The organism is uncultured Nisaea sp. (genome assembly GCF_963974195.1).
Lineage (GTDB): Bacteria > Pseudomonadota > Alphaproteobacteria > Thalassobaculales > Thalassobaculaceae > Nisaea.
This window is the reverse complement of sequence record NZ_CAXBDC010000010.1, coordinates 1-57,671: the sequence shown is the minus strand read 5'-3', so window position 1 is coordinate 57,671 and position 57,671 is coordinate 1. Positions and strand designations below refer to the sequence as shown.

General features: G+C 58.2%; 48 protein-coding genes. 30 read left to right on the top strand and 18 right to left on the bottom strand.

The annotated features are described in order from the left end of the window. Positions 1–95: 95 nt before the first annotated feature. The 3 genes from AAC126_RS04165 to AAC126_RS04155 all read left to right on the top strand — a co-directional run bounded on the left by AAC126_RS04165 (position 96) and on the right by AAC126_RS04155 (position 3,132). Positions 96–1,406, top strand: a complete 1,311-nt coding sequence (locus tag AAC126_RS04165) for a Zn-dependent hydrolase (RefSeq protein ID WP_339850403.1) — start codon at positions 96–98, stop codon at positions 1,404–1,406. Further along, positions 1,403–2,062: a phosphoribosyltransferase family protein gene (locus AAC126_RS04160; RefSeq protein WP_339850400.1), complete on the top strand. Its 660-nt coding sequence runs from the start codon at positions 1,403–1,405 to the stop codon at positions 2,060–2,062. The genes AAC126_RS04165 and AAC126_RS04160 overlap by 4 nt, the downstream gene beginning before the upstream one ends. Before the next feature lie 149 nt (positions 2,063–2,211). Further along, positions 2,212–3,132: a pirin family protein gene (locus tag AAC126_RS04155; protein ID WP_339850397.1), complete on the top strand. Its 921-nt coding sequence runs from the start codon at positions 2,212–2,214 to the stop codon at positions 3,130–3,132. A 120-nt stretch (positions 3,133–3,252) separates the two neighbouring features. Here AAC126_RS04155 and AAC126_RS04150 read toward each other — a convergent pair whose 3' ends face one another. Further along, positions 3,253–4,119, bottom strand: a complete 867-nt coding sequence (locus tag AAC126_RS04150; protein ID WP_339850395.1) for a phytanoyl-CoA dioxygenase family protein — start codon at positions 4,117–4,119, stop codon at positions 3,253–3,255. Positions 4,120–4,173: 54 nt separating this feature from the next. On the opposite strand from AAC126_RS04150, the gene AAC126_RS04145 reads away from it, so the two are divergent. After that, complete coding sequence (locus AAC126_RS04145) at positions 4,174–5,502, top strand: nucleotide sugar dehydrogenase (protein ID WP_339850392.1); 1,329 nt, start codon at positions 4,174–4,176, stop codon at positions 5,500–5,502. 21 nt (positions 5,503–5,523) lie between these two features. On the opposite strand, the gene AAC126_RS04140 is transcribed toward AAC126_RS04145, so the two are convergent. Then, positions 5,524–6,327 (bottom strand): SDR family NAD(P)-dependent oxidoreductase, encoded by an 804-nt coding sequence (locus tag AAC126_RS04140; RefSeq protein ID WP_339850389.1) that lies wholly within the window; start codon positions 6,325–6,327, stop codon positions 5,524–5,526. 316 nt (positions 6,328–6,643) lie between these two features. On the opposite strand from AAC126_RS04140, the gene goxA reads away from it, so the two are divergent. From goxA to AAC126_RS04105, 7 genes are all read left to right on the top strand, one after another. After that, positions 6,644–8,698 (top strand): CTQ-dependent glycine oxidase GoxA, encoded by a 2,055-nt coding sequence (gene goxA, locus AAC126_RS04135; protein WP_339850386.1) that lies wholly within the window; start codon positions 6,644–6,646, stop codon positions 8,696–8,698. Next, positions 8,695–9,843, top strand: a complete 1,149-nt coding sequence (goxB, locus tag AAC126_RS04130; RefSeq protein WP_339850384.1) for a glycine oxidase maturase GoxB — start codon at positions 8,695–8,697, stop codon at positions 9,841–9,843. Before goxA ends, goxB begins: the two co-directional genes overlap by 4 nt. Before the next feature lie 113 nt (positions 9,844–9,956). Next, positions 9,957–10,955, top strand: coding sequence for a GDP-mannose 4,6-dehydratase (locus tag AAC126_RS04125; RefSeq protein WP_339850381.1), 999 nt, complete (start codon positions 9,957–9,959; stop codon positions 10,953–10,955). Then, positions 10,955–12,139, top strand: coding sequence for a LegC family aminotransferase (locus AAC126_RS04120; protein WP_339850378.1), 1,185 nt, complete (start codon positions 10,955–10,957; stop codon positions 12,137–12,139). The genes AAC126_RS04125 and AAC126_RS04120 overlap by 1 nt, the downstream gene beginning before the upstream one ends. A gap of 4 nt (positions 12,140–12,143) precedes the next feature. Further along, on the top strand, positions 12,144–13,295 hold the full coding sequence (neuC, locus tag AAC126_RS04115; protein ID WP_339850376.1) for a UDP-N-acetylglucosamine 2-epimerase: 1,152 nt from the start codon (positions 12,144–12,146) through the stop codon (positions 13,293–13,295). A 21-nt stretch (positions 13,296–13,316) separates the two neighbouring features. Continuing rightward, positions 13,317–14,264, top strand: coding sequence for a glycosyltransferase (locus AAC126_RS04110; RefSeq protein ID WP_339850375.1), 948 nt, complete (start codon positions 13,317–13,319; stop codon positions 14,262–14,264). After that, positions 14,261–15,181, top strand: a complete 921-nt coding sequence (locus AAC126_RS04105; RefSeq protein ID WP_339850372.1) for a hypothetical protein — start codon at positions 14,261–14,263, stop codon at positions 15,179–15,181. The genes AAC126_RS04110 and AAC126_RS04105 overlap by 4 nt, the downstream gene beginning before the upstream one ends. A gap of 9 nt (positions 15,182–15,190) precedes the next feature. On the opposite strand, the gene AAC126_RS04100 is transcribed toward AAC126_RS04105, so the two are convergent. The 4 genes from AAC126_RS04100 to AAC126_RS04085 form a co-directional block, all read right to left on the bottom strand. Next, positions 15,191–16,060: a glycosyltransferase gene (locus tag AAC126_RS04100; protein WP_339850370.1), complete on the bottom strand. Its 870-nt coding sequence runs from the start codon at positions 16,058–16,060 to the stop codon at positions 15,191–15,193. Positions 16,061–16,283: 223 nt separating this feature from the next. After that, the gene (locus AAC126_RS04095; RefSeq protein ID WP_339850368.1) at positions 16,284–17,489 is read right to left on the bottom strand and encodes a glycosyltransferase family 4 protein; all 1,206 of its coding nucleotides are present in this window, start codon (positions 17,487–17,489) and stop codon (positions 16,284–16,286) included. A gap of 23 nt (positions 17,490–17,512) precedes the next feature. Further along, entirely contained in the window at positions 17,513–17,890 is a 378-nt protein-coding gene (locus AAC126_RS04090) for a hypothetical protein (RefSeq protein ID WP_339850365.1), read from the bottom strand. 140 nt (positions 17,891–18,030) lie between these two features. After that, the gene (locus tag AAC126_RS04085) at positions 18,031–18,489 is read right to left on the bottom strand and encodes a hypothetical protein (RefSeq protein ID WP_339850362.1); all 459 of its coding nucleotides are present in this window, start codon (positions 18,487–18,489) and stop codon (positions 18,031–18,033) included. A 119-nt stretch (positions 18,490–18,608) separates the two neighbouring features. Here AAC126_RS04085 and AAC126_RS04080 point away from each other — a divergent pair, with 119 nt between their 5' ends. From AAC126_RS04080 to AAC126_RS04060, 5 genes are all read left to right on the top strand, one after another. Beyond that, positions 18,609–19,625 (top strand): NAD-dependent epimerase/dehydratase family protein, encoded by a 1,017-nt coding sequence (locus AAC126_RS04080; RefSeq protein WP_339850360.1) that lies wholly within the window; start codon positions 18,609–18,611, stop codon positions 19,623–19,625. A 68-nt stretch (positions 19,626–19,693) separates the two neighbouring features. Then, positions 19,694–20,770 carry a Gfo/Idh/MocA family oxidoreductase gene (locus AAC126_RS04075; RefSeq protein WP_339850358.1) on the top strand — a complete coding sequence of 359 codons (1,077 nt, stop codon included), beginning with the start codon at positions 19,694–19,696 and terminating at the stop codon, positions 20,768–20,770. 47 nt (positions 20,771–20,817) lie between these two features. Beyond that, positions 20,818–22,671, top strand: coding sequence for a tetratricopeptide repeat protein (locus tag AAC126_RS04070; protein ID WP_339850355.1), 1,854 nt, complete (start codon positions 20,818–20,820; stop codon positions 22,669–22,671). 561 nt (positions 22,672–23,232) lie between these two features. Then, positions 23,233–24,729 (top strand): calcium-binding protein, encoded by a 1,497-nt coding sequence (locus tag AAC126_RS04065; RefSeq protein ID WP_339850353.1) that lies wholly within the window; start codon positions 23,233–23,235, stop codon positions 24,727–24,729. A 53-nt stretch (positions 24,730–24,782) separates the two neighbouring features. Then, a complete protein-coding gene (locus AAC126_RS04060) occupies positions 24,783–25,499 on the top strand; it encodes an acylneuraminate cytidylyltransferase family protein (protein WP_339850351.1) in 717 nt (238 codons plus the stop codon). A gap of 5 nt (positions 25,500–25,504) precedes the next feature. Here AAC126_RS04060 and AAC126_RS04055 read toward each other — a convergent pair whose 3' ends face one another. The 5 genes from AAC126_RS04055 to AAC126_RS04035 are packed head-to-tail and all read right to left on the bottom strand — an operon-like array spanning position 25,505 to position 33,259. Next, positions 25,505–26,341 (bottom strand): FkbM family methyltransferase, encoded by an 837-nt coding sequence (locus tag AAC126_RS04055; RefSeq protein WP_339850349.1) that lies wholly within the window; start codon positions 26,339–26,341, stop codon positions 25,505–25,507. Beyond that, positions 26,328–28,673, bottom strand: a complete 2,346-nt coding sequence (locus tag AAC126_RS04050; RefSeq protein ID WP_339850347.1) for a hypothetical protein — start codon at positions 28,671–28,673, stop codon at positions 26,328–26,330. Before AAC126_RS04050 ends, AAC126_RS04055 begins: the two co-directional genes overlap by 14 nt. Before the next feature lie 34 nt (positions 28,674–28,707). Then, positions 28,708–30,039 carry a hypothetical protein gene (locus tag AAC126_RS04045; RefSeq protein ID WP_339850345.1) on the bottom strand — a complete coding sequence of 444 codons (1,332 nt, stop codon included), beginning with the start codon at positions 30,037–30,039 and terminating at the stop codon, positions 28,708–28,710. A 52-nt stretch (positions 30,040–30,091) separates the two neighbouring features. Further along, positions 30,092–31,480, bottom strand: a complete 1,389-nt coding sequence (locus AAC126_RS04040; protein ID WP_339850343.1) for an HlyD family type I secretion periplasmic adaptor subunit — start codon at positions 31,478–31,480, stop codon at positions 30,092–30,094. 15 nt (positions 31,481–31,495) lie between these two features. Then, positions 31,496–33,259 carry a type I secretion system permease/ATPase gene (locus tag AAC126_RS04035; RefSeq protein ID WP_339850340.1) on the bottom strand — a complete coding sequence of 588 codons (1,764 nt, stop codon included), beginning with the start codon at positions 33,257–33,259 and terminating at the stop codon, positions 31,496–31,498. A 202-nt stretch (positions 33,260–33,461) separates the two neighbouring features. On the opposite strand from AAC126_RS04035, the gene AAC126_RS04030 reads away from it, so the two are divergent. Both AAC126_RS04030 and AAC126_RS04025 read left to right on the top strand, forming a co-directional pair. Next, entirely contained in the window at positions 33,462–34,769 is a 1,308-nt protein-coding gene (locus AAC126_RS04030; RefSeq protein WP_339850337.1) for a glycosyltransferase family 4 protein, read from the top strand. A 23-nt stretch (positions 34,770–34,792) separates the two neighbouring features. Next, a complete protein-coding gene (locus AAC126_RS04025; RefSeq protein WP_339850334.1) occupies positions 34,793–36,469 on the top strand; it encodes a hypothetical protein in 1,677 nt (558 codons plus the stop codon). Here AAC126_RS04025 and AAC126_RS04020 read toward each other — a convergent pair. Beyond that, positions 36,447–37,166, bottom strand: coding sequence for a hypothetical protein (locus AAC126_RS04020; RefSeq protein ID WP_339850332.1), 720 nt, complete (start codon positions 37,164–37,166; stop codon positions 36,447–36,449). The two genes, AAC126_RS04025 and AAC126_RS04020, sit on opposite strands and share 23 nt — an antisense overlap. Positions 37,167–37,529: 363 nt before the next feature. On the opposite strand from AAC126_RS04020, the gene AAC126_RS04015 reads away from it, so the two are divergent. Genes AAC126_RS04015 through aroF form a run of 4 tightly spaced genes read left to right on the top strand, consistent with a single transcriptional unit; the run spans position 37,530 to position 42,954 of the window. Next, on the top strand, positions 37,530–39,017 hold the full coding sequence (locus tag AAC126_RS04015; protein ID WP_339850330.1) for a glycosyltransferase family 4 protein: 1,488 nt from the start codon (positions 37,530–37,532) through the stop codon (positions 39,015–39,017). Then, the gene (locus AAC126_RS04010; protein WP_339850328.1) at positions 39,014–40,825 is read left to right on the top strand and encodes a tetratricopeptide repeat protein; all 1,812 of its coding nucleotides are present in this window, start codon (positions 39,014–39,016) and stop codon (positions 40,823–40,825) included. Before AAC126_RS04015 ends, AAC126_RS04010 begins: the two co-directional genes overlap by 4 nt. After that, positions 40,822–42,003 (top strand): glycosyltransferase, encoded by a 1,182-nt coding sequence (locus AAC126_RS04005; RefSeq protein ID WP_339850326.1) that lies wholly within the window; start codon positions 40,822–40,824, stop codon positions 42,001–42,003. Before AAC126_RS04010 ends, AAC126_RS04005 begins: the two co-directional genes overlap by 4 nt. 30 nt (positions 42,004–42,033) lie before the next feature. Beyond that, the gene (gene aroF, locus AAC126_RS04000) at positions 42,034–42,954 is read left to right on the top strand and encodes a 3-deoxy-7-phosphoheptulonate synthase (RefSeq protein ID WP_339850323.1); all 921 of its coding nucleotides are present in this window, start codon (positions 42,034–42,036) and stop codon (positions 42,952–42,954) included. 64 nt (positions 42,955–43,018) lie between these two features. Here aroF and AAC126_RS03995 read toward each other — a convergent pair whose 3' ends face one another. After that, positions 43,019–43,210 carry a hypothetical protein gene (locus AAC126_RS03995; RefSeq protein ID WP_339850321.1) on the bottom strand — a complete coding sequence of 64 codons (192 nt, stop codon included), beginning with the start codon at positions 43,208–43,210 and terminating at the stop codon, positions 43,019–43,021. 112 nt (positions 43,211–43,322) lie between these two features. Between AAC126_RS03995 and AAC126_RS03990 the strand changes: the two genes are divergently transcribed. From AAC126_RS03990 to AAC126_RS03960, 7 genes are all read left to right on the top strand, one after another. Next, positions 43,323–44,366: a glycosyltransferase family 4 protein gene (locus AAC126_RS03990; RefSeq protein WP_339850319.1), complete on the top strand. Its 1,044-nt coding sequence runs from the start codon at positions 43,323–43,325 to the stop codon at positions 44,364–44,366. Positions 44,367–44,554: 188 nt separating this feature from the next. Next, on the top strand, positions 44,555–45,517 hold the full coding sequence (locus tag AAC126_RS03985) for a metalloregulator ArsR/SmtB family transcription factor (RefSeq protein WP_339850316.1): 963 nt from the start codon (positions 44,555–44,557) through the stop codon (positions 45,515–45,517). Then, complete coding sequence (metF, locus tag AAC126_RS03980) at positions 45,517–46,383, top strand: methylenetetrahydrofolate reductase [NAD(P)H] (RefSeq protein WP_339850314.1); 867 nt, start codon at positions 45,517–45,519, stop codon at positions 46,381–46,383. The genes AAC126_RS03985 and metF overlap by 1 nt, the downstream gene beginning before the upstream one ends. Further along, entirely contained in the window at positions 46,380–47,249 is an 870-nt protein-coding gene (locus AAC126_RS03975) for a homocysteine S-methyltransferase family protein (RefSeq protein ID WP_339850311.1), read from the top strand. The genes metF and AAC126_RS03975 overlap by 4 nt, the downstream gene beginning before the upstream one ends. Next, positions 47,246–48,310 carry a homocysteine S-methyltransferase family protein gene (locus AAC126_RS03970; protein ID WP_339850308.1) on the top strand — a complete coding sequence of 355 codons (1,065 nt, stop codon included), beginning with the start codon at positions 47,246–47,248 and terminating at the stop codon, positions 48,308–48,310. Before AAC126_RS03975 ends, AAC126_RS03970 begins: the two co-directional genes overlap by 4 nt. Further along, positions 48,307–50,979, top strand: coding sequence for a methionine synthase (gene metH / locus AAC126_RS03965; RefSeq protein ID WP_339850306.1), 2,673 nt, complete (start codon positions 48,307–48,309; stop codon positions 50,977–50,979). Before AAC126_RS03970 ends, metH begins: the two co-directional genes overlap by 4 nt. Before the next feature lie 74 nt (positions 50,980–51,053). Further along, entirely contained in the window at positions 51,054–52,280 is a 1,227-nt protein-coding gene (locus tag AAC126_RS03960; RefSeq protein WP_339850303.1) for a TIGR04372 family glycosyltransferase, read from the top strand. Positions 52,281–52,319: 39 nt separating this feature from the next. Here AAC126_RS03960 and AAC126_RS03955 read toward each other — a convergent pair whose 3' ends face one another. After that, positions 52,320–53,024, bottom strand: a complete 705-nt coding sequence (locus tag AAC126_RS03955) for a GNAT family N-acetyltransferase (RefSeq protein ID WP_339850300.1) — start codon at positions 53,022–53,024, stop codon at positions 52,320–52,322. 246 nt (positions 53,025–53,270) lie between these two features. Here AAC126_RS03955 and AAC126_RS03950 point away from each other — a divergent pair, with 246 nt between their 5' ends. Continuing rightward, complete coding sequence (locus tag AAC126_RS03950; protein WP_339850298.1) at positions 53,271–54,242, top strand: lysylphosphatidylglycerol synthase transmembrane domain-containing protein; 972 nt, start codon at positions 53,271–53,273, stop codon at positions 54,240–54,242. On the opposite strand, the gene AAC126_RS03945 is transcribed toward AAC126_RS03950, so the two are convergent. The 4 genes from AAC126_RS03945 to AAC126_RS03930 form a co-directional block, all read right to left on the bottom strand. Continuing rightward, positions 54,239–55,387 carry a DegT/DnrJ/EryC1/StrS family aminotransferase gene (locus tag AAC126_RS03945; protein WP_339850296.1) on the bottom strand — a complete coding sequence of 383 codons (1,149 nt, stop codon included), beginning with the start codon at positions 55,385–55,387 and terminating at the stop codon, positions 54,239–54,241. The two genes, AAC126_RS03950 and AAC126_RS03945, sit on opposite strands and share 4 nt — an antisense overlap. After that, on the bottom strand, positions 55,387–56,493 hold the full coding sequence (locus AAC126_RS03940) for a transketolase C-terminal domain-containing protein (protein WP_339850295.1): 1,107 nt from the start codon (positions 56,491–56,493) through the stop codon (positions 55,387–55,389). The genes AAC126_RS03945 and AAC126_RS03940 overlap by 1 nt, the downstream gene beginning before the upstream one ends. Continuing rightward, positions 56,480–57,448 carry a thiamine pyrophosphate-dependent dehydrogenase E1 component subunit alpha gene (locus AAC126_RS03935; protein ID WP_339850292.1) on the bottom strand — a complete coding sequence of 323 codons (969 nt, stop codon included), beginning with the start codon at positions 57,446–57,448 and terminating at the stop codon, positions 56,480–56,482. The genes AAC126_RS03940 and AAC126_RS03935 overlap by 14 nt, the downstream gene beginning before the upstream one ends. Positions 57,449–57,464: 16 nt before the next feature. Next, a partial coding sequence (locus AAC126_RS03930) for a hypothetical protein (RefSeq protein WP_339850289.1) occupies positions 57,465–57,671 on the bottom strand: 207 nt, incomplete at its 5' end.

Genomic DNA, 57,671 nt, shown 5'->3' with positions numbered 1-57,671 from the left:
CTCAGGTTTGCCTAGGCTTAACCGCTTTCTCGCCTCGAATCGGCGCCATCCGGCGCCGATTTATGTTTTCTAGGCTGTTCGCCAGGAGCCATGACATGCTGAAAGCATCCCCTGAAGAGTCCGGTTTTGTCGGCCCCGGTCTCCGCGCCTTGTCGCGGGAGCTGATGGACAAACTGCGCGAGATGTCTTTCGACGGTGTCGGCATCAGCCGGGAGACCTATGGGGCCAAGGAAACCGAGGCACTGGAGCTGATCGAGGCGACCGCGCGCAGGTATGGGCTGGAAACCGCCTGGGATCGGGCGCGGAACCTCCGGATATGGTTGCCGGGCGAGGATGCGTCATTGCCGGTCGTTGCCACCGGCTCGCATATGGACAGCGTGCCGCAAGGCGGAAACTATGACGGGGCGGCAGGCGTGATTGCCGGCCTCATGGCCCTGATCGCGGCGAAAGAACAGGGCCGGTTCAGCCGGACGCTTGAGCTCTACGCCCTCAGGGGAGAGGAGAGCGCATGGTTCGGCGGTCCCTGCTATTTCGGCTCGCGGGCCATATTCGGCCTTCTGGAGGAGGCGGATCTGGTGAGCAGGCACCGGGACGGGAAGGTCACCCTGGCGCAGCAGATGGCGGCCTGCGGGGTGGATATGGATCTTGTCGAGCGGCAGGAATCGATCCGGCGTCCCGAAGAGTTTCATGCCTGGATCGAGCTGCATATCGAGCAGGGGCCGGTTCTGGTCGCCAAGGAGAGCCCGGTCGGCATCGTCACCGGCATTCGCGGGAATATCCGTCATCGCCGGGTGATCTGCCGGGGGCAGCCGGCCCATTCCGGTGCGGTGCCGCGCTGGCTGCGTCACGATGCCGTGCTCGCCATGTCCGAACTTCTGATGCGTCTGGACGAGCATTGGCGGATCCTCCTGGCCTGGGGCGAGGATCTTGTCTTCACGGCCGGTATCGTGGAGACGGACCCGCGCGAGCATGCGGTCTCCCGCGTGCCCGGTTATGTCAGCTTCGCGGTTGAATACCGGAGCCAGGATGCCAAAACGCTCGAGAATTTCAGCCGCATCCTGGAGACGGAATGCCAGAAGATCGGCGGCGAGCGCGGTGTGACCTTCGAGCTCGGGGACGCGGTCTCCTCGCAGCCCGCCCGCATGTCGCAGCCACTGGTCGCCCTTGCCGAGGAACAGGCCAAAGCCGCCGGGATCGACTATGAGATCATGCCGTCCGGGGCCGGGCACGACACGGCCGTCTTCGCAAATAGCGGGGTGCCGTCGACGATGATCTTCGTCCGCAACGAGCATGGCAGCCACAATCCGGACGAGCATATGGAGATGGACGATTTCTATGCGGGGGCTGAAGTGCTCGCGCGGGTCATGATTGCCGCCGCGGATGCGGAAGAGGATAGCTTCAAATGAGTATTTCGCCTGAACAGACGCCCGCCCGCGAGGCGGCGAAGATCATCCTAGATGGCGGCGCGGTTCATGTCCGTACCGGCGGCGAGCCCTATTTCTTCTCCTCCGGCTGGGCGAGCCCGCTTTTCATCGACCTGAAACGGCTGATCTCGGTGCCGAAGGCGAGAGACAGGCTGATCGATCTGATGCTGGGCCACATCCGCTCGATCTATGGTGACGACGGGTTCGACCAGATTGCCGGGTGCGAGCTTGCCGGCGTGCCCTTCGCGACCATTGCCGCCCACAGACTGGGCCTGCCGCTGGTAATCGCGCTGAAACAGGCGCGCGGCTTTGACCGCCTGTCCCAGTGCGAAGGCACGTTCGAGCCCGGAACGCGGACGCTGCTCCTGGATGACCTGACGACGGACGGGAAAACAAAGGCGAATTTCAAGGACGCGCTGGAGCGTGCCCAGGCGGATGTCGTCGGCATCTTCGTGCTGTTCAATTATGGCATTTTCCCGGCCGCCCCGGAGGTGGGATCGCTGACCTGTCTGACCGATCTCATCGCGGTTGCCGAGGCGGAAGAAAGTCTCGGGGAGGGCGCACTTGCCCAAATCAAGGCCTTTGCCGGGGACGCCGCGCACTGGTCCCGGTTTCATGGCGGTATCGGACGGACTTGAACCAGGGGCCCGTCTTTCGGCGGTATGGCGATGAAGGGGAACAGAGTGTCCGCGCCTGCGAACAATCCCCCTCTCCCAATCTGGTATCATCATCCCATCTCTCATTAAGCACGGCAGTTCCGCCGAGCCCTGAGTTTTGGAGAAATCCCATGTCGATCCGTGCCGTGAAATCCGAGTCCCGTGCCCAGCCGACCATGGAAGGCGCGGGAGTGCATCTGCATCGGGTGTTCGGGTTCGGGGATACGTCCGAGACCGATCCGTTCCTGATGATGGACGATTTCCGCAACGACGATCCGGCGAAATACGCCGCCGGTTTCCCCTGGCATCCGCATCGCGGCATCGAGACCATCACCTATGTGCTGGCGGGCGAGGTCGAGCACGGCGATTCCCTCGGTAATCACGGGGTGCTCGGCGCAGGCTCGGTGCAGTGGATGACGGCGGGGTCGGGGATCATGCATCAGGAAATGCCGCGCGGGAACACGGTCGGCCAGATGCACGGCTTCCAGCTCTGGGCCAACCTGCCCTCGGCGCACAAGATGACCACGCCGCGCTATCAGGATATTTCCGGTGGAGACATCCCGGAAATCACGGACGATGACGGCACGAAGGTGAAGATCATCACCGGCAATTTCTGGGGCAAGCGCGGCCCGGTCGACGGCATCGCCGCCGATCCGCTCTATCTCGATATCTCGGTGCCGCCGAACACGACCAAACGGCTGCCGGTGGATACCCATTCCAACGCCTTCGCCTATATCTTCGCCGGCGCCGGACGGTTCCGGGACGCGTCCAATCCGGTGGGCGTGCTGGTGGAGAAGGAGTTCGCCGGCGAGGAGATGACGGTCCGCGACATGTCCGGCAACCGCACGCTGGTCAAGTTCGACAGCGGAGACGAGATCAGTGTCACGGCAGGGCCGGAAGGCATCCGCTTCCTGCTGGTCGCCGGCAAGCCGATCAGGGAGCCGGTCGCCTGGCACGGCCCGATCGTGATGAACACGAAGGAAGAGCTTCGGCAGGCCATCCACGACTTGAACAGCGGCACTTTCATCCGCGAGGGCGCGACGGGGATTTGATCTCCCTGGCCTTGCTCCATTGTTCGTCATCCCGACGCAGGTCGGGATCCACCGGTCGTAGAGTGGTGACCGTCATTGTGGATCCCGATTTTCATCGGGATGACGGAGAGGGGCTGGCCGTTACTCCTTATGTTTCGCCTGCTGGTCAAAGAAGGACGCGGTGGAGGGCAATTGCGGCAGGCTGATTTCGTAGGGGATCGACCGCACCCGGCCTGTGCGGATGCCGCGCACCACGGTGCCTTCGAACTTGTTCGGCATCGGGCTTGGCGAAACAGGCACCGCGTCCTCGGCTGAATAGACCGAGATAAACAGCGTGCGCGGGTTTGCCGAGCGGTTCGGAGCGGAGCCGTGCAGCAGGCGGGTGTGCATCAGGCAGACCGAGCCTGCGGGGCCAATACTGCGGACGGCCTTTCTCTGGCAGTCCGCGGCGATATCATCGTCGATGGCGCCGGTGAAAACACCGTCATGCCAGAGGCCGTGGATCTCGCCCTTGTGCGAGCCGGGCAGGACTTCCAGCGGGCCGTTCTCGCCCGTCACCTCGTCCACCATCAGCAGCGCGGTGATCACGTCGTCGTTGGTGTGCGGGGTGAAGGGGAAATCCTGGTGCCATTTCACCTGGGTGGCGCCGCCGGGCAGCTTGGAATTGATCTTGGAGTGATGGAATTTCAGGTTCGGGCCGATCAGGTCGGCGACGCAGTCGGTCATGTGACTGGAGGCCATGGCTTCGTAATAGGCCTCCGACACCTCGACTGGCGCATTGACCCGGCGCAAGCCCGGCTTTTCCGCCGTGTGGCCCGGCTCAACATCGAAGCGCGGCTTGTTGTTGATGGTCTCGCCATAGGGCGCTGCATGACCCCGGCTTTCCTCGACCCAGCCGCTGAAGGTATCGCGCAGCCGACCCAGAAGGTCCGGCGATACCGCGTTTTCGATGGTGAGGTATCCGTCGCGCCAGAAGGCATCCTTTTGCGCGTCGCTGAGACCGGCCATCGCATCATCTCCCGTGCTTGCGTGTGAACCGTCTTCAGGCTACGGACTGAGCCCATGATGGTGCAAGCATTCCTCGACAGAATTTCTGACAAGAGCGCGCGCATTGGCGTGATCGGGCTCGGCTATGTCGGCCTGCCCCTGGCACTCGCCTGCTTGCGCGCCGGGTTCAGGGTGACCGGCTACGATATCGACGCCGCGAAGATCGAGGCGCTGACGGCGGAGCGCTCCTATCTGCCGCACATTCCGGTGGACGGGCTTGGCGCACAGATCGCGGCGGGGGATTTCCTGCCGACGGACCGGATCGCGGATCTCGGCACAGCGGACGCGGTGCTGATCTGCGTGCCAACACCGCTGACACCGGAGCGCGACCCGGATCTGCGCTATGTCCGCGACACGGCCGCCGCGCTGGCTCCGGTACTGAATCCGGGCGCGCTGGTGGTGCTGGAATCGACGACCTATCCCGGCACCACAGACGAGGTGCTGCGGCCGATCCTGGAAGAGACAGGCCGCACGGTCGGCACGGACCTGTTCCTTGCCTTCGCGCCGGAACGGGAAGATCCCGGCAATGCGCATTATTCCATCGGTCGGATTCCGAAGGTGGTCGGCGGTGTTGACGAGGCGTCCGGAAAGCTCGCCGTCGCGCTCTACAACGCGGTACTGGAAAAGGTCGTGCCGGTCTCTTCGGCGGCGACGGCGGAGGCCGTGAAGATCACCGAGAACGTGTTCCGGGCGGTGAATATCGCCCTGGTGAACGAGTTGAAGGTGATCTACGGCGCCATGGATATCGATGTCTGGGAAGTCATCGAGGCGGCCTCGACCAAGCCGTTCGGCTACATGCCCTTCTATCCCGGCCCGGGCCTCGGCGGGCACTGCATCCCGATCGACCCGTTCTATCTCGCCTGGAAGGCCCGCAGCGTCGGCCAGTCGACCCGTTTCATCGAGCTTGCGGGCGAGATCAACCGGGCCATGCCGGATTATGTCATCGACAGGCTGCGCGAGGCCGTCGACCGGCAATCCGGCAAGGGCCTGAACGGCGCGGACATCCTGCTGATCGGCATGGCCTACAAGAAGAACGTGGCCGACCAGCGCGAAAGCCCGGCTCTGACCATTCTGGAAAAGCTCCGGGCGGCGGGGGCGAAGGCCGGGTTCCACGATCCCTGGATTCCGGAAATCCTGCCCTCCCGTGAGTTTGGCGCTCTGGCCGGATGCAAGAGCGAGACGTTGACGGCGGAGCGGCTGGCTGCGGCGGACGCCGTGCTGATCGTCACGGATCATGACGATGTGGAGTATGGCCTTATCGCGGAGCATGCCCGGCTGGTCGTCGATACTCGAAACGCCATGCGGGCACGCGGTCTCGAAGGCACGCATATCGTTGCCGCCTGACCGCGCCGGGCGTGTCGAAGCCTAGACCGGCGCGCTCATGGTCAGGCCGCCATCGACGACGATTTCCGTCGCGGTGACATATTTTGCCTCATCGCTGGCAAGATAGAGCGCGGCATAGGCGACATCCCAGGCATCCCCCATATGGCCCATCGGGACCTGCGCATGACGCCGGGCAATCAGAGCTTCTGCGTCTCCGTCGCCACGTTGTCCCGTGAGGCGGGCTTCCACGAGGGGCGTATGCATCAGCCCCGGCACGACCGTGTTGCAGCGAATGCCTTCCTTGGCATAGCTGACGCCCATGGCGCGGGAGAGCTGCACAACGCCGGCCTTGGTGGCGGCATAGGCATGGATCGGCGCGCCGATATGCCGGTAGCCCGCGACGGAGGCGATATTGACAATGGCGCCGCCGCCGGTCTCCCGCATCAGGGGGATGGCAAAATGGCAGCCGAGATAAACGGTTTTCAGATTGTGATCGACCTGCCGGTCCCAGGTTGCCTCGTCCATTTCCGCGACGCCGCCGGGAGCCGAGCCGCCGACATTGTTATGCAGAACATCAAGGCGTCCGAAACGGGCGGCGCAGTCGCCGAGCAGGCGTTCCACGGTTGCTCCGTCGGTGAGGTCTCCGGCTTCGGCATGGACCTGCGCGCCTTCTTCCTCAACCAGCCGGGAAGTTTCCGCCAGCGCATCTCCATCGCGGTCGATCAGATAAAGTGTTGCCCCCTCGCGGGCATAGAGTACAGCCGCTGCCTTGCCGTTACCCCATCCGGGGCCAACGGATCCAGCACCCGCAACCACGATGACCTTGCCTTCCACCCGTCCGGGCATGTCGTTTCTCCCTGCATTGTTTTGACTGACACTATACCGGTTTCGAGCCTTCTGGCCGGAAGCTGTTTCGCGGTTCGTGAAAAGAAGGGAGTGGGCGAAGGGCTGGCGGCGGCGGCCGACCCGACGGAGACCGGTCACGATACTGTCGGAAGGTCTGTCTTCACTGAGGATAGTTTTCCCGGTCATCCGGCTTTAATGCATAGGCGCAATATTTCTGTGCTATGCAATATTTTTACGAGAAAAAGTAAATTCTTACTCTATCAAAATACACGCAATGATGGCAGTCTGTGCCGGTCATTCAAACGGGGAGAACGTCGTGGGACAGAAGACCGGAAACAGGAAGCCGCAAAGTAACACAGTTCGCCGCCGGGATTTTCTGGCGGGGGCCGCCGCCGGGGCGTTTGGTGGAAGTCTGATCTGGCAGCCGAAAGCCGCTGTCGCCGCGGGCAATGCGAAACCCGCGCCCGAGGGGGCCGAGATTGCCAGGGTGCGGATCTATCCCGCCATCGGGATTTGCCGGGTTGGCGGCAGCGACGAATGGTTCCTTGCGCCGGAAATTCCCGGTCTGCCGCCGAAACCGGAAGGCGGCTTCAAGGATGGTGACCGCAAGATCAAGAAGCAGGTCCAGCGGTTCCGCGTCTATGCTTTCGATGCGCAGGATCGTGTCATCGGCGAGGTGACGGGCAGGGGGGCGAAAATCTCCTGGTCGGCCCATCTGGTGAATGCGAAGGCGGCCTGGTACGGCTTCAACAACCCGCTCGACAATGGCGATCTCGCGCCCGGCCTGCCAGGGCAGAAGCGAAACCAGTATTTCACCGACAACGCGGAACGCGAGCGGATGCTGGTGATCGATGGCGGGAAGAAGGATATCTCCGGCCCCAACGTGAACCCGGACGGCACCGATCCCCGCTATGCCTTCGATGGTGTGTTCTGGGGGGAAGAGCCTGTCGGCCTTGGAGCTGTCCGGACCGATGAGGCGGGCAGGCTTCTGGTTGTGCCGCCGTCGGGTATCTCGAATTCGCCGACCAATGCGGCGATCACAAGTTTCGCCGATAATGATGGCTGGCATGACGATTGGTGCGACGGGCCGGTGACGGCAACGGTTCAACTGGCCAACGGCGTGACTCTCGAGGCCGATCCGGCCTGGGTCGCGTGTGTGGGGCCGAATTTCGCACCCGACATCCCGCCGATCGCGACCATGTATGACGTGGTCAGCAACCTGAATGTGGAAGAGGGCTGGGTGGAGCCGCCGGAGGCGCCGATTTCCTTCCGGAAATACATCTACCCGACCTTCCGGCGCGTGGCCCTGATGTCCTGGCTGACCGACGCGGCGAACCTGCGGCAGGGCTGGCTGGATACCGGTGATTTCTCCGACCCGGCCTTCATCGCAAGGCTGGCGGACCCGGGCGAGGGCAACAAGGCGTTCCGGCTCTCGGTCTTCGAGAAGTTCCGCAACCCCTACAACACCAAGCCGGATGCCTTCAAGGAAGAGCGCCTGAAGATTCCCTACATGATGGGGGACGGGGTGAATTACTCCGGTAGCCCGCTGCAATGGTTCCAGTTCCCGAAGCAGCAATACGAGCATCTGCGGATGTGGGCGGAGGGACAGTTCTTCAATGATTGGCAGGACACCGAGGCAGATGCGGTCGAGGCGCTGGAAGACCTGCCGCTTGAGCAGCAGCCCCATGCGCTGACGGAAGCCGCTCTGGAGCCCTGTTCCGGCGGGGCGTTTCATCCGGGTGTGGAGTTGACCTACTATCTGCGTCTGGCGCCGATGTATCAGCGGAACACGGATGAGAATGCGGAGCCGTTCCGGCTGGCCCATGGTGACCGGCCGAGCCTGATCCAGGATCTCGGCTTCCTGCTGACGCCGGAGATTGCGTTCGACGGCTACGGCGATACGCCGCCGCCGATCGGCCCGCAAATGCCGGGGGATCTGACCCGGTGGATGGGGCTGCCCTGGCAGTGCGATGCTTTCTCCTGTCAGCAGGTTCTGATGCAGGAGAATTATCCGACCGCGGTCTGGTGGCCGGCCTTGCTGCCGATCGATGTGCTGCCCGAGGCCTATTACAAGGAGCTGATGGACGAGACGCTTTCGACCAGCGAGCGCCGGAAGTTCTTCGATAACCGGGTGGCCTGGTCCCGCGCGGTGGCCGGGATCGGCTATCACGCCAACGGCAGCTATTGGGACGGGATCACCAACATGATCACCCTTTGGGAGCGGATGGGCTTCGTCGTGAAGCTCCCCGGCCCGAAAGATGACAAGGCACCGGCCGGAGTGCCGAAAGAGGTTTATGTCGAGGTCGGGCGCGCTGACACGATGGAGTTCCGCTTCGACTGGAAACCGAAGGACGGCATGTTGCCTAAATGACGGCAGCGGCTTTTTCGACAGCAGATATCGCGGTGGTTGGTGGCGGGATCGCGGCAACCGCCGCAATCCTTCGGCTTATCAGGACGGGGTATTCCCCTCTCTGGATCGCTCCGGCGCAGAAAGCAGGGGATCTGCCGGGGGAACATCTGTCCCCGGCGGCCCGGCCGATGCTGGAGGAAATTGGCGCGGCCGGACTGCTCCGCGCCGCCTGTCATCGTCCGGAGCATTCCGTCTTTTCCGCCTGGGGCAGCGACCAGCTGGCGGAACGCAGCGGGATCGTTCATCTCGAAGGGCCCGGCACGGTTCTGGAACGGGCCGCTTTCGAGCGGGAGTTGAGAGCCCTTGCCGTTGCCTCGGGCGCGGCACCCGTCGAGGCCCGCCTGATCGGGCTTGAGCGAAATGGCGATGGCTGGGTTCTGGAGGTCGAGGACGGGGACAGGCTGGGGCGCTGCGGTGCCCGGTTCATCCTGGACGGCTCGGGCCGGGCCGCCGTGGTGGCCGGGATACATGCGCCGGATCATGCCGCCCGGTTCCGGGCGGATCAGCTTGTCGCGCTATGTGCCTTTCTTTCCCAGGAGGAGAATGCCGGGGTGGAGCCGACCCGGGCGACCCTGCTTGAGACCGTGCCGGAAGGCTGGTGGTACGCAACCCTCCTGGCGGATGACCGGCTGGTTCTGAATTTTTACACGGACCCTGATTTACTGCCCCGGGATGTGACGCGGGAGGCGGATGTTTTCCGGGCGATGCTGGAACGCACGACCTATGTCGGGCGATGGCTGCGTGACGCGGGGTTCAGCCTCAATGCGCCGCCGGATCTGGTGAGCGCCGGCACAACCTGGCTGGCCCCTGCTGCAGGAGAAGGCTGGGTCGCCATCGGAGATGCCGCGGCAGCCTTCGATCCGCTATCCTCCCACGGCATGACAACCGCGCTCTGGACCGGGATCAGGGGCGCGGATGCCGCCGTGGCCCGGCTTGGCGGCAACGCGGAACCGCTCGCCGCCTATGCCGAGAAAGTCGGCCGGGGCGTTCAGGAATTCTTGCAGAGCAGATCCACGATCTATGCCGAGGAGCGGCGGTTCGATGCATCTCCGTTCTGGGAGCGCCGCAAGAGAGCGGTGACGGATGCAATGGCGCCCGACTCCTGATCTTCTGCTCGGCATGACTTATCTGGCTTTCACCCGATCCCTTGCCTGATGTATCGTCCGGCGTCTGGCGCGGGCGGCATGGTTCCCGCGCGCACGATCTTATGGGGACAGGCATGACGGGTCCGGTTCTGGTGACCGGCGCTGATGGGTTCATCGGCTCGCATCTGGTTGAAACGCTGCTGGAACAGGGCCGGGAAGTGCGGGCGCTCGCGCTTTACAACTCCTTCGGCTCGACCGGCTGGCTTGAGACGATCCCGAAGGAGTTGCGCGGCGGCCTTCAGATTGAGCTCGGCGATATCCGCGACCGGAGCTGTGTCGTCGGCATGGCGAAAGGCGCGTCGGCCATCCTGCATCTGGCGGCGCTGATCGCGATTCCCTACTCCTACAGGGCGCCCGAAAGCTACATCGACACCAACGTTACCGGCACGTTGAACGTGCTGGAAGCGGCGCGTCTCTGGGAGACGGAGCGGGTCGTCTGCACCTCGACCAGCGAGATTTATGGCTCGGCCCAGTTCGTGCCGATCACCGAGGAGCATCCGGTCAATCCGCAGAGCCCCTATGCGGCCTCCAAAGCGGCGGCGGATCATCTGGCGCTCTCCTACGAAAAGAGTTTCGGCCTGCCGGTTTCGGTGCTGCGTCCCTTCAACACCTACGGGCCGCGCCAGTCCGCCCGTGCCGTGATCCCGACCATCATCACGCAGCTCGCGCGCGGGGCGGAGGAAATCCGTCTGGGTGCCACATCGCCGACCCGCGATTTCACTTTCGTCCGCGACACGGCGCAGGGCTTCGTCTCGGCGATGACGGCCGATGCGGCCATCGGCCGGGTGACCAATATCGGCAGCGGGTTCGAGATTTCCATCGGCGAGACGGCAGCGGCCATCGGCCGGGTGATGGGGCGTAATGTGGAGATCGTCTCGGACGAGCAGCGCATGCGCCCCGATGCCAGCGAGGTCGAGCGCTTGTTCGCCGGTGTCGCGGTGGCCGAGGGGAGCCTTGGCTGGGCGCCGGCGCATGGCGGCCGGGACGGCTTCGACAAGGGGCTTGAGAAAACCATTGAGTGGTTCACCGATCCGGCGAACCTCGCCCGTTATCCGGAAGGGTACCAGGTCTGATGAGTACCGTTCTGAAGAACAATGCGTTCGATCCCTCCTCCATTGTCGATGCCGTGCGCTCGGTGCTCCCGGAGAGCCGCCCGCTGCCCCTGCACGAGCCGGAATTCATCGGCCGCGAATGGGAGTATGTGAAGGACTGTATCGATAGTGGCTGGGTCTCCTCCGTCGGCTCCTATGTCGACCGGTTTGAGCAGCTCGTGGCGGAAGCGTCGGGAACCCGCTTCGGTATCGCCTGCGTCAACGGCACGGCCGCGCTGCACATCGCCCTGATCGCGGCAGGTGTTCAGCGAGACGATGAAGTGCTGGTTCAGGCTCTGACCTTTGTTGCGTCCTGCAACGCGGTTCATCATGCGGGCGCGGTGCCGCATTTCGTCGATAGCGAGCGGGAGACTCTGGGGCTCGACCCGGACGCGCTGGATGCCTATCTCGGTGAGATCGCCGAGGTCCGTGACGGTGTGTCCTACAACCGGAAGACCGGCCGGCGGATCAGTGCGGTCGTGCCGATGCATGTGTTCGGGCATCCGATACGGATGGACCGGCTGATCGAGGTCGCGGCCCGCTGGCATCTGGTTCTGGTTGAGGATGCGGCGGAAAGCCTTGGGTCGTCCCGGGACGGCCAATTGATGGGAAGCTGCGGCCAGCTCGCGGCGGTCAGCTTCAACGGCAACAAGACGATCACGACCGGCGGTGGCGGTGCGGTCGTGACCAACGACGAAGCGCTGGCAAAGCGGCTGAAGCATCTGACAACGACGGCGAAGCTTCCGCACCGCTGGGCCTTCGATCATGATGAAATTGGCTATAATTACCGGCTGCCGAACCTGAACGCGGCCCTTGGCTGCGCCCAGTTCGAGATGCTGCCGCAATTCCTTTCGGAAAAGCGGGCCCTGGCGGAGCGGTATCGTGCGGCGCTGGCCACTGTTCCGGACGTGCAATTCTTCAGCCAGCCGGAAGGCTGTGTCAGCAATTACTGGCTCAACGTGGTCATGGTGCCCGACCGGGCCGCGCGTGAAGCCCTGCTGGAGGCGTTGAACGGAGACGGCATTCAGGCTCGGCCCTGCTGGACGCCGATGCACGAGCTTTCTTTCAACAGCGATTGCCCAAGGGCATCGCTTGCGGTGACGGAAGAGCTGGTGGACCGGATCGTTAATCTGCCGAGCAGCCCGAAGCTCGGACGCCAGGGCTGACGGCATGCAGCGCCAGATCATTGCCGGTGTGACCGGCAGCCGTGCTGATTTCGGCATTCAGAAACCGGTTCTGGATGCCATTCTCGCGGAACCGGGTTTCGTGCTCGATCTCTATGTCACCGGTATGCATCTGTCGTCCCGGTTTGGAAACACTGTCGAGGAAGTCGAGGCCGTGGGCTTCGAGATCGCCGGCAGGATCGATTGCGAGACGACCGGCGGCTCTCATGAAGAGGTGGCGCTTTCGACCAGTGCGGGGATGGCCGGATTCACCAAAGCCTGGAGTCTGAAGCGGCCGGACCTCGTGCTGTTGCTGGGGGACCGTTTCGAAACCTTCGCTGCCGCGTCGGCCGCCTATCTGCTGAATATTCCCATTGCACATATCGCCGGTGGGGATGTCACGTCAGGCTCGCTTGATGATGGCTTGCGGCACGCGATCTCGAAATTCTCCAGCCTGCATTTCACGACCAACGAGGAGGCCAGCGCGCGCCTGGTCCGGATGGGGGAAGACCCGGCGACAGTGCATACGACCGGAACGCCGGCCCTCGACTCGATCCGCTCTCTTGAGTTGCTGTCGAGAGATGAGGTGGAGCGGCGCGTAGGCGCACCGCTCGGCAAACACCTGCTCGTCGTGACCTTCCATCCGGCGACGGCGGACAAGGGCTCGCCCATAGAACAGTTTGGCGAGCTTCTGGCTGCGCTCGAAGCACTTCCGACGGATCACGTATCGCTTGTCACTTACGCCAATGCGGATAGCGGCGGCGCTGCTCTCAATCAGGCTTTGGTGGAGGCGGCCGCGCGCTCTCCCCGGATCATCGCCCGCGAGTCGCTTGGTCAGTTGCTCTATCTCTCGGCATTGCGTCATGCCTCGATGGTTGTGGGAAATTCGTCCAGCGGACTCTATGAGGCTCCGTCTTTCAGCATCCCAACGATCAATATAGGCACCCGGCAGGATGGCCGCCTGAAAGCGAGCTCTGTCATTGATTGCGTGCCGGAACGTGACGCAATTTTGAGTGCTATCGGCCGGGGGCTCGGGATGGATTGTCGGGAAACGGTAAGTCCTTATGGGGACGGGGATGCTACGGATCGCATTCTTCGAATCCTTCGCAGTGTGGCGCCTTTCAGGCAAATCGGATCAAAAGTGTTTTTCGATTCATGATGCCCTGAACGGAACCGTTTAATGAGCCAGATCATCTATCTGTCGATTGAGAATTTGCAGACCCCTGTCGGCGGTGTGATGGTTCAGGCTGCACATGTCGAGGCCCTTGTGCGGGCCGGATATGATGCAAAGATTTCCACGACGCTTAAGGGAGCGCGGCCGGACTGGCTATCGCCCACCGTGCCAATCGTCGATGGCAACAAGTTTAGTGTTTCCAAAGATGATGTGGCCGTCCTGCACGATTCCATACCGAGGAAGCATTTCGAACGTATTGTCGCGATGCCCTTGTGCAAGGTGTTCTTCTGTCAGAACCATTATTTCCTCGATCAGTATCTCGAACCGTCTGAACGGCTCTCGGATTTTCCGATTGATGCATTTATCTGCGTTTCGGAGCCTGCGGCGGCCTATCTTCGGGATGTACATGGCGTGACCGATCCGGTTGTTCTCCGTCCCTGCATCATGCAGAAAAAGGTCCCGGAACCAGCCAAGAAACTCCAGATTTGCTACATGCCGCGGAAGCGGCTGACCGAAGCGGGAACCGTGATTTATCACTTGCGGTATCTGCATCGCGACCATGCGCAGATCAAATTTGTCAGTATCAATAATATGCACCCTGACGAGGTTGCGCGGATCATGGCGGAAAGCGCTATTTTTCTGTCATTAAGCGGGAATGAAGGACTTGGACTTCCCCCGCTTGAGGCGATGCGGGCCGGTTGTGTCGTGATCGGGTATCACGGTGGCGGAGGGCTGGATTATGCAACGCCGGAGAACGGTATCTGGTACGATCAGGTGACACCCGACGGCCTCGCCGGACTCGTCGCCGAAGCCATTGATAGGTTGAAGCAGGATCCGGGTGCCTATTCCGACATGATCACGGCCGGCCGGCAGACGGCGGCTCTATACCAAAAGGACAGCATGGAAGCTGAGCTGCTGGCTTTCTGGCGATCGTTTTTGGGTGCTGAGCAATGAGCCACCGCGAGATCGTGTTTGTCCTCACCGAGGATGAGGAGTGGAAAGAGGAAAAACGCAGATTCTATCAGTCGCAGGCGGATCTTCTCACGGAAGCAGGATTACAGGCACGTCTGATACAGGTACGTGACAAAGCCGCTGTTGAGGGTGCCAGCCTGCCGGTTTTCGTTTTTGATCTGGGCGCGCATGCAACGATAGCTCCCTTGCTGGAAGAAGGAGCTGGAGATGCCTGTCTGTTGGCTCCTCTCCTTTGGAACCCGTATGTGTTTTGGGAAACGCCTCAACGCTGGATCAGAGCCCAGCATAAGGTCGCCGCATTGCTGGTTCCCGGAGAGGCGCATGAACAAAATATCCGTCATTACCCGCATGGACAAAAACTCGGCACACTTAATGTCGCGGCCCATTATGCCATTGAAGGAAAGCGGGACAGGCAGATAGACGGCCGGCTACCACGGATCGGGTATCTCTCGCACCGAAGCGCCACAGTCAAATTCGTCCAGGGATATGTTTCCCGGACTGATGCGGATTTTGCCGGTATAGACTGGGTTGAGCTGAATTTCAGCGACCTGTCGGGCTGGCAGGAAAATCTTCCGACATGCGATATTCTGCTTACTCTTCGTCCGCTGTCCGGCTCCGCGCTGCCACTTCTTGACGCCATGGCGGCCGGGTTGCTTCCGTTCGCGGATCATGGAGGCGGCCTTACGGGAATAGCTTCTGCGGAAAATGGCGTTTGGGTAGACAGCGTTACACCGGAGAAGATTGCACTTCAGCTTATCGAGCTTCTTCGTCGCTATCGCAATGCGGATCCCGCGCTTTTGCTTATGCGGGATCAGGCTCTGTCGACGGCCGCGCAGGCGAGCGCGCGAGCAACTTTTGCTGCAAATTATCGAGCCTGGAACGCTTTGGCGAGTTTGTGATCGGACGGGTCAGCGGGAAATTGCTTCATCTAGCCGGGCCGCAGCCTTTTTCGCTGCGTGATCCCAGCTGAAATTTTCAATGACATGGTTTGAGCCTTGCAGGCCGCGCCGTTTGGCGGCTTCCCGCTCTGCGTAGACTTCGCGCATCAGGGCGATCAGATGATCTTCGTCAGGATCGGCCCACTGGCCATAGTTGCTGTCCGATGCATCGAAGTAAGGAATATCGATATCGGTCAATCTGAAGTCTATTGAGTAAGCCGTGTCGCCAAGGAACTCGGTCGGGCCGCTATAGCCTGTCGCGATGACCGGGAGGCCGCAAGCCATGGCCTCAATCACGGGCAGCCCCCACCCTTCCGCGCGGAAAGGCGAAACGAAGGCGTCACAAGACTGGTATATTTCTGCAAGGCGCGCATGAGACCGGACCGGCGGGATAAAGGCGATGCGTTCCGGGTGCTGCAATTCAAGATCCCGCAGGATTTTCCCGATATTGAAATCGGGGTCGTGCTGATTGTCGCAGGCAAGAACCAGGACAGCTTCGTCATTGCTTCCGAATGCCCGGTCAAAACATTTGATCAGCTTGGCGGTTCCCTTGCGTTCCTCGTAACGGCCGATATTGAGGAACTTGAATCCGTTGAAACTTTTCAATGCTTCGGTTGGGGCAATGTCCGGGTTGAACAGGATCGGGTCCACGCCTTCCGGGACAACATGAATCCGTTCAGCCGGAAGACCATTGTCGATCAGGACATCGCGCCCCCATTTGCTGGGGATCCAAATCTCGTCTGCTCGTGAAAGAGGCCCGATCCAGTCGTCAGGATATTTGGTGGATTCCCAGACGGTATAGGCGATACGCCGCCCCGGTGCGTCGTCGAGAATACCCATGAGATTACCGTACAGGAGGGCAATTGTTGCATGGGGAGTGAGATTCGGTGTTTGCAGGAGGAGCTGTCTATCCTCTTCCCAAGGCCCCTCAAGTCCGATCATCGGGGAGGTGGTAACGGGTTTTAGAAGGGAAAGCCGGTCAAAGAAGTTCCGTGTGTGGGTATTGTATCCGAAGCGCCCCTCAAACCAGCCAAGAGCATGAACGCATAGGGGAAGGTTGCCTTCAGAGGCCATGTTTTTTCAGGCCCTGTATCAAGTGCCCTACCTGTTTGTCCCAGGTGAATTCCTGCATTTTCCGGGCACCTTCAGCGCCAATGGAGCGTGCTTTTTCCTGTTGATCATAGGCGAATTCAAGATGCGCGATGATTTCATCGACCGATGATTCGCCCCAGTGACTGGTGTCGTACCCAGCCTCGTCGATGACGACCTGCCGCTGATCCGACAGTGGCAGGCAGGCTCCATCAAATATGACGTCAAGATGCCCTGTGTTCTTGGAGATGATCGTAGGGATTCCGCAGGCCATTGTTTCCATGGCGACGAGGTTGGTGCCGCCCTCGCATCGATTGGCAAAGACGGCAACATCGGCCTCACGGATCAGACCCGGGGTATCTGCATGGGGATAGTGGTTGAATGCCATGACATGCCTCTGCCGCAGGCCAAAGGCCTCGAACCAGCGCAACAGGTCGACATCGTTATCCGATTTTGGGCGGGGCGGGTTTTCAATATGTGAAGAATTGTCAAACCAGCGATATCCCCTGCTATCTGCCCATTTGTTTCCCCAGACGCAAATCAGCAAGGCATCGTCGTGTGTTTTAATGAACTTTGAAATCGCGCGAAGGACAATATCCTGACCTTTGCGGAATTCCATTTTCCCTCCGGAATATATGACGAAGCGGTCAGGAAAGAGGGCACGGTTGGGCGCTGGATGAAAGCGGGATGGATCTATTCCCTGTATGCACATCTCGACGTTACGGACCCGGTTCCCGGCGAGCAGCTCGGTGTTCCAGGAGGAGCCGGCAGTGACACTTTCGAACCGGTTGTAGATGTCCCGGGATAGCTCGGAAATATTGCCATTCTCGAAGAATGTAAGAGCGTGGTTCGTCGAACCGACGATCCCGGCCGAGTGTTTTGAGAAGGCGGGCCTTGCATCCTCGCCGAGCGCGTGAAGGACCGGGATAGAGGCTTTCCGGCGGATGCTAATCATCCGCTCGACCAGGCCCGGGTTGGCTTTCAGTGGTTCATCCAGCCGCCTGTCGATCAGCGCTTTTTCGAGTGAGTCGCTGAAACCTTCGTCTCGGTCCTCAAGCAAGACCGGCCTGTATTCTGTGCCAAGGCACATGTGCTTGATTATCTGGTAGCCGTAATTACCCCATCCGGAGAGCTGGTCGAGATGCCATGCGATCCCGATATGTTTTTGCGAAGGGGGCATTGTCGTTAGCTACTTTTACCCTGCTATTGCTCGTCCGGAGCGCGATGCAGGGTAAAGCGATGAACCTTGCCTCGAAAATAGCTGACAGCGTTCAGCTCGATCGTTTTCGGGTCTTCTTCCTCGTGATAGACCGTCAATGCCCGGTTCTCGTCCTTGAAATGCACGATCGTCCGCCCGTTGTTGGAGAGGTATTCGACGGGGCGGACCGTATCATTCAGACGAACCTGCCCGGGCTTGAAAATCACGACAAACTGGTCATCGGGACGCTGTCCTTCGATCCTGAGGTCAACCCGGTCCTCGGCTGAGATCGTGCCAACCCAGCGGCCGTCGACGGCTTCCTCTTCCGAATTGCAGGCCGCAAGGCCAGTGCAGAGTATCAGAAGCAAGACGAATTTTTTCATCCGAGAAGACCTTTGAGGGTTTTGCGAGGGGCGATCAAACGCATCTGTTTGAATCGCGTGTATTGCTCACCTTGAATTAGTCCAAGCCGTTCCATGGTTCAAGCTGCGCATTCTTTTGGCATCTGGGTGCGCGGAAAAACCTACTTTTGAAGATCAAGATCGTGCTGATCAGCATCATACAGCTGTGACAGATCGTCTGTCAGAGCGAATTTGGCGCGCTCCCGCAGGCGCTCCATCGCGGCGGTAATTCGCTTGCTCTGCGATTCCAGCACATTGGTTCCTGATTGATTTATCTGACGGAGAAGGTCCAGCGTCTCGGTATCGAGTGTTGGAACGATGCGGGTCCGGCTGAGCTCCTTCCGGTCATTATCGGAGCTGACTTTTACCAGATAGAGGGAATAGTCGCGACTTCTGCTCACGATATGAGAGAGCGCGCGCATCCAGTCCGAGGAATGCTGGCAAAATGGAGCCGGGTAGGCCAGGGCGCCGATCTTAGTGTCGCCGGCATATTCACGGATGGCATTGGGGCTTAGGCGCGCAAAACGCACTGCTGGCTCTAGGAATATCAGATCCGATTCCAGAACCCATTTAACTGCCATGCCGTTTGAACCCTCGAAATTGTCTTATTATCAAGCAGCAGTCTGTAAATTCTGTCACCGCTTGTGTTACTCAGGTCGTTATCGGGTGTGAGCCTCAGGAATTCAACCGTGCAGAGGGAATGAGCCAAGTGCATAAGGCGTATACAGCGGTCGTCACTGGTGGTGCCGGTTTCATCGGGAGTCATATGGTCGACCTCCTGTTGTCCGAAGGGTTCCGTGTGCATGTGGTCGACAATTTCGTCGGCGGTCATCGCTCGAATCTAAAACACCATGCGGACAATCCGGATCTCAGGATCTTTGAGGCGGACATCCGGGACATCGAGTCCATGCGGCCCGCCTTTGAAGGTGCACGTTTCGTCTACCACTTTGCCGGAATCGGCGACATTGTGCCGTCGATCGAGCGTCCGATCGATTATATGGCGACGAATGCACAAGGCACCGTCCATGTTCTGGAATGCGCGCGCGAGGCGAATGTCGAGAAGCTCGTCTATGCCGCGTCGTCTTCCTGTTACGGGTTGGCGGACACACCGACCACCGAGCAGCATCCCGCGCAGCCGCAATATCCCTATGCTCTCAGCAAGTATCAGGGTGAGCAGGCGGTATTGCATTGGCATCAGGTCTATGGGCTGCCGGCCAACTCGGTACGGATTTTCAATGCCTATGGCACGCGGGTTCGGACTACCGGCGCTTACGGAGCGGTTTTCGGTGTTTTCCTGCGTCAAAAACTTGCGGGGAAACCCTTCACGGTTGTTGGTGACGGCACGCAGCGGCGGGATTTCATCTATGCGTCCGATCTCGCGCGCGCCTTTTACGCGGCTTCTTTGACCGAGAAATCCGGCGAGATTTACAATGCCGGCGGCGGAAACCCGCAATCCATCAACCGGCTTGTCGAGCTGATAGGCGGCGAGGTCGTTTATGTTCCGAAGCGACCGGGCGAGCCCGATGTGACCTGGGCGGATATTTCCAAGCTGCAGGGCGAACTTGGCTGGGCGCCGGAAATTTCCTTTGAGGATGGCGTGGCCCGTATGCTGGCGGATATCGAACGCTGGAAGGATGCTCCGCTCTGGGATCCTGATTCAATCGCGGATGCGACAAAGACCTGGTTCGCCTATTTGGGTGACGGTGAAAAAGTCTGACGAGATAACATGATAGGGCTGCCCTATGCGTGGGGAGCCTGGAAAGCAGTAAGCGGAGTATGGTGAGGATGGAAGCGAGCAGGGCGAATCGGGCTCGGATCGGGGTTCTGGGATGCGGCCGGGTTTCGGCGCGTTATCGGGAAGTGTTCCGGGACGAATTGACGGACATCGCCGATGTCGTGGCGGTTACGGATCTCGACCGGTCCAAGTCGGAATCCTTCGCCGGCGATATTGGCGGCAGCCCGGTGGTTGCCGACATGGATGCGCTGTTTGCGGAAAAACCCGACCTCCTCTGCATCCTGACCGAGTCGGGCAATCACTATGAGCATGCGAAGAAGGCGCTTGAGGCCGGCATCAACGTGATTGTCGAAAAGCCGGTAGCCTTGCGGCTTGAGCATGCCGAGGAGCTGTCGCGGATTGCCCGTGAACGCGGACTGATTTGCGCTGAAATCAAACAGAACCGCTACAATCCGGCGATGCGCTTCCTGCGGGGCGCGATGGATGAGGGCCGGTTCGGCAAGCTGGTTTCCGTTGGTATCCGGGTGCACTGGAGTCGTGACCAGTCCTATTACGACGACCCTTGGCATGGCCGCTGGCGGATGGATGGCGGGGTGCTATCCCAGCAGGCCATTCATCATATCGATGCCATGCGTTGGCTCGGAGGCCCGATCGAGGCGGTTTGTGCCCAGGGCCGGGCCGTGATCAACAAACTGGAAGCCGAGGATACGGCGACCGCGATCGTCCGGTTCGAGAATGGTGCCATGGGCACGATCGAAGCCACGACGGCGGCGCGTCCGCGGGATTTCGAGGCTTCTCTTCATATTGTTGGTGACAAGGCCCTCGCTAAGGTAGGCGGCCGGGCGATCAACCTGGTCGAGACATGGGAATCGATTGAGCCGCAAGCCGGTGACGAGGATGTGCAGGCAACGTTCTCCCAGGACGTTCCGACCAGCTATGGCCTCGGTCACGGCCCCTATATTCGCGAAGTCATCGACTATTGGCGCGCCGGGAAGACGGATGTGCCTGTCTCTGTTGATGAAGGCAGCAAGGCCCTGGCCTTCCTTCATGCTCTGTATCGGAGCATGGAAGTCGGTGGCTGGGTTTCGCTCAAGGACGCTCCGAGATCAGAGCGCCTGGGGCTTTGAGGCCCGCTTAGGTCAACGATTAAACATCAACTGGACGCACGCTACAAATGGCTCAACACCTGTCAGGCGATGCAATTTCTGTGGCGCAAAACGCGCGGGAACAGAAACGCCTGACACTCCTAAACCCGGACGCGGCAGGTCGCTGGGCCGCTCTTGCGGCGTCCGCGCCGCGCGACGCGGTCAAATTCCTGACGCGCGCGATCATTCTGTCCCCCGACGATTTCAGATTATATGTTAATCTTTCCAACCGGTATCTGGCGTCAGGAGAAGCGCTCCGAATTTGGGGACCATTGCGGGCCGCGGCTATTCTCTTCCCGGAGCTGTCCCGGGCCTACGAGTATCTGGGTGTTTTGATCCCTGTTTCCGTCACTGAGGGAGACCGCCGCAGACTGCGGGCATGGAGCTGGGTTTGCGGTGGTGCGGCGCAGGCTGGTGTGGTTGCCGCCACGCGACTGATTGACATGGACCAGTTGGAGGCCGCTTCCGAACTTCTGAAGGCGGTGATTTCCTCCGACCCTTTATCTTCCGAGGCCTGGCGCGAATGTGCGCTTCTGGAGCAAAAGAAAGCCCGGGACAAGCTTGCCCGTACAGCTTTTCTGCGTGCCGTGCTGACAGCCCCAAACATCTGTGACGGGTACATCGCCGCCTCAGCATTTCTGATAGACCAGAGAGAGTTTGCCTCTGCTGCGCAGGCTCTGGATTTTGCTGCCTGCCTGATCCCGGATTCGCCTGCTATATGGGTCAACCGCTCATCGATGTATGAGCATCAGTCCGAGCCGGAGAGGGCTATTGGGTTCTCGCGCAGGGCCTTGATGATGCGCCCGCAGAATGCTGCTTACACATATAATGTCGGAGCGGTGTTGCACGATCTCGGGCGGGTTCAGGAATCGCTGGCCTTCCATGACCGTGCGGTTCTGATGGCGCCCGATAACCTTGCGCTCAAGAACAATCGCGCCATACTTTTGCTGAAAGCCCAAGCCTATCAACAGGGGTTTGCCGAGTATGAGAATCGCTGGTACGGGCATGATCTTGAGCGATCACCAGGGCGGTCTCTTTATCCGGTTCGCTCGTTCGATCTTCCTCTCTGGAAGCCGGCGGAAACTTCCGGAGACCGGATTCTCCTCTGGGGAGAGCAGGGCATTGGTGATGAGATATGGGGACTCGGATATATTTCCTCTTTGAGGGGGCGCCATGAAAGCTTTGTCGTGGAGACCGATGCACGGCTTGTTCCTCTGGTAAACCGCGTTTTTCCGTTTGTTGAATGTATTCCCAGAAACATGGAGCGGACGCTCGACACGTCACTCTTTGATGCGCAATTACCGCTACTCAGCCTGCCTCACTCGCTAGGCCTCTCGGAAGCTCCGGCACCGGCAGGCTGGGCTCGGGACCGGCCGGAAGATCTCGTCAAGGTCAGAGAGCGTTTGCGGGCCGGCCGACACGGCAAGAAGATTGTCGGACTTGGGTGGCGCAGCGTAAAGCCGCTGGCGCACCGCTCTTTCGGCCTTTCCCTGGAGGCTTTCGCAGAACTCGCCTCCCTGGATGACACCCTGTTCCTGCCATTGCAGTACGGCATGTCGAGGGATGACTGGTGCGAGGTCGAGGCCCTGTTTGGCAAAGAGCGGATTCTCCGCCCCGATTTCGATGTCTGGCATGATTTGCCGTCATTGGCGGATGCTATCGGGGGCGTGGATGTCCTTGTCAGTGCCGCGACGTCTCTCGTCCCGCTGTCGGTCGCGGCAGGGACACCTGCGATTGCATTGCTGAACAGGGTTCAGCGCGACTGGCGATATCCCCCCGATGCTTCCTGTAGCCCGTTGCTGCCGGCTGTGGAGCTGATGTGGCCGCGACAATGGAGTGTGCCCGGAAGCTTGAATTGCGCGGTGAACCGGGCCTTTCAGTAAACAGATTCTCAGGTTCCGGCCGATCTGTTGCCGAGAAGTCACGCTATCGAGACTGATTTCCTCATGTTCTCGGCAGAAATCGTCCTCCCTAAAATGACCTTTGTCCGCTTATGCCGGAGAGGGGGGGCTGTCTGTTCGCGATAATTTGCCGCTAATAGACTGAATTTAAACATAAAATTTCCACTTCCCGGGGCATTCAATACGCCATGGGGCGGTGAGTGAGATCGCCCAGCGGGTTGTTGTATTATGATGTTCAGGATTTGGGGTAACCGCTTGCGTTCATTGGGCAAGCGGTGTAAGAAATTTCGCGAGCCGCACAAAAGCGGCTATCTATAGGACTGGCGTTCGCTTGGTGTGCAGGATTTTTTGGTTGACGAAATCCATCTGCAGCACCAAAGCTAACCCAGAACGGTTTGGTGTAGCTTTGATGCTAACTAGGGGGTTGTAATGGCAACGATAACGGGCACCAGTACGACGGATACGATTACTGGCACGGGCAATTCTGATCAGATCACTGCTCTTGCTGGTAGCGATATCGTCAGCGCGCTTGGCGGAGCCGACTTGGTTTATGGTAACCAGGGCGGCGATACGATTTCAGCCGGTTCCGGCGCAGACACTGTCTTTGGCGGTCAGGACGGGGATCTTATTCTCGCTTCAGACGGTAACGACATTCTCTACGGCAACCTCGGCAACGATACGATTTCTGGCGAAGGCGACTCTGACGTCATGTATGGCGGTCAGGGTAATGACGTCCTGAGCGCAGGTTCCGGTGCGGACACTGTTTTCGGTAACCTTGGTGGCGATACCATTGTTGCTGGCGACGGTTCTGACGTGGTCTACGGTGGTGCCGGTAATGATGCCATCAGCGGCGATGCCGGTTCTGACCTGATTTATGGTAACACCGAGAATGACACGATCCTTGGTGGTGCCGGTGCTGACACGATCTTCGGTGGCGCCGATGCAGACAGCATCGACGGTGGTTCTGATTCCGATCTTCTGTACGGCAACAAGGGTAACGATACCCTGATCGGCTCTGCAGGTACGGATACGCTGTATGGCGGCGCCGGTAACGATAGCATGCTGGGTCAGACCGGATCGGACGTTCTGTTCGGCGGCTTGGGTAACGATACGGCTGTCGGTGGCAGTGATAACGATCTCATCTATGGCAATGCTGGTGCTGACGTGCTCCAGGGTTCTGCCGGTGCGGATACGATCTACGGTGGCCAGGACAACGATACGGTCGACGGTGGCGAAGGTAACGACGTTCTCTTCGGTAACGCTGGCGCGGATAGCCTCTTCGGTGGTGCTGGCAATGACACTCTCGACGGTGGTGCTGGCAACGACGTTATCCGGGACGGTGCCGGTAACGACATCCTGTCGGGCGGTGCTGGTGACGATACGATCATTGGTACGGCAGGTAGCGATACGCTGTTCGGCGATGATGGTAACGACTCGCTGAGCGTGGTTGGCAATGCGTCTGGTAGCGCAGTCATTTATGGCGGCGCCGGTAATGACACGATTTCCGACGGTTCTGCCGGAAACGCCTTGTTCGGTGGCGACGGTAATGATTTGGTCAATGCCAGCCTTGGCAATGACACGATCTCCGCTGGTGCTGGTAACGATACTGTCTATGGCGGTACAGCTTCCACAGACCTGATCTACGGTGGGGATGGCGCTGACGTGCTGTACTCTGCATGGACCGGCAGTGGTGGGCATGACTCCCTGTATGGCGGTGGCGGAAACGACACTTTCTTTGTCAGCAAGGCAAATGCTTCCGTTAATATCGCCGCAGGTGCTACTGCAGCCTTCATCTACAACTTTGAAGATGGCAGCGATAAGATTGGTCTCACTGGCTTCGGGTTCAGTTCTTCTGTTCAGCCGAGCATGAAGATCACAAGCTCTGTCTCTGCTGGTTCGGATGCGCAGATCCTGCAAGTTTCTGGCAGCAACCAGGTTACGGTTGTTGTTAACGGTACGGCCGCAACCGGTGGTGATTATGCAATCATCAAAGTGACCGGTGTGACGACCCTGGATCTGAACGACTTCACGTTCAACTAAGGTCTCCAAAGAATGAAGACGGGCGAATCAGAGATGATTCGCCCGTTTTTTTTATGACAAACAAGACAAAACCCTTTGTCGCGCTGATCCTTGCCCGTGCGGGTTCAAAACGGCTTGTTGGCAAGAACCGATGCACGGTCGGTGGGAAACCCCTTATTGAACGGGCTTATACGGCAATACGGAAAAGCCAATCCTGCGGCCGGATTGTTCTCTCCTCTGATGACGCTGCCTTAATCCAAATTGCGAAGAGCTATTCGCACATTGAAATTCTGAAGCGCCCTGACATGTTAGCGAGTGATACCGCGACGTCAGAAGATGCTATACGGCATGCGATAGAATCTCTGTCTCTTGAGAATGATTCGATCATTCTCATCCAGTTAACATCCCCATTTCGCACGGCTTCGGATATAGACCTGACTGCGGAACCAGTGCGTCGTGGACAGGCGGACAGTGCAGTTTCTGTCACCAGATGGCGAGTACCTGTATCCCCGTCATTTGGCGACGCTGAAGAAAAAGCGATCTTAGGGAAAAAGGCGGATAAAAGAAATGAATGGGTAAAATGGCAATCTTTGAATAATCGATCATGGGCAATAAATGGCGCTGTCTATGTATTCCATGCCAGGAAATTTCTGGAGACAGGGAAAATTCATGACGAAAACAGCGCTATTCATGTCATGGAAGGCTGGCGTTCGATCGATATAGATTATCCTGAAGATATCGAATTCGCAGAAATTCTCAGTCGCGTAGAGATGTTATTCGATAATTCTTGAAGATTTCATTCTACCAGGATGCTGAACATGGAGTAAGGAGTGATTTTTTGTGTAGAATATCCAAAACCCTTTAGGAACAATTGGATTTCCTTATTCTCTGGATTTTCAAGAGGGCCAACACTCGATTCCCATAATATTCCCTGAACATGGCCACTTCGAAGCAGATTTCGCGCTCCGGATAACACCAGCTTCTCACGGCCTTCTGTATCTATCTTAAGCCAGATACGAGCGGCAGAGCGCCCTAAATCAAATCTTTCGATCAGATTGTCCAATGTGTGTACCGGCGTGTCCATGACATCGGATCCAGCAACGTCATCCTTCGCCAAGTGATGACCCATGCTGGAATTAATGCGTAACTTTCCAACGCCATCGTATTCGCCGAGGGCACATTGCAAGCCCTTAATGCTGCCATGTAGGTGGCTATATCTAATAGATGTCTCCAAGATTTTGAAATTAACGGGATGTGGCTCCAAAGCTACGCACTGCAGACCTTTTATTGATGCAGATGCAAAAATGGAATAGAGCCCAAAATGGGCTCCTATATCGATTAGGCAATCTCCACTCCTTAAATAACGGAGCAGATGGTCACGCTCAAAAGCTTCAAATCCATCCCCCAAGTACTCATCATTCACTAGGCGCGCCACTCCCGGATCACTGAGCTGATCAAGAGGGATGGCTATTACCGGAGGAGTGCTCGCTGCGTAGCCAGGGGATAACCGCACCGGCAGCAATAACGTCTGCTCCTTGATAAGTTTCGTTGGGAAGCGGAGTGACCAATCATCATTTTCTTGATTGGAGGTCTTCAAACCTACCTTTGAAGTTGATCCCTTATTTCGCAACAATTGTATGTTCCTTGGCCAATAAGGTTAATCTGTCCCGTACCATATCAAGAACATCACCCCAATCATCACGAGGGTCACGGAAAAAGACCCTAATCGATGGCAGCCAGGGGAGATGGGGGGTCCCGAGCTGTTGCCAAATTTCAGATGACGGAGCGCTTCGGAACACAAATGTGGGTACTCCGAGTGACCCGCCCATAAAGGCTGTCGAAGTAAGGGGGCAAGCGAGAGCGTCAAGAGCGCCGCACAGATTCATAATCTCATCCAGATCATCACGTAAATCCAGATCCGGAATGGTGTGGAATATAATATCGCGTTTCTTGCAGCCGGCCTCTATTATCTCAATTTCTGAATCATCGTATACATACTGAAGGTTGATGGCGAGAGCGCCATCTGGCAGCGATCTCACTAGCTCATCTGGTGAGACATACTGAAGGGCGCGGGCTCTTGCGAGATTTGCGCTTCGCCAAGCGACTCCAACAACTAAGCGCTTATCACCGTTGCTAAGTTTTTCCAGATATTTACGCCAAAACTGGACTCTGGTCGGGTTTAAGGTAAGCCAACCATAACCGGATATATATGGTTGAAGCGGAAGTGACCAACGCTCTTTGATTAATGCTCTAATCTTGCTGGTAAAGAAATGCGGTAAATGTGCTATCGGCAATTTCCAACGCACATCGGGTTCGAATAATCTGCTTTGAATAGGAGCTGTTCGAGGTAATACCTCAACTCGCGGAAACGATCTCTGAAATAAATTAACGAGTCTCTCGTCACATTCTAGAATTATCTGATTTGGATATTTTTCATCTAACAGCAATAAAAACCAGGAAAACATAAGCTCATCACCCATGCCTTGTTCCATATACACAAGAAATTTCTCATGCTTGGCGAGCTTGTTGTTAACCCACTCTCTTTGAGGGAAGGGTCTTTTCCGCGATGGAAACCCTTTTTGTTGCCATCGGGAAAGGTAATTCTCGAAACCCTGTTCAATTGCACCATCAGATAATTGATTAAAGGCAAGCCCCATACGGGTTACTGCATTCGAAGGGTTTTTCTTAAGTGCAACCTTTGAGGCAACAATTGCATTCGGAATATCTCCAGCGCCTCTATAGGACATAGCTAAATTTGTGTATCCTGAGGCAAGATCAGGATTTGAATTTATGCTCCTTTTAGAGGCATCAATGGCTTCTTGTGGTTGAAGCATAATACAGTGTGATACAGAGTAGGCACTCCAAGCTTTTGCATAATCTGGAATATAAATAAGTGCTCGGCGTAATATTGGTTCTGCAGATTCTGCAAGAGCGCATTCATTCAAATATGATCCAACATTATATTGAATCACTGGAAATGAGGGGAATAAATTTGCTGCTCGTATCAGGTAACAGTTTTTAATGTCACTATTTTCTGCGCTTTTAAGGGAAATAACAGCTTTATTTATTATTGCCGGATCAGAGGTTGATGTTATGAGGGTTGCCTTTGCCCATCTTTCTACCCAAAATTCAGCGGGCGAATCTGATGGTAGGTCCTCTTCTCCCGGAAGAATGTGAGCATAAGCAGGGATGTGTTCAGGGTTTAATATCAGGCACTGGCGGGCACGGTGCTGTACTCTTCCTTTTGTCCCATGTTGTCCTTCTAAAGAGAGGATGTATGGAATGCAGTTCCCTTCAGACGCTAAAATTAATTCCAGTGATGAGAGGGAGTATCTAAGTGTTTCTATGCTTTTTCTCAGGCTAAGCCAGCGAAGTATTGATTTTGCTCTTTTGTGAGAATTGAATATTTGTTTTGACGCACATGTAAGAATATATTTTGGGTCAAAATTATTATAAGAATTTGGTGTGTTATCTAAGATGAAATTAAATAGATTTTGATATTCTTTATCGAAATCTCTTTGAAGAGGCGCTGAAAGTATCCAGATGATTGCCGAAAGAAAGTTCTCTTGATGAAAATTTGAGTATCCAATTATTTCATGAATTCCGGGGGAATCATTCCAGTCATTCGGGTTTAATTTATTTGAATATTTTGTAATAGATTTAAAGTCATTTAATTTATGAAAACAACCAAGTGCCCTGTATAAGGATTTTTTGTTGAACTCACCTGTGGATTGGCACATTTTGAAATGTTTTATATAGTTATCAGCGGCCATAGAGAAGTCCCCGGCCATTTCAAGGGAGAGACCAAGTTTTAAAAATATGTCTGAAGCAATGTGTTCGTTTGTTGATGACAATGCGCGCGTAAAATATCGTGCAGCGGTGAGCCCGTCTGACTGGAGAAGCTTTTGCTGTCCTGCGACCTCCCAAGTTTGGGGATTACCAGGATCGAGAATAAGTTCGTTCATGTTCATAGCTGCCAATAGGTGTTTCTTCGGAAATTTAGTCCATATGTGAGAACTGTCGTCCATTTGTATTGGGTTCTTTTTCTTTGAGCACCCTTTTCTCCAAAAGAATATCTTTTTCAGTTAATAATTTTTTCGATACACGCCTGATAAGAGATTGCCAGTTCCCCTTGCTCCTAAAAGGTCTCACTGAATCATACCAAAGCCCGGAAGCCCCCTTTGCAAGCCATCGCCAATCCGGCTGTTGGCCGAGAAGCAGCCATGTAGGCTTGTTCATTGCACCAGCTAGATGAGCAAGACTTGTGTCGACTGAAATCACCAGATCGACGTCCTGGAGATTGAGCGCGGTATCAAGAAAATCTTTAATGTCATTGCTGAATGGTCTCAGGTTGAGGGGAGCATCCTTGTCTTCTGCAGGGTAATCCCAAGGTAACGCGATAAAGGTAACTTCAGGGATCGAAGTAATTAATGCGGAGAAAATCTCAAACGGGCATGAACGGACTGTGTCACGTGAATTGTTGGCATTTCCCTGCCATGCAACGGCGACCAGAAGATTATCTTGCTTGGATGAGTCGTGTGGCGGCTTGCCTTTATGATGTTGCGGCAGACTTATATATCCCTCGGTTCGCGGGATGTTTTTGGGAGTGGTTCCAAATATTCGGGGCAGACTCATAGCCATCACTATATAATCAGTGGGGTAGGCTTTCCTGCCATCAGAGATAACTGCGTCAATTTCCGGAATAAGCTTGAAAAGCCTTTCAAGTTCTGGCCGTGTGAAAAAAGTTACTTTGGAAGCTCCTAGATCTTTAATTAGGCCGCAGTACCTCACAAAATTTATATGATCTCCGAGTCCTTGTTCTCCAATAACAATGATTTCTTTGTCTACGAGAGAAAATGTTCCGTCCCAGACGTGACCCGCGCCAATGGAATCAAGTAGGTTTTGTCGTCCCTCCCTCAAATCATATCGTTGGAAGCCTTCCTTCCATTTACCGTTACGGAGGCAGGTAATGCCGAGTGCAATGCTTATATCTCGGGATGAGTCCGCTGCAATCAAGGCGCGTCGATACCAGAATTCGGCATCCTGATAATGCTCTTGCATTGATTTCGTATGCGCGAAACCGGCCAACGCTTTATCGAAGCCTGGGCGAAACAAAAGCGCGTTTTTGAAATTGGTCAGGGCTTTGCCGGTATGCCCGTCTCTGAGATGTAACGTCCCAAGCCCCGTTTCCGCCCTGATTGAGTAGGGCTTTACCGCGAGAGCCATCCTGTAAAAACGTTCAGCGGCATCATACCGCTTCTTGGCGAGGGCAGCATCGGCCGTAGCGAGCAGGTTTCGAAGCACACCGGGCGGAAGCTGGGCGTTATTCATGATCGACGGTCTTCAGCGAAATGTTGCGCAAGGCCTCTGATGACCGAATCCGTCACGGTTCCCGCATAGCTTGATGGAGGCTGGATAGGAGCGGAGTCATCCAGTACTCGAAAAGGGTCCGTTCTCCAACAGAGATAAGGGCGGAGACCTGCATGCCTGCCGTAAGCTGTGCGTCGGGAATATTGATTTTCAGAGACGCTGGATCGATCAGGATCCGCGCTTCGAAAAACTCCTGTCCCCTAGGATCGGTAATGGCATCGAGCGAAACCGAGGTCAAGATCCCGTCGACGGGCGGCGTGGTGCGTGGGTTGAAGGCGGAGAGCATGAGTTGTACTGGAACGCCGATCATAAGGGCGTCAATGTCTTTAGGTTTGATTTTAACCACACCTATAAGCTCATCGTGCGCAGGCACGACACTCATGATGACTTCACCGGCTCCAACGACGCCGCCTTCTGTGTGTTTACGCAAGTCGACGATTTGTCCATCGGCCGGGGACCGGATTTCAATCCGTGCAACGCGATCCTTCCAGACGCTCTCGTTTTGCTGAAGGTCTTGAAGGCGAATTGAATTCGCGCGCAGGGCTGCTGCTGTTTTGTCCCTGTGCTCTGTCTCTATAGAAGACATACGCAGTTTTTGCTCGCCAATGGATTGCTGGCTTTGAGCTATCGCTGATTCCAGTTGTCCGGCAGTACCGCGCAATTGTTCTTTTGCGCGTTGTAGCGACAGGAGACGGGGTTTGCGCTCTAACCCCTTATCATAAAGCTGTTGGACACCAGCCAGCTCCTCGTCGATGATTTTCATCTGGTTCAGCGTTGAATCAAGTCTGGTTTTGGAGCCAGTGATCTGAGATTCCAGCTGTGCGATACGTTCATCGATCAATTTGCTTATATTGTCGATGGAGCGTTGTTCCGCCTCAAAGACTTTACGTTCCATCTCCATCAAGTGCGAAACTTCAGGATCGCTTGCTTTCTTTAGCAACTCTTCGGGAAAAGTGATGCTGCTCTGCCGATCGCGGACGGCTTCTAATCGTGCCCGTTCTGCGCGGACGGCATTAAGCTGATTCTCCAGCCGAGCGAACTCGCTGTTGGTTTGCAGCGGGTCGAGACGCATGAGAATTTCGTCTTTTTCGACAGTGTCGCCTTCCCGGACAAGAAGGTCCTTAACGATACCGCCGTCCGGATGTTGCACAACCTGGCGTTCGCTCACCACGCGCAACTCGCCGGGGGCATGAACACCGCTGGCCAGCGGGGCGACGATGGACCAGCCCCCAAAAAGAACAAAGAATCCAACCAGCACAGACCACCCTGCGAGTGAGGATCGTCGCCAGGTTGGTTTCAGTCCATTCCCGGGACCAGCCGTGGTGATATCCTCTCGCGGCAGTATCGGGAGGCGTTTGTTCAGCAATTCCTTGCTGACATCCGGGAGCGTGGCATCCGCCATGGAGCGTCCTCGTGGTTAGGTGTCGGCGACCGCTCTGGCGCCGCTATGTTCGACTTTCGGTGTTGGCCGCGCCCCACCAATCAGGGGCATGACTTCATCGCGATCAGAGAACTTCTGTACGACGCCGTCACGAAGCACCAAAATCTTGTCTACAATCTGAAGAATATTGGGGCGATGCAGGATGACGACAACTGTTGTCCCGCGCGCCTTCAGATTTTCAATGGCGTCCTTTAGGGCTTGATCGCCTTCGGTGTCCAGGTTGGCGTTCGGCTCGTCCAGGATAACCAGTTTCGGATCTCCCAACAGCGCTCGAGCCAGCCCAACCCTCTGCCGCTGACCGCCAGAGAGCAGACTGCCACCATCGCCAACTTCGGTATCATAGCCCTGTTTCATGTTTAGGATCATATGGTGCAGGCCGGCCATTTCGGCGGCTTGGATGACCTGCTCGTTGGATATATCCTCATTAAACCGGGAAATGTTGTCGCGAATGGTGCCTTCGAAAAGCAAAACTTGCTGCGGCAGATATCCGACATACCGTCCCCGATCTTCACTCGGCCACCGAAAAACATCAGCACCATCCATGCGCACTACGCCGGCTGTAGGCTGTTCAATGCCGGCGATCAAGCGTGCGAGCGATGTTTTCCCGGCGGCAGATGGGCCAATTATTCCAACGGACAGTCCAGGTTCGATTTCAAAAGATACGCGCGACAGGATCGGTCGGCTCAGTGCCCTGACTTCATAGTGAATATTCTCTACCGAGAGATGCCCTTTTGGTTCGAGCGGGAAAACACTGTCTTCCGGCTTGCCTGCGATGCCGCGCAAGATCGAGGAGAGATACCCGTACTTTTGGACCGCGTCGGCAACCTGAGACCAAGAGCTGACGACTGCTTCCATGGGCATCAAGGCACGCGAAACCAGGATGACGGAAGCCATCATGGCGCCGCGAGAGAGGCCGCTGGCTGGATCGACGATCTGAATCGCGGCCACGGTCATGACCGCCATCATGATGCCCATCCGCATCATCTTGATAAAAGCCTGGATGACGCCTGCGGTCTTGCTGGCGTTACCCTGGAGATCCAGGGCCATTTCATTGTACGTTGTCCAGTTGTTCATGAGCGATTTACGCATGCCCATGGCTTCGACGATATCCGCATTATCAATAGCAGAACGGCTGATTTTTTTGGCACGGTTGGCTGCCGCGGACGCCTTTGCAAGCGTGGACTCAGTGACAACTTTATTGATGATGGCAAGGACAACGAGAATTAGGCCACCCATCGTGGCGGTCACACCGATCGCAAAATTAAGGGCAAACAGGACGGCGAGAAAAATTGGGATAAACGGTATGTCCATCAGCATGAAAAGGCTGGGACTGCCAAGGAACATCCGGAGGCCTTGAAGATGGTCCAGAGCGTCACCCGCGCGCCGTCCCCGGATGAGCGATCCGGTAATCGACTTCTCGAACAATTGTGGCGAGAGTTGCTTGTCGATCCAGGAACTGACCTGTGTGAAAACGTGAGTGCGGGCAATATCGACAAGGGCCTGCACCAACAGGGCGCCGAAGGCCATCAGCGCGAGCAGGGTCAGCGTGGCCATATTGCCTGTGCCGAGCACGCGGTCGAACAGGGAGAACATGTAAAGCGGCATCGTCAGGATCAGCATGTTGACTACAAAGCTGAAGACACCTGCCGTTACAAAAGCGCCGCGGCACGTCTCGAAGATTTTCCGTAGAGGATCGTCGATGGCGTTATCGGCACTCATCGGCGCATTTTTACTCGCCATGAAATCTAGCCCGTGATCATGAGATCGTTATTTCGGAGTATACCAGAAGTAAGAACCTTGTTGCGAAACAGCTTCTGCGTACGATTTTTCCGCAGCTCGCAACTGAACTGAGCTTGCATCGCAACGTTCGGGAATTCATAAGCGCCTGTGAAGCGAGTATCAATCATATTTCTTTCGGCTGCGTCCATAAGGCTATAGCTCAATGAAAATTCTCTTTGTGCATCAGAATATGCCAGGTCAGTTCAAGCATCTGGCGCCCGCTTTGGCCGCTGACGGGCACGAGGTTGTGTTTGTGACAAAGCCTGGCCGGCCTAACATGCCTGGCGTGCGCAAGGTTGAGTATAAATTGCACAGGGAAGCCAAGCAGCCGACGCATCCTTATTTTGACCGTATGGAAGATCAGCTCCTGCACGGACAGGCGGTGGCCAAACTCTGCCTCACCCTGAAAGGGCAGGGGTTTGATCCGGATGTGATCTGTGCTCATACCGGATGGGGTGAAGCGCTGTTCATGAAAGATGTTTTCCCAAGGGCGCGGTTGTTGACGTTCAACGAATTTTTCTACCGCAGCCACGGCACCGATACGGATTTCAGAAAAACCGAACCCGATGTCGACCGGGACTGTCGCACGCGCATCCGTAATGCTCACATGTTGCTGACCATGGCGGACGCCGACTGGGGATATGTGCCGACCTATTGGCAATGGTCGACGCATCCGAAAGCACACCGGGAGAACATGACGGTGGTTCATGACGGTATCGATACCGATACATGTGTCCGCCAGCCGGAGGCCTATATCGACCTGGCGGATGGACGCAGATTGACGGCCGGGGACGAAGTGGTGACGTATGTGGCCCGAAACCTCGAGCCATATCGCGGGTTTGATGTTGTTGCCGCGTCCCTTAAGGGGATCCTCGAGACATGCCCTAATGCGCATATCCTGATCACCGGCGGGGAAGAGGTGAGTTACGGTGCTGGCCCCGGCTATGCCGACAGCTGGAAGGAAGCGCTGATTTCGCATCTTTCCCTGGATGCAAGCCGGCTCCATTTCCTCGGCCGGCTGCCCTATGACGAATTCGGCCGGATGCAGTCAATCTCAAGTGCCCATATCTATCTTACCTATCCGTTTGTGCTCTCCTGGTCGATGCTTGAGGCTATGTCTAAGGAATGCCTGGTGATTGCCAGTGAGACAAAGCCGGTTTCCGAAGTGATCCGTCACCGCGAGAATGGCCTGCTTGTTGATTATGATGATCCGAAAGCCTTGGTTTCGATCGTCGCTGAGGCTCTCCGGAATCCGAAAGAGATGGATGTGATCCGCAAGGCCGCGCGGCAAACGGTTATTGACCGGTATGATCTCGCCACAATCTGTTTGCCCCGCCTGAAAGACGTTGTCGAAAAGCTCGGACGTGGCGAGAAGCCGGATCCGACAACCGAAATCCCGGCCGATATCGCAAAGGCGATGGGATGGGGCAGCACCAAAGCACGTGAGCTCGCGTTGTGGTCCGAAATGTAACAACCGATGAGCCAGGCGGGGCCTTGACCTCGGTCGAGGAACTGCTGAAGGCGCGTGCCGCCCATTCATTCCGCCATGGAGATTTCCTCCAGGCCTCGGCGGAATTGTGCCGCTATTGCATGGTTTGTCCGGATGATCCCGCCGGCTATCAGAATTTACTGGCCCTGTCGCGCCGGTCCGGCGCTCCGGTCACCCAAATGGTGCAACAGACTATTCGGGCCCAGCTTTTGCAGCCTTCCGGTGATGCTCCGCTGATCTCGCTTCTGACGGGGCTTGCGGACCGGGGTTTTCCTCTTCCCGCCGAGGTGGCGCCCTTTGTTGATGCCAGGCCATTAACGGACGGGCTGGCCTGTGCGCTCGCGATACTGCACCACCGGTCGAATGCACCGAAATGCGCTATAAATGTATTGAAACGCGGGCTGGTGCAGAACCCGGGTCAGCCGTCTCTATTGCGCCAATACGGGACCATCCTGAACAGCTCGGGTGATCAGGCGTCAGGGCCGCTGTTTGCCCGGACGCTTTGCTGTTCTCTGCCCGGAGAGCCGGACTTCATTGAGGCCCTGCGCAATGTAGCGGCTCAATGCCATGCGGGAGGAGAGCTTGTTAAAGCGGTCAGGCTCTATCGCGATGCCGTGAAGGCCGGGCCGGCTTCCATGGAAACACGGGCCAACCTCGCGGCAGCCCTTGTTGATAGCGGGGAGGGGGGCGATGCAGAGGAGGAATTGCGGCAGCTTCTGGTCATTGATCCCGGGCACCGCGACGGTCTCTGGCTTTCATCTTGCCTGCGTATAGGCGCCGGTGACGGCAGGGCGGGGTACAGGGCTCATCATGTCCGGTGGACCGAACCGCACTCTGGCGCACGGACGCTACGGTTTGGAGGAACGCCCCTTTGGCTGGGGCAACCGCCGGAAGGCCGGCGGATCCTCATCTGGGGCGATTTCGGTATCGGTGACGAGATCATCTTTGCTCCGCTTGCCAACTGGCTGGCGGCGCAGGGAGCATCTGTTGTGCTCGAGGTTGATCCCAGACTTGCCGCTTTGGCGAAGCGGAGTTTTCCGGCGATTGATGTGGTTGGGCGAGACAGTGAGGATCCGCTATCCAAAGGTGATTTCGATTATCATGCCCCGTCTGCATTGCTTGCCCGTTTTTACGATGCCCATCACAGCCGTACGCCGCTGCCAGTGTGGCGTGCCGATCAGGAGCGAAGCCGTGAGATACGCGAGAGCTTGCATGCCCTTGCCGGCGGAGCGTGGGCCGGCTTGGCCTGGGGCGGTGGGGGCAAGCGTACGGCCTGGTCAAAGTCCACCGACCTTGATGACTGGTCTGAGCTGCTGAACCTGCCCGGACTTAACCTGGTGAGCCTACAGTATGATGGCGCCGCCGCAGGAGAGGAGGGGCGCATGTCTTCGCTCCATGAGGCGCCGGTCGCCGATCTCAGGAACGATCTTGATGGTCTTGCAGCCTTGCTTCAGGCTCTTGACTGTACGATTTCGATATCCGGAATTAATGCTCACATGGCCGGTGCGCTTGGCCGGCCTGGCCATGTATTGCTCCCGAAACTGCCGCTCTGGTTCTGGGGGCGTTCCGGAAGCAAATCCTCCTGGTATCCAAATCTTACGCTTTACCGGAATGATGGCGGTGGGTGGGGCGATCCGATCGCCGCCCTGACCAGGGAGGTCAGGCGGTCTCTTTCGCTCTGACCATGTCCGCTTCGGCAGTCCAGAGATCGCCGTAATCGACGTCCTGCCACTCCTTGAACCAGGGACCGCCACGCGTATAGTGAACGGCTGCCGGCGGCTGACCGTCGGATGGCTTGTCGTACCAGCCTTCAAGCCAGTTCCAAGTATGATGCACGCTGCCTATCAACGCGTCATCCAGCCATTGGAAGCGGTGCAGGAAGGCGCCGGTTTCCGTGTTGACGATTTCCGGTGTCAGGGCCGCATTTGCCGGATGGCCGCAATTCATCAGCATCATGCTGGACCAGTTCTTGCGCGGGTAATTGGTCTGGACCTTGCCATCCATCTTGGTGCGCTCTGTCGGCTGATAATCGTGCTGTACGCAGAGTATCGCCTTGCTGTCGTCCGCTTCCGCGAAGAGCTGCGCAACATCGCGGGTCCAAAGGAAATCGCAGTCACAAAAAAGCGCCCAGCCTTCATACCCGGCGAGGTGGGGCATAAGGAACCGTGTATAGGTGAACTCGGTGGAAGCGAGGGGGTCGAGATCTCTCGTGAAGAGCTTCCTGGCGCGCAACTCATCCTGTTTTAGCGGTATGATCTCAAGATCGGTACTGCTATGGCGCTGCAGCGAGTGCTCGCAAACATCGTATGCGATGGTTTCGCGGCTGTCCCAGCCAACGAAGATGCGAAGTGGGGACGAGGCGGTGTCTGCGATCGTCACGGTGCTGTTTCCCGTCGCGTTGAATTGTGAATGCGTCTCATTAACATGCGAGGAGCCTCAAAGAATATACCCTGCGGCAATCTCCCGCAGTCCGGGCTTCCCCCGCTCATTCCCATACTCTATAAACGCAGCGCCCTGATTTAAAGTTTTCAAAGTGCTCAATTTGTCGGACGGTCCTACGTGTCATCCATCCCTGTTTGCGCTATTCATTACCACCCGGATGCTTATCGAGCCGACCGGGTAGGGGTCAAAGGGCGCCATGCTGCGGGGGCGGGTTTCCTTTCCGGTTATTTCCGGCATGGCCGCGCGGAAAAGTTTGTCACGGTTACTTCGAACGGCCGGCATGCAGCGGAATTTTCCGAGATGGCCAGGGCCATCGATTTGCAGGGCCGGAATGTAAGTCATCTGAATTCGATGCTCGCGAAGCCAGGGGAAGCCGAGTGCTTTCTGGTCGCGGGACCAGGCTTCGATGAATTTGCCTGGGAGCGGAGAACGCGAGACCAGCGGGCCTACAGTCTTTGCGGAATAACCCACACATTGTCGTCTGATCGGGTTATCGAAGCATTATCGCGCTATAATCTGCTCCCGCTTCAGCCATGGGATGCCCTCATTTGTACATCGCAGGTCGCGCGCGATGTCGTCCGGCACACGGTGGAGAATTACGGGGAATATCTGGAGCGGCGTCTTGGCGTGGCACCGAAAGTCGACCTGAAGCTGCCAATTATCCCGCTTGGCGTGGACAGCAGCCGGTACGCTGCCGACGCGGAGGCGCGTGCCCGGTTGCGCAAGCATATCGGAGCGGCGGAAGAGGATTTTGTCATTCTCTTCCTGGGGCGCTTCACCTTTCATGCGAAAGCCCACCCGGTTCCGATGTATCTCGCGGCGGAAGGTGCGGCCTGCCGTCTGCAGGACCGCAAGGTGCATTTCGTGATGGCCGGGCAGGCCCCGAACGAGATCATCTACCAGTCCTATCAGGATACTGCGGCTGCCTACACGGAAAAGGCTTCAGTTCATTTCGTCGATGGTCAGGATGACGACCTCGTGCATGCCTCCTGGCAAGGCGCGGACGCTTTTCTGTCCCTCTCGGATAATATCCAGGAGACCTTTGGCCTCACCCCGATAGAGGCAATGGCGGCCGGTTTGCCTGCGGTGGTAAGCGACTGGGACGGTTACAAGGATACCATCGTTGATGGTGAGACCGGGTTCCGCATCCCCACTGTTACACCGAGCGCGGGAGACGGCTTCGAATATGCTTATCTTTACCAGTCTGGCCGCGATAACTATGACCGTTTCGTCGGACGGGCCTGTATGTCGACGGGAAGCGATCTTGCGGCTGCCGTCGAAGCCCTGGTCCGTCTTGCCGAAGACCCGGCCCTGAGGCACAGGATGGGGGAGGCCGGGCGGCGGCGGGCAGCAGAAGTCTATGACTGGTCTGTTATCGTCCGGGCGTATGAGGAGCTTTGGCTGGAGCTGAGAGAGCTTCGGCACTCAGCGCCGGAAGTGGCCCCGAGACAACCGAAGGAGAGCGCAAGCCCTCTGTATCCCGATCCGTTTGACATTTTCCGGACACACCCGAGTTTTGTCCTCTCTCCTGAGACGCTGGTGTCATTGGCGCCCGGAATGCCCGAGGACGCCAATGAATTCCTGTCCCGCCATTCCTTCGTTTCCTTTTCATCCGAGTTTCGTTTAAGCCCGTCCTTGACGGAAATGCTGCTGAAACGGCTCGGCGAGGCTGGCACGGTCCCGCTTTCTCAGCTTGAGGCATGGGTTGATCCGGTTGAACGGGGGCCATTGCGGCGCACGCTGCCGGCTCTTGCGAAATTTGGTTTGATAAGATTGAGCCTGTCATGAAGCCGATTGACCCCGCGACAAGAGTGAAACTTTACCGGAACGCCAAAAAGGTGCTCGGCCTTCTCGGCGAGAAAAAATTCGAGGACGCGGATAAGATCCTTGCGGAAATGACCCCCAGTGTGGGCAAGACATGCCTCTACACCGGTCTGGAGGCCCGGAGGGCCCTTCTTCGCGGGAATAAGGACCTTGCCCGTACGAAAATCAAAACGGGCATGAAAATGGCCGCGGGAGGCGATGTTTTATTCAATCGTCTCGCGGTGGGCGTCGCCCGGGATCTTGGTGACCGCGATTTGCTTGGCGCTGTCTTGAAAGTGGCCCTGAAAACCACACCGAGCGATGCGATCATACAGTATTCCTCCGCAGGCTATTGTTATCGCAGGGGCGAAATGGAGGCGGCGCGCACGCATTACGAGGCGGCGGTAAATCTGAAGCCACGCTATCTCGATGCCATGCGTGATCTTGCCGTACTTTATTGGGAACAGGGCAAGCATGAACGCGCCCTGAGGGTTCTTGCCAGGGGACAGGAGTTCAAGGCGGGGTTCCGGGACGATGTTCTGCAAGTCGGCAATGCGCGATACGGGGTAAAGAACTACCCGGGAGCAAGGAAAGCCTATGAGCTTCTCGCCGCCTGGCAGCCGGATTTTTCCGCCGTTTATTCAAACCTTGGGTCGGTTTACCGGCACCTCCTTGAATTCGCTCAAGCGCGGCAGACTCTGAAACGGGCAGCGTTGCTCCAGCCGGACAATGATGGTGCCTACTACAATCTCGGTAATCTCGAAAAAGAGAATTCCAATGCTGCCGGGGCGATCACAATGTTCCGCCGGGCTTTGAACTGCGCGCCGGAGAAGGCCATGTTTCACTGGAACCTTTCGCTGGCACTGCTCGCGGAGGGGCAACTCGGCGAAGGTTTTGCAGAATACGAGTGGCGCTGGGAAACGGAATCCTTTCCGACAAAAAAGCGTGAGTTTGACAAGCCCGAATGGGATGGACAGCCGCTTGAAGGACGTACCCTTTTTCTCATTGCTGAACAGGGGATCGGTGATGCCCTGCAATTCCTTCGCTTCGTGCCGGATGCTGTAAAGCACGCTCAGGCCGGAAAGAAGAAGGGGCGCATTATTCTCGAGGCGCATGAGGAGGTCATTGATCTCTACAGCGAATATGCAGACATGGTTGAGCTGGTCCCGCGAACTCCGGGGGCTGAGCCGGAATTTGACTGCCACTTTGCGCAGCTTTCCCTGCCGTTGGTACTCGATGTAAAGACCCTCGATGACTTGCCGAAGGCTCCTTACATCAATGTTATCGGCAAGGACCGGTTTCCGGTGCCGGGGCTGAACGATGCGCAATTGAACGCCGGTATCGTCTGGGGCGGAAATCCTGCTTTCGCCGGGGATAATATCCGCTCTTCATCGGTTGAGCATTACGCGCCGCTTTTCGGACTGCAGGGAATCCAGTGCTACAGTCTCCAGAAAGGCCCGCGTGAAGCGGACCTGAGCAAGGCTCCAAAGTCTCTCATTCGTCTCAGCCCGGACATAAAGAGCTTCGCCGACACCGTCTCGATCGTGCGACAGCTTGATGTCACGGTGACGACCTGTACCTCTGTTGCCCATCTGGTCGGCGCCATGGGGGCGCCGGTTTTCGTCCTGCTGTCCCATAATGCGGACTGGCGGTGGCTGCAGCATCGTGTCGACAGCCCCTGGTATCCGTCCGCGCGGCTGTTCCGGCAGACACGTCCCGGTGATTGGGCCGGGGTGATCGAACGCGTGGGGGCGGCACTGACTGAATTGCGCGACCAAAAGGCTGGACGGTGAAACGGGTCCTTTTTGCCTGGGAACTTGGTGATGGGCTTGGTCATGTAAGCCGCTTGCTGCCGATCGCGCGCGCGCTTGCGAAAAATGGTGTCGACTGTGCTTTCGCGGTGCGTAATCTCATGGTTACGCACCCGGTGATCGCACGGGACGGGTTTCCGGTATTCCACGCGCCATGGGTTGAGCCTTATGCGCCGCAGGATGTCCGGCAGCAGCCGATCTCCTCGATCGGGGACGTGCTCGCGACCGTTGGTTATATCGAGCCTGAAAAGCTGATGTCGCTGGTGGAGTGCTGGAGCACAATCATCGACGCTTACGATCCGGATATCGTGGTTACCGATTATTCGCCAACTGCCGCGCTGGCTGTTTACGGTGAGCGTCCGTTTGTCTGTATCGGCGACTGGTTCACGATGCCGCCGGGAATATGGTCGGAATTCAGAACCTTCAAGGAAAGCCCCAACCGCGTCGATCCCGCCCGCCTTCTGGCGACGGTTCAGGAAGTGCAGACCCGGCGCTCGAAGCCGGTGCCGGATCGGGTCCCGGCTCTCATGCAGGGGCTCAGAAATTTTGTGCTGACGCTTCCCGAACTCGATCCTTATGCCGAGTTCAGGGAAAACACCGAGATTTCCCCTCTGAATCCCCTGCCCAAACCGCTTTCCACGGAGCCGGAGCAGGATTATTTCGGGTATCTCTCAGCGACCTATGCCGGCACGGGAAAAGTGCTGGAAGCTCTCTCGGCAAGCTCCTGGAAAGGTGAAATCTACCTGAGGGATGCCAACGAAGCTGTGCGAGAGCAATGGCGCGGCCGGGGGCTGACCATTCACACGCAACCACAATCGATGGCGGATATGGTCGGGCGGTCCAGACTTGTCATCCATCACGGAGGCCTTGGCACGCTTGAACAGGTGCTTGCAATGGGGCGTCCGCAATGCATCGTTCCCCGGCATTTCGAGCAGCTGAAGAACGGGTTATTCGCGGGCAAAAAAGGTCTCTCGACCGGGCTGCAGTCCGGAAACAGGTTTCAGCCCGAACATGTGCACCATGCCATCAATGCAATTCTGACCCAGCCTGCGTTCGAGCAGCGTGCAAAAGCTTTTGCCGCCAATCTCGACGCACGCGGACCATTCAATCTGCTTGCCCGGATCACGGATTTTATCCTATCGACGTTGAACGGGCGCTGAAGAAAAATTCCCAGCAGGAGAGAACGCACCATGGCCGTAGAGAACAAATTCCCGGGTAAGGACCTGACCGAAGACGATATCGCGGGGAAGATCCCGCTCGTCGCCAAGAAATCGCCTGACCACAAGACGGTCTTTACCTGCGGCGGTATTGAAATTGGAGGCCCGCTGATCCCGGTCATGGCCGGCCCGAATACGGTCGAGAACGAAGAGATGATCGTCGAGAGCGCGAAGGCGATCAAAGCCGCGGGCGGTCACTTCCTGCGCGGCGGCGCTTTCAAGCCGCTGAGCTTCCCCTATCGCAGCCCGAAATTCTTCGAGAGCCGGGAAGACGGCCTGAAATGGCTGACCGTCGCGAAGCAGGAAACCGGTCTGCCGATCGTCACCGAGGTGATGGAAATCGACAAGATCGAGATCGTCGCCAAACATGCCGACATGCTGCAGATCGGCACGCGGAACATGCAGAACTATCCGCTGCTGACCGAGGTCGGCAAGACGGGCATGCCGGTGATGCTGAAGCGCGGTTATGGTTCCTCGCTGCGGGACTGGCTGATGGCGGCGGAATATATTGCGCTTGAGCATGACCGGCTGGGCATCGAGCAGCGGATCGTGCTGTGCGAGCGCGGTGTCGTGGCGCCGCATACGCATCGGGCAACCTCCCGGTTTCTGCTCGACCTCCAGGTCGTGCCGGCAGCTCAGGAAGTCACGCACTTGCCGGTGATGACCGACCCGTCCCACGCCACATTCTGGCAGCCCTGGGTCAAGTCGATGATGCTGGCGTCTGTTGCCGCCGGTGCTGACGCACTGATGCTGGAAGTGCATCCGGACCCGCGCAATGCGGCGGTGGACCCGCTTCAGGCGAGTTCTTTCGCGGAATTCGATGACATGATGAAGGCAATGCGCCCGATCGCGACGGCCATTGGCCGGACACTTGATGTCGGCAGCAATACCTGACTGATTTGACCTGGTTGGATCGGTCTGGCCGATTTGAATAGAGAGAAGAAAGAGATCGCTTGCGTCAGGATGCGGCTTTCAGCCCGTCCTGACGTTTCTTCCTGATCTGGTTTGCGTCGTCGCGGATCAGATCGTCCATCTCTTCTTCGCGCTCTTCCAGCGTTTTAGGCGTCGCGCTGTGATCCAGGCGGCGAATTGCCAATGTGATGGCAATCCAGAAAAAGGCTGCAATGCCTGCAAAGATCCCGGCGATCATTGAGGCGGACTGGATATATTCTAGGAACATGACCTGTTGCCAAGGATGAATGGAAGTCCCGCAGCGGGAGTGACCGACTCTATGGGGATGTAATGGAGCGATGTCAAAGAAATTGAAGATCCTCGCCTGTTGTCATCGCATGGATTTTTCGGGGGCGCCCCTCCTGTTGCACCGATTGTTGGCGGCGCTGGCGGACAAACACGACATTACGTTATTGCGGCCGAACAGCTCGGCGATCGCGCCCGGTCTGGTTCAAGATTATGAGGCGGCTGGTATTTTGATCGTCCGGGAAGCGCGGCCGCAGGAATACGATCTCGTTATTGCGAATACGCTGGCCTGCGCGGAGATCGTGCTCAAGATCGCTGGCAAAGTGCCTACGCTTTACTGGGTTCATGAGCCACGGGACGGCCTGACGTCCATTCTCAAGGGGCGGACCCCTGCCGAGCCGTTTTTGCGCGCCGACAGCGTCGTCTTTCCGACCCGTTGGCAGGCGGAGGAGCTGTACGCGCCTTATCTGCAGGGGCGGCAAGTGGATATCGTACCTTATGGGATCCCGCCACGAGGTGGCCAGCCCGAGAAACCGTTTTCCTTGCCGGAAGGCGCGACGTCGCTGCTGCAGCTCGGCTGGATCGCGTCGCGCAAGGGCCAGGATGTTACTCTGGTGGCACTCGACATACTCGACGATCCGAATGTTCATGTGTTCATGGCGGGCTCGCCTGACGTCACTCCCGTCTTCGCCGAACGCCTGAAGGCAAAGGTCGCAAACTCACCGCGGCTGTCTCGGCAAGTGCATTTCCTGGGCTCGATCTCTCCGGCCGAGGTCGATGCCTATCTCACCCATGTGGACGCGATGATCTTCCCGACCAACGACGATCTGATCAGCGTCTCCATCTTGGAGGCGATGGCACGCAAGACCTGTGTCATCTCCAGCGATTTTGGTCCGATACCGGAAACGGTTGTGGATGGCGAGACCGGCCTGCTGTTCCCGGTCCGCGATGCTAATCGTTATGCGGACTGTATCCGGCGGCTTATGACCGACAAGGCGCTTTGTCAGCGTATCGCAGAGGGCGGATACGAAATTGGCCGGCGAAAACACGGTTTCGCGGCGCATGTCGACGCGATGGAAGCCGTTTTCCTGCGCACGGCGAACGTTTAAATATAGGCCGTGCCGTAATCCGGCCCTGAGCTTTTCTGTAAATTCTCCGTACAGCCTTGGATGCCGCTCATATGGGCTGGCTCGCACCGTCCGCGTGCGTTCGGTGATTGACTCCTTTGCGGCTACAATATAAAAACATAAAGACATCTTTATATGATTGTGTCTGGGCGGATTGTTTGGCTGAATCGATGGAAACTTTGCTGCAGGGCCTCCGGGCCGTCTCCGAGCCGACGCGATTGCGCATTCTGATGCTGTGCGCGCATGCCGAATTGTCCGTGACGGAGCTGGTGCAGGTTTTGGGGCAAAGCCAGCCCCGGGTTTCCCGTCATCTGAAGCTGATGGTCGAGGCCAATCTGCTGGAGCGCCACCAGGAAGGCAGCCGCGCTTTCTATCGGATGAGCGAAGACAGCGACGTGTCGGATCTCGCCCGCATGCTGGTCGATCTGACGCCGGATGATGATGACGTCATCTCCGTCGATCTGGAGAGGCTGGATGAGATCAAGCTGCAGCGCGCCCAGGTGGCCGAGGAATATTTCCGCCGGAATGCGCAGAACTGGGAAGATATGCGCGGTCAGCATATCGATGACGAAAGCGTCGATACACGCCTGAAACGCCGTATCCTCAGCGCGCCGGTGCGCGATCTGCTCGATATCGGCACCGGAACGGGGCGCGTGCTGCGCCTTGTTGGCGAGGATGTCCGGGCTGCTGTCGGGGTCGATAATTCCCGCGAGATGCTGGCGATTGCCCGCAGCTATCTCGATCAGGAAGTGTTGCGGAACTGCCAGGTCCGGCATGCCGATATGTACCGTCTGCCGTTCCCGGCACACCGGTTCGACGCGGTCACGGCCAACATGCTGATGCATTACGCCGACAACCCGGCGGACATGGTGCGCGAGGCGGCGCGGGTATTGCGCCCGGGAGGCCGGCTTGTGCTGGTCGATTTTGCCTCTCATGACCTTACGGACCTGCGGGAACGTCATGCCCATCGCTGGCTCGGATTTTCCGATGCCGATGTGGAGCGGCTGTTCGCAAAGGCCGGCCTTGAAATCCAGGATGTCGAGCGGATCGACGGTGGAGACCTCACAGTGTGTATCTGGACCGGCAAGAGCCGGATTGAAATTGCCAATGATCTTGTGGCGGAGGCGCTCTGATGGCCGAGAAACTTTCTGTCAGCTTTGAATTTTTCCCGCCCTCCAGCGAAGCTGCCGAAGCGCGCCTGTGGAACACGGTGGAAAAGCTCGCCCCTCTCGGCCCGGCTTTCGCCTCGGTCACCTACGGTGCCGGCGGAACCACGCGGGAGCGGACCCTGAAAGTGGTGCAAAAGCTCAAGAATGACGGACGTATGGAGCCTGCGGCGCACCTGACCTGCGTCGGTGCCGACAAGGCCGAGATCGATGGCATCGCCAGGGGCTGGCTTGAGGCTGGCATCTCCCGGCTGGTCGCCCTGCGTGGCGATCCGCCCCAGGATACCGGGCGCTACCAGCCGCACCCGAATGGGTATCAGAATGCGGCGGATCTGGTCTCCGGACTGCGTAAGATCGGAGACTTCGACATTTCCGTCGCGGCCTATCCGGAGGCGCATCCTGACTCCCCGTCAGAGGTGGCGGATATCGCCAATCTCAAGGCGAAGATCGATAATGGTGCCAACCGCGCGATCACCCAGTATTTCTTCGATGTCGATCTGTTCCTGCGTTTTCGGGACAAGGTCGCGGCGGCGGGCATTGATGCACCGTTGGTGCCGGGTATCATGCCGATTGGCCATTTCGGCCGGATGGTGAATTTCAGCAAGCGCTGCGGGGCTTCGGTGCCGGATTGGCTGTTCGAGCGGTTCGAGGGCCTGGACGATGACCCGGAAACGCGCGAGCTGGTTGCCGCCAGCACTGCTGCCGATCTCTGCCATCGTCTGATTGAGGAAGGCGTGACGGATTTCCACTTCTACACCCTCAATGTGCCGTCGCTGACCTTCGCCACTTGCCATCTCCTTGGCATGCGTCCGAACCTGTCGGAGGCCGCATGACGGAAGTGGGCGAGCGCATCCCGCATGCTGCTCCGGCCCCGGCCTCGCAGCTTGCGCGCTGGGTCGGCAAGAGCGGCTGCGTCGAGGCGCTGAATATCGAGCGCCCGAAGCTGGTGATGAAGGTGCACCGGCGCTTCGTGAAAGCGGGCGCCGAGGTGCTTTTCACCAATTCCGGCGGGGCCGCTCCGCAGCTCCTGCGCAGTTTCCGCATGTTCGATGAGGCCTTCGCCGTCAGTTATCTCGGTGCCGAACTGGCCCGGACGGTGGCGGACGAAGCGGCTCATCAAGTACTGGTGATCGGCGATGTCCGGCTGCCATCGCGAGTCCCGGTCACGGGCTTCATGACGGAAGATGAAATCGAGTCCGCCACGCGTTGTCTTGTCTCCGCACAGGTTGCGGGGGGCGTCGATGCGGTGTTGATCGATGTCGCGGCCCGTCCCGGGCATGTGGCGGCGGCAATGAACGGGGCCCGCTGGGGCATGACCGAGGCCGAGCAGAAGGTCCCCCTGATGCTGTTACTGCGCCCGGCATTGCATCCCGGCAAGTTTGATCGTGCGCAGACCCATGAAGATCTCGCCCAGTCCGCCGCGCTGGCCGCGACCATGCAGGTGGCCGCGATCGGCGTGAACCCGGGCGATATCCCTGAAACCGCTCCGGCACTGCTGGAGCATGTCTTGCCGTACTGGAAGGGGGCGGTAGCCCTCAGCCCGGCGGCGGATGCCAATACGGTGCGGACGCTGTGCGAGGACCCGATGCTGGGCGGGCGGCTCGCCTTCCTGCCGTCATCCTCGCCACGCGACCTCCGCCGCGTTATCAAAACAAGCCTCGGGGCCACCACGCTGGTCCGGAGAAGGAAAAGTAAATGAAACGGGAAGACCGGATCAAAGCCTTCGAAACCCTGCTTGGCGAACGCATCTTCGTGATGGATGGTGCCATGGGGACCATGGTGCAGGGCTACAGCCTGGACGAAGCCGGATATCGTGGTGAACGCTTGGCGGACCATGGCTCCGACCTGCGCGGGAACAACGATATCCTCAACCTGACCAGGCCGGAAATCGTCGAGGAGATCCATCGCGCCTATTTCGAGGCCGGTGCCGATATTGTCGAGACCAATACCTTCAGTGCGACCACTATTGCCCAGGCCGACTATGCTGCCGAAGACCTGGTCTATGAGCTGAATTACGAAGGCGCGCGGCTTGCCCGGAAAGCGGCGGATGAAGCCGAAGCCGCGGAGCCGGGCCGGATCTGTTTTGTCGCCGGTGCGCTCGGCCCGACCAACCGGACGGCCTCGATCTCCCCGGACGTCAACGATCCGGCTTTCCGCAACACCAATTTCGATGAATTGGCCGAGGCCTACAAGGAAGCCGCGCGCGGCTTGATCGAGGGCGGTGCCGACCTGCTGCTGGTGGAGACCATTTTCGATACGCTGAACGCTAAGGCGGCGCTTTTCGGGATCGACGAGCTGGCGGAAGAGACCGGCATCCGGTTGCCGCTGATGATCTCCGGCACGATCACGGATCTTTCCGGCCGCACGCTTTCGGGCCAGACGCCGGAAGCCTTCTGGAACTCGGTGCGGCATGCCAAACCGGTCAGCGTCGGCCTCAATTGTGCGCTCGGAGCACATCAGCTGCGCGGTTTTCTGGCGGAGCTTTCCCGCGTTGCCGAGACGCGCGTCAGTGCCTATCCGAATGCCGGTCTGCCGAATGCTTTCGGCGGTTATGACGAAACCCCGGACGAGACCGGGGGAGAGATTGGTGCCTGGGCCCGTGACGGCCTGGTCAACATCGTTGGAGGCTGCTGCGGCACCACGCCGGATCATATCCGGGCCATTGCGGAGGCGGTCAAGGACGTGCCGCCACGTGACATTCCCAAACCGCCGCGACGCATGCGGCTTTCCGGCCTTGAGCCGTTCGAGGTGCCGGCATGAGCGACGAAACCGTAACGACTGAAACCGGCGCCCGCTTCGTCAATATCGGCGAGCGGACCAATGTCACCGGCTCGGCCCGCTTCAAGCGGCTGATCCTGGAAGGCGATTACGAGACCGCGCTGGATGTTGCCCGTCAGCAGGTCGAGAGCGGCGCCCAGATCATCGATATCAACATGGATGAAGGGATGCTGGATTCGAAAGCGGCGATGGTCCGCTTTCTGAACATGATCGCGTCGGAGCCGGATATTTCCAAGGTGCCGGTGATGATCGACAGCTCGAAATGGGACATCATCGAGGCTGGCCTGAAATGCGTTCAGGGCAAGTCGGTGGTGAATTCCATCAGCCTGAAAGAAGGCGAGGAACCGTTCCTGAAGCAGGCGAGGCTGGTCCGGCGCTATGGCGCTGCCGTCGTCGTCATGGCGTTCGACGAGGAAGGGCAGGGGGATACCGCCGATCGCAAGTTCGAAATCTGCAAAAGATCCTACGACTTGTTGGTCGGGACTGTCGGCTTCGTGCCGGAAGACATCATCTTCGATCCCAATATCTTCGCCGTGGCGACCGGGATCGAGGAGCATAACGATTACGGCCGGGCCTTCATCGAGGCTACGCGCCGGATCCGCAAGGAGCTGCCCGGCGCCCATGTCTCCGGCGGCCTCTCGAACCTCTCTTTCTCCTTCCGGGGCAACAATTCGGTCCGCGAGGCGATCCATGCCGTCTTCCTGTTCCATGCCATCAAGGCGGGCATGGATATGGCGATCGTCAATGCGGGGGCGCTTCCGGTCTATGAGGATATTCCCGAGGATCTGCGGGAGCGGGCGGAAGACGTGGTGCTTAACCGCCGCGACGATGCCACCGAACGCCTTCTGGAAATCGCCGAGAGTTTCAGGGGCCAGGCAAAGGCCAAGGAAGCGGATCTCACCTGGCGCGAACAGGATGTGTCGGGCCGGCTCTCTTATGCGCTGGTTCACGGTATCACCGACTTCATCGATGAGGATGTGGAGGAAGCCCGCCTTTCCCTCGGCCGTCCACTGGACGTGATCGAAGGCCCGCTGATGTCCGGCATGAATGTCGTCGGCGACCTGTTTGGCGCGGGCAAGATGTTCCTGCCCCAGGTGGTCAAGAGCGCGCGGGTGATGAAGAAGGCCGTGGCGATCCTGCTGCCCTACATGGAGCAGGAAGCGGACGGCAAGGCCCGCTCGAACGGCAAGATCTTGATGGCGACCGTGAAGGGCGATGTGCACGATATCGGCAAGAATATCGTCGGCGTCGTCCTGCAATGTAACAATTACGAGGTCATCGACCTTGGTGTCATGGTGCCGTCCGCCAAGATCCTTGAGACCGCCAAGGCGGAGAAGGTCGACGCCATTGGTTTGTCCGGCCTGATCACGCCGAGCCTGGAAGAGATGTCCTATGTCGCTTCGGAGATGAAGCGGGAGGGCATGAGCGTGCCGCTGCTGATCGGCGGGGCGACCACCAGCAAGGTGCATACGGCCGTGAAGATTGCCCCGAACTATGACGGGCCGGTGGTTTATGTCACCGATGCATCGCGGGCGGTTGGTGTGACCGGCAACCTGTTCTCGGCCAGCAACAGCCAGAATTACGCTGGCGAAGTGGCCAACGAATACGAAAAGATCCGGGCGCATCATGCACGTGGCAACAGCGGGGCGAAACGCCTGACGCTGGAGCAGGCGCGGGAGAATGCCACCAAGATCGACTGGGGCTCTTACGAGCCGCCGAAGCCGTCCTTCCTCGGGACGAAAGTTTTCGACAATTACGATCTCGCCGAACTGGCTGAACGGATCGACTGGAAGCCGTTTTTCCAGGCCTGGGAGCTGCATGGCCGGTTCCCGGAAATCCTGGACGATCCGAAGGTCGGGGAGACCGCGCGTTCGCTCTATGATGACGGGCGCCGGATGCTTGACCGGATGATTTCCGAAGGCTGGGTCCGAGCACGTGCCGTGGTCGGCTTCTGGCCGGCGGCGGCGGACAAGGACGACATCGTGTTGTTCTCTGACGACAGCCGCGCCGAGCGCCAGGGCGTGCTGCATACACTCCGCCAGCAGCGCATTCACAGCCGCGCCGACCGGGCGAATCTGGCGCTGTCCGATTTCATTGCACCGCTGGAGACCGGGCTTGCCGATTATATCGGCGGTTTCGTGGTGACGGCGGGTGAGGAGTTCGACGCACGGGCGAAGCTCCTCGAAGCCGAGCACGAGGATTATGACGCGATCCTGATGAAAGTGATCGGCGACCGGCTGGCCGAGGCTTTTGCCGAGCGCATGCATGAGCGGGTGCGCACGGAGTTCTGGGGCTATGCCCCCGGCGAGGCCCTCAGTAATGAGCAGCTGATCTCCGAGGATTATCGCGGTATCCGTCCGGCACCAGGCTATCCTGCCTGCCCGGACCATACGGAAAAGCCCGAACTGTTCCGCTTGCTCGACGCCGAGACGGCAACCGGTGTGTCTCTCACGGAGAGCAACGCCATGTGGCCCGCTTCCTCCGTCTCCGGCTTCTACTTCTCGCACCCGGAATCGCGCTATTTCGGCCTTGGCCGGATTGGCCGCGATCAGGTTGCCGATTATGCCGCGCGCAAGGGAGCGACGGTGGAAGAGGTCGAGCGCTGGCTGGCTTCGAACCTCGATTACGACCCGAAGGCCGCGGCGGCGTAGGATCAGGGATTCCCGTTTTTTATCAGACGGGTTAGGCTCTGTCCGTACGTTGTTGCGAGAACCGGAGGCTGGTCGTGGAGGAAACACCAAGGGACAGAGTGTTCCGTGAGGAACTGGCCGATCCTGAACGTTTGAAAGTACATATCGGCCGGCTGATCTCTCTCCTCGACGAGCGTCTAGAGAACAAGAACAAGCGGTATCTCGTCTATGTGCTCGCCCAGCAGAGCCGGATGGGGCACCTGATCGCCGAGCCGTGGTGCCTGAATACAATGTTCCGGGGACAGTATGACGATATCGTCATTGTCACCGGGCTGGGCGCGGATGCGGCTAATTCAGCGGTTTTTGAGTACCTGCAGTCAGAATTCACGGTGATCGAGACCGATGACATTATCCTGACGACCATGGGCTTCATCGATGCCGGTGGTTTCGGGGTGGGGAATTATGACTTCTATCTGAGATCCCCACAGACGCTATATAAGGAATTCACCAAGCAATTGGCGAATGGCATGCCGCACCGGTTCTTTTCAGTGCCTGACAGTGTACGGGATGCAGCGCAAAAATTTCTTGATCAGTCGATCGCAGACCCGTCGCGCCCCTATGTGGTGCTGCATGTTCGTGATGCCGGTTACGCACCGGATATGCCTTATCATTCGTTCCGATTCACCCCGATCGAAGCCTATCGCGAGGGAGTGAAATTCCTGCTTGATAATGGGTATGCGGTGATCCGGATCGGCGATGTCGCAAGCCCAGCACTCGATCTTACTGATCCGAATTATCTGGAAGCCATGCGGCACGAAGCGCATGATCGAGCGTTTGATTTCGGGCTGATAGGGGGCTGCGCATTTGGCATTTGCACGCAATCGGGACCCTTCTCAATATTCCAGTCGTTGGGCAGGCCATTCCTGGTGACCAACGCCTATCCAATCTCGTCCTGGGGCTTTTTGCCTCATGAACTGTCGATCTTTACCCATTATGTCCGGGAGGATGGTGAGCGGCTTTCGTACCGTGAGATGGGGCATGCGAACCTGACAGGAATTCCGACTGCGAATGCGCTCAAGCTTGCAGGCCTCCGAGTGGAGAACAATAGCGCAGGGGAAGTTCTCGCGGGGGTCAAGGAAATGGTCCGGTTTGTTGAGGATAAAGCGGCGCCGGATCTGGAGGTGCAGAAACGCTTCCTGGAAATCACGGCAGAGTTCGATGAAACTGTTCGTGGTACGAAAACACAAGGGGTGATGCCGACGCGATGGCCCCAGCGGTTGTGTTCCGCGCATCTGGAATCGGATCCTGATTTCCTGAGGTAATAAAGGTTGCGGGAGGACTGTTTTGCAAAATGGCAGGTATCAAAGATTGATAGGTTTTGGCACGTAATGAAAAGTGCTGAAGCGGGAGGTCTCGACAAATCCGAGTTTTCGGTACAGTGCGAGAGCGCCAATATTGGTGTCCTGTGTCGCAATGAGTGCGCAATCAGCCAGCCCGGCATAATGGGAAAGGGCTGCTTTGATAAGCGCCGCACCGATCCCCTGTCCTTGATGAGCTTGTGAGACGGCGATCAGATCCACGGTCATGGTACGGTCCTGAAGAAGACAGCCGTTGAAGCCTGCGATCTCCCCGTCTGCATCCCAGATGAAGGTTTTGTCTGTCCTCCCATTGATCTCGTTCCGTGCCCAGGCGGCTTTTATCTGATTTGCCATACTTTCAGAGACCATCGGGTCTGCGTGATATCTGTCCGATTGGAAAACGGCTTCTGCGATGCTTGCGCAGGAGTCCGCATCCTGTGAATTTGAAAACCTGATGTTTGGCGGGCTGACGTGATGATCCTCGGCGCTGAGATCGCGTGCGAGTTGGACGAGAGTCTCTATTTTCCGGAACGCACACTCTTTTGGCGGGGCATTCCACGTTGCCGGCAAACGGGTTGAGACAAGGATGGCGTCTTCCGGCACGAACTTGCGTATGTCCGGAAGTTCCGCTTCATCTTCAATTTCCAGACGATAGACGGCGCCTCCAAGTATGGAGCTGTCGAAGGGTTGTTTTACCAGTGTCGCCATATCGAAAATACCCGGAGCAAACGCCCGAAATCATTGATGTTGATAGATTGCACGGCCCATCCTCCGACCGATAGGAATTCTTGAGCCGGGTGGTGAAAACATAATTATGATCAATATTCCGGGCATTACCTTTATAATTCCCGTGGATGTTACCAGATAAGGCGTATAGCTTGCCGTGCATCGTCTGGGCACGGGGGCATTTGTTTCAGAGAGCCGGTTTAGAAATTTTGGAGTGGGCGTTCCGTATTGACGGCTAAAGCAAAGCTTTTTCTGAAGATTGCTGTCAGTTGTATCTTGATCGGGTCATTGATCTATCAGGTGGATCTTTCGCGCCTGCTCTCCGCGGCCCTCACGCCGTCTCTTCCGCTGCTGGCCTGCGTCGTCGGCATTGTCATCCTTCAGTTCTTTATCGGTGCCTGCCGCTGGTTCCTGCTGATCCGGGGAACCGGGGTGCCTCTGTCTCCCTGGCAGACATTTAGAATCCTGCTGGCGGGAATGTTCTTCAACCAGGCACTTCCAGGCTCCCTCAGTGCCGATACGGTCCGTATCTGGCTTGTCAGCCAGCACGGCTTGCCGCTGTCCCGCGCTGCAAGCACCGTGCTGCTTGATCGCACGGCAGGCCTTGTATCCGTTCTGACACTTCTGGTCGTGACCAGTGTGACAGTCGCGAAGGTCGCGCCGGATCCCACTCTCGATACTGTTGCGATTCTTGTGGTGGGCGGGGCGCTCGTCCTGTTGGCGATGGGGCTTTCCAGCGCAGACTGGATTGCGGACATGATCGAGGATCACCGGTTTGGCCGTCCTTTCGCTGCAATGCTCCGCGATTCCCGGGTGCTCTGGCGGGCGGGGTACCGATCCGCCATCATCATCGGCCTGAGTTATCTGCTGCATGTCATCAGCGCGTTCGGGCTTTGGGTAGTGTTCCAATCGATTTCGGTCGAGGTCGATTTCCTGATGGTGCTCGGTGCTTTGCCGCTGGTGATTCTCGGCACCTTGCTGCCAATCTCCGTCGGCGGCTGGGGGGTGCGGGAAGGCTTGATGGTCGGGATTTTCGCGATGACCGGCATGTCGCTGGAGCATGCACTGGCAGCATCCATTCTCTGGGGGCTGTCAGTAATTGTCGCGGCGAGTCTTGGCGGACTGCTCTGGGTGCTGAGCCGCCCGGTCGTGGAACGCGCCGAGAGTGTGACAGAGGCCGCTGGCGGTCCGGCAGCCTAGCGCTCGTAAAACCCCCGAACCACACCGATAAGATAATCCAGCTCGGCTGTTGAAAGATGCTGGTCCGCCGGGAAGCTGATGATCGTTTCCGCATGCCGGTCTGTCACCGGGAAGGCGCCGTCCGGATAGCCGAGATGGCGCAGGGCATCCTGTTTGTAGAGCGGGATCGGATAATGCACCTTGGCGTCGACCCGGTGTGCGTGACAGTGGGCCAGTAATTCATCCCGCCGTTCGGCATAAACCACGTAATTCAGATAGACGGAACGTTCTTCCGGGCCTTTGGCGGCACGCCGGACGGGAAGTGTGATCTCGGGCACATCCGCGAAGGCCGCATCGTAGCGCTCGGCTGCCTTGATCCTGCCGGCGACGATCTCCTCAACCCGGGCGACAATCCATTTGCCGACCACCGCCTGCACGGAATCGAGGCGCGTATTGTAGCCGAGGATTTCCATCTCATCGCGATTGCGCAGGCCGTGATTGCGCAAGAGCCGGCACATCCGGTCCATCTCGGGGTCGTCGGTGACGATGACACCGGCGTCACCCCAGACATTGATGATCTTGAGAGGGTGCATGGAGAACCCGCCAGCGATGCCCCAGGTCCCAGCCGGGCGTCCGGCTTCGGTAGCCAGCAGGCTCTGGCAGGCATCCTCGACAACCGGAAGGCCGTATTTTTCGGCAATCTCCGTGATCCGGGTCATGTTCGCCATGTCGCCGGCCAAATGGACGGGCATGATCGCTTTGGTGCGCGGTGTGATCGCAGCCTCGATCTGGTGGGGGTCGATCCCGAACGTATCGTCGCAATCGACAAAGACAATCCGCGCGCCGGTCTCTGAGATGGCACCCGCAGTGGCGTAAAAGGTATTGGCGGCGGTGATGACCTCGTCGCCGGGTCCGATGCCGAGCGCCTTCAACGGAATTTTGAGGGCATCCGTGCCGGAGCCGACGCCAATGGCGTATTTCGACCCGGCGGCCTCTGCAAACATCTCCTCGAATTCGCCGACGACCTTGCCGAGGGTAAAGTCTGTCGAGCGGACCAGCGCGCGCAGCTCGTCGAAGATCTCGTCGACGTCGGCGAACTGCTGTTCCAGGGGCGAATAACGGACCTGCGTGGGCGGGTTGGCGGTTTCGTTCGCCTCAGAGGCCATCAGAACGGCCCCTTGAAGAAAGGATCGGGCACGTCGAGCGGGAGGTCCCTGCGGTCGGCCAGGATCTCTTCCTCGATGGCGGAGATCTTGGCGTCGTCCAGCCCCATTATTTCAGCCGCGGTGCGGGCGATCCGGGCGGCATCCGGGTAGAAGCCCTTGACCAGCCCGCGTGAGCTCGGTGTCGGGTGATCCGGCAGGCCGAGGCGGACGGGTGCAGCGTCCAGCAAGTCGAAACAGCGGCTTGTCACCTCGGAAGCGATTTCGGCGCCGATGCCGAACATCCGGAACCCGGTATCGACGGTCATCAGCCGCCCGGTACGGGCTACGCTTTCGACAATCGGATCGAGATTGAGCGGCCGGATGACACGCAGGTCGAGCACCTCGACCGGATATCCGGCTTCCGCCAGCTTGTCGGCGGCGCGGACGGCTTCCAGCGTCATGTAGGAGGTGGCAACGATGGTCAGCCCATCGCCCTCGCGCACGGTGCGAGGGCCGTCGAGCGGGCGGTGGACGTAACCTTCCTCGACCGGACTTGTCGTGTAGTGCGACCAGCGGTGCTCGATCACGACCACCGGATTGTCGTCCTCGACGGCGGCGGCGATCATGCCTTTCGCGTCCTCGGCGAAGGCCGGCATGATGACTTTCAGGCCGGGCACATGGGCGAAGATCGCTTCCATGCTTTGCGAATGTTCCGGTCCCTGACCCCAGCCGCGCCCGACAATCATGCGCAGGACGAGCGGCACGTTGTGGCGACCGTTGCTGACATAGTGGGCCTTGGCGGCATTGTTCAGGATCTGCTCCAGCGCGAGCAGGGCGAACTCGACACGTTGCAGACTGACCACTGGGCGCTTGCCGGCCATCGCAGCGCCGATGGCGATGCCGATCAGCCCGTTCTCGGCGATCGGCATTTCGATCATCCGGTCGTGGCCGATATGTTTGCCGATATCCTTCAGTGTGCCGAACAGGGCGGCCGGGTCCTCGACACCTTCGCCGAAGAAGATCACCGATGGATCGCGCCGCGCCGCTTCAAGCAGGCCGTCGCGGATGGCGGTGCCCATGTTTATCACCGGTGCGTCCGGTGCACTGGTTGCTTCAGGCATAGACATGGGCGAGGGCCTCGGTCGGTTCCGGCAGCGGGGAGGTGATGGCAAAAGCAAACGCGTCGTTCACCTCTGCCTGAGTGTTTTTCTCAAGATCCGCAAAGCTGGCCGCACCGAGCGTCCCGCTCGCTTCAAGCGTCTTGCGATAGCGTTCCAGAGGATCCTGGAGGTGCCAGGTCTGGAACTCTTCCTCGGTCCGGTAGCCGATATGATTGTCGTAGTTCGGCCCGCAATGTTCCCGCCACCGGTAGGTATCGAGTTGCAGGAATGTCGGGTTGCCGGAGCGCGCGGTCTCGACAGCCCATAGCGCTGCCTCACGGACGGCTTCAAGGTCGTTGCCGTCGACATGCCGATGCTCGATACCGTGGGCGGCTGGAATGTTCGTCAATGGACGATCCGGCTGTTGGTCTGCCAAGTTGGTATAGACCGAATAGAGATTGTTCTCGCAGGCATAGACAATCGGCAGGCCGCGCAGCTTGGCGAAATTGGCGGATTCGTGGAACACGCCTTCCTCAAGGCAGGCGTCCCCGAGGAAGGAGATCGTGACCTTGCCGTTGTTGTCGAACTTGTCCGATAGCGCCGTGCCGGTGGCCAAGGGGATCGAGCTTGCGACGATCGGGATGCTGGCCATCATGCCGACATCTGGGTCCATCAGATGCATGGACCCGCCACGGCCGCCGATGCAGCCATCGCGCTTGCCGTAGATCTCGGCCATCATCGCCTTCAGGTTCCCGCCCTTGGCAAGATAGTGCGCGTGGGAGCGGTGGCTGCTGAAGAGACGGTCGTCGGGCATCAGCCCATCGCACACGCCGACGGCGGAGGCTTCCTGACCGATGGAAAGATGCACCGGGCAGCGCATTTCCTGCTCGGCATAACGTTGCGCGATGGTCTCCTCGACCAGACGGATGCGCAGCATCTGTTTCAGGCAGCGCAGCCTGTAATCGTTCCCGGCGTCGGTCATTTCCCCAGCTCCGGCGTCAGATGAAGTTGATATGCATGGGCTGTTCGCCCTTCATTTCCGGAAGGTCGAAATCGCCCTTCTGGTAGCCGTCGAGGAACTCGTTGACCTTGTGCTGCAGGCACAGGCTGCCGCACATCTTCTGGGCGTTGAAATCCGGGCTGGCGAGGTAGTTCATCACTTCCCAGTAGCGGTCGCTGTAGAAGATGTCGCGGAACCGTTCCTC

Excerpts from the sequence above, each read along its gene's own strand:
- AAC126_RS03975 (WP_339850311.1), top strand. The coding sequence starts at position 46,380 with ATGACGGAAGTGGGCGAGCGCATCCCGCATGCTGCTCCGGCCCCGGCC.
- AAC126_RS03955 (WP_339850300.1), bottom strand. The coding sequence starts at position 53,024 with ATGGCGACACTGGTAAAACAACCCTTCGACAGCTCCATACTTGGAGGC.
- AAC126_RS04085 (WP_339850362.1), bottom strand. The coding sequence starts at position 18,489 with ATGGCAGTTAAATGGGTTCTGGAATCGGATCTGATATTCCTAGAGCCA.
- AAC126_RS03940 (WP_339850295.1), bottom strand. The coding sequence starts at position 56,493 with ATGTCTATGCCTGAAGCAACCAGTGCACCGGACGCACCGGTGATAAAC.
- AAC126_RS04145 (WP_339850392.1), top strand. The coding sequence starts at position 4,174 with ATGATGGTGCAAGCATTCCTCGACAGAATTTCTGACAAGAGCGCGCGC.
- AAC126_RS04100 (WP_339850370.1), bottom strand. The coding sequence starts at position 16,060 with ATGGGTATTCTCGACGACGCACCGGGGCGGCGTATCGCCTATACCGTC.
- AAC126_RS04040 (WP_339850343.1), bottom strand. The coding sequence starts at position 31,480 with ATGGCGGATGCCACGCTCCCGGATGTCAGCAAGGAATTGCTGAACAAA.
- neuC (WP_339850376.1), top strand. The coding sequence starts at position 12,144 with ATGCAGCGCCAGATCATTGCCGGTGTGACCGGCAGCCGTGCTGATTTC.
- AAC126_RS03985 (WP_339850316.1), top strand. The coding sequence starts at position 44,555 with ATGGAAACTTTGCTGCAGGGCCTCCGGGCCGTCTCCGAGCCGACGCGA.
- AAC126_RS04050 (WP_339850347.1), bottom strand. The coding sequence starts at position 28,673 with ATGAACGAACTTATTCTCGATCCTGGTAATCCCCAAACTTGGGAGGTC.
- AAC126_RS04015 (WP_339850330.1), top strand. The coding sequence starts at position 37,530 with ATGGCCAGGGCCATCGATTTGCAGGGCCGGAATGTAAGTCATCTGAAT.
- AAC126_RS04155 (WP_339850397.1), top strand. The coding sequence starts at position 2,212 with ATGTCGATCCGTGCCGTGAAATCCGAGTCCCGTGCCCAGCCGACCATG.
- AAC126_RS04010 (WP_339850328.1), top strand. The coding sequence starts at position 39,014 with ATGAAGCCGATTGACCCCGCGACAAGAGTGAAACTTTACCGGAACGCC.
- AAC126_RS03935 (WP_339850292.1), bottom strand. The coding sequence starts at position 57,448 with ATGACCGACGCCGGGAACGATTACAGGCTGCGCTGCCTGAAACAGATG.
- AAC126_RS04125 (WP_339850381.1), top strand. The coding sequence starts at position 9,957 with ATGACGGGTCCGGTTCTGGTGACCGGCGCTGATGGGTTCATCGGCTCG.
- metF (WP_339850314.1), top strand. The coding sequence starts at position 45,517 with ATGGCCGAGAAACTTTCTGTCAGCTTTGAATTTTTCCCGCCCTCCAGC.
- AAC126_RS04075 (WP_339850358.1), top strand. The coding sequence starts at position 19,694 with ATGGAAGCGAGCAGGGCGAATCGGGCTCGGATCGGGGTTCTGGGATGC.
- AAC126_RS03970 (WP_339850308.1), top strand. The coding sequence starts at position 47,246 with ATGAAACGGGAAGACCGGATCAAAGCCTTCGAAACCCTGCTTGGCGAA.
- AAC126_RS04150 (WP_339850395.1), bottom strand. The coding sequence starts at position 4,119 with ATGGCCGGTCTCAGCGACGCGCAAAAGGATGCCTTCTGGCGCGACGGA.
- AAC126_RS04060 (WP_339850351.1), top strand. The coding sequence starts at position 24,783 with ATGACAAACAAGACAAAACCCTTTGTCGCGCTGATCCTTGCCCGTGCG.
- AAC126_RS04030 (WP_339850337.1), top strand. The coding sequence starts at position 33,462 with ATGAAAATTCTCTTTGTGCATCAGAATATGCCAGGTCAGTTCAAGCAT.
- AAC126_RS03945 (WP_339850296.1), bottom strand. The coding sequence starts at position 55,387 with ATGGCCTCTGAGGCGAACGAAACCGCCAACCCGCCCACGCAGGTCCGT.
- AAC126_RS04095 (WP_339850368.1), bottom strand. The coding sequence starts at position 17,489 with ATGCCCCCTTCGCAAAAACATATCGGGATCGCATGGCATCTCGACCAG.
- AAC126_RS04120 (WP_339850378.1), top strand. The coding sequence starts at position 10,955 with ATGAGTACCGTTCTGAAGAACAATGCGTTCGATCCCTCCTCCATTGTC.
- AAC126_RS04045 (WP_339850345.1), bottom strand. The coding sequence starts at position 30,039 with ATGAATAACGCCCAGCTTCCGCCCGGTGTGCTTCGAAACCTGCTCGCT.
- AAC126_RS04140 (WP_339850389.1), bottom strand. The coding sequence starts at position 6,327 with ATGCCCGGACGGGTGGAAGGCAAGGTCATCGTGGTTGCGGGTGCTGGA.
- AAC126_RS04090 (WP_339850365.1), bottom strand. The coding sequence starts at position 17,890 with ATGAAAAAATTCGTCTTGCTTCTGATACTCTGCACTGGCCTTGCGGCC.
- goxB (WP_339850384.1), top strand. The coding sequence starts at position 8,695 with ATGACGGCAGCGGCTTTTTCGACAGCAGATATCGCGGTGGTTGGTGGC.
- AAC126_RS04105 (WP_339850372.1), top strand. The coding sequence starts at position 14,261 with ATGAGCCACCGCGAGATCGTGTTTGTCCTCACCGAGGATGAGGAGTGG.
- aroF (WP_339850323.1), top strand. The coding sequence starts at position 42,034 with ATGGCCGTAGAGAACAAATTCCCGGGTAAGGACCTGACCGAAGACGAT.
- AAC126_RS04165 (WP_339850403.1), top strand. The coding sequence starts at position 96 with ATGCTGAAAGCATCCCCTGAAGAGTCCGGTTTTGTCGGCCCCGGTCTC.
- AAC126_RS03995 (WP_339850321.1), bottom strand. The coding sequence starts at position 43,210 with ATGATCGCCGGGATCTTTGCAGGCATTGCAGCCTTTTTCTGGATTGCC.
- AAC126_RS04160 (WP_339850400.1), top strand. The coding sequence starts at position 1,403 with ATGAGTATTTCGCCTGAACAGACGCCCGCCCGCGAGGCGGCGAAGATC.
- metH (WP_339850306.1), top strand. The coding sequence starts at position 48,307 with ATGAGCGACGAAACCGTAACGACTGAAACCGGCGCCCGCTTCGTCAAT.
- AAC126_RS04070 (WP_339850355.1), top strand. The coding sequence starts at position 20,818 with ATGGCTCAACACCTGTCAGGCGATGCAATTTCTGTGGCGCAAAACGCG.
- AAC126_RS04110 (WP_339850375.1), top strand. The coding sequence starts at position 13,317 with ATGAGCCAGATCATCTATCTGTCGATTGAGAATTTGCAGACCCCTGTC.
- AAC126_RS04080 (WP_339850360.1), top strand. The coding sequence starts at position 18,609 with ATGAGCCAAGTGCATAAGGCGTATACAGCGGTCGTCACTGGTGGTGCC.
- AAC126_RS04035 (WP_339850340.1), bottom strand. The coding sequence starts at position 33,259 with ATGGCGAGTAAAAATGCGCCGATGAGTGCCGATAACGCCATCGACGAT.